At 34.5% G+C, this 57671-nt stretch carries 50 protein-coding genes (1 of these 50 running past the window's edge); 25 read left to right on the top strand and 25 right to left on the bottom strand.

What is annotated here, in order from left to right; translation table 11 throughout:
• The 3 genes from ftsZ to QWY86_RS06295 all read left to right on the top strand — a co-directional run.
• Positions 1-407 carry the final stretch of a cell division protein FtsZ gene (gene ftsZ, locus QWY86_RS06285; RefSeq protein ID WP_290239888.1) on the top strand. 1219 nt of this gene lie to the left of the window's left edge, so 407 of the gene's 1626 nt are visible here — the last part of the coding sequence; its start codon lies off the left edge, out of view; it ends in the stop codon at positions 405-407.
• A gap of 163 nt (positions 408-570) precedes the next feature.
• Entirely contained in the window at positions 571-1812 is a 1242-nt protein-coding gene (locus QWY86_RS06290) for an aminotransferase class I/II-fold pyridoxal phosphate-dependent enzyme (protein ID WP_290239891.1), read from the top strand.
• A 261-nt stretch (positions 1813-2073) separates the two neighbouring features.
• Positions 2074-2250 carry a BF3379 family histone-like protein gene (locus QWY86_RS06295; RefSeq protein WP_010602932.1) on the top strand — a complete coding sequence of 59 codons (177 nt, stop codon included), beginning with the start codon at positions 2074-2076 and terminating at the stop codon, positions 2248-2250.
• A gap of 55 nt (positions 2251-2305) precedes the next feature.
• Here the strand turns inward: QWY86_RS06295 and QWY86_RS06300 are convergent, their stop codons facing one another.
• Positions 2306-2596 (bottom strand): hypothetical protein, encoded by a 291-nt coding sequence (locus QWY86_RS06300; protein ID WP_290239904.1) that lies wholly within the window; start codon positions 2594-2596, stop codon positions 2306-2308.
• Positions 2597-2869: 273 nt separating this feature from the next.
• Here QWY86_RS06300 and QWY86_RS06305 point away from each other — a divergent pair, with 273 nt between their 5' ends.
• Positions 2870-4039 carry an alpha/beta hydrolase gene (locus QWY86_RS06305; protein WP_290239906.1) on the top strand — a complete coding sequence of 390 codons (1170 nt, stop codon included), beginning with the start codon at positions 2870-2872 and terminating at the stop codon, positions 4037-4039.
• 74 nt (positions 4040-4113) lie between these two features.
• On the opposite strand, the gene dapA is transcribed toward QWY86_RS06305, so the two are convergent.
• The 3 genes from dapA to QWY86_RS06320 all read right to left on the bottom strand — a co-directional run bounded on the left by dapA (position 4114) and on the right by QWY86_RS06320 (position 7851).
• Positions 4114-5001, bottom strand: a complete 888-nt coding sequence (gene dapA / locus QWY86_RS06310; RefSeq protein WP_290239908.1) for a 4-hydroxy-tetrahydrodipicolinate synthase — start codon at positions 4999-5001, stop codon at positions 4114-4116.
• A 111-nt stretch (positions 5002-5112) separates the two neighbouring features.
• The gene (gene ligA / locus QWY86_RS06315; protein WP_290239910.1) at positions 5113-7128 is read right to left on the bottom strand and encodes an NAD-dependent DNA ligase LigA; all 2016 of its coding nucleotides are present in this window, start codon (positions 7126-7128) and stop codon (positions 5113-5115) included.
• 48 nt (positions 7129-7176) lie between these two features.
• Positions 7177-7851, bottom strand: a complete 675-nt coding sequence (locus QWY86_RS06320; protein ID WP_290239912.1) for an ACP phosphodiesterase — start codon at positions 7849-7851, stop codon at positions 7177-7179.
• Between the two features lie 149 nt (positions 7852-8000).
• Here QWY86_RS06320 and tyrS point away from each other — a divergent pair, with 149 nt between their 5' ends.
• The 3 genes from tyrS to QWY86_RS06335 all read left to right on the top strand — a co-directional run bounded on the left by tyrS (position 8001) and on the right by QWY86_RS06335 (position 10327).
• Positions 8001-9287, top strand: a complete 1287-nt coding sequence (gene tyrS, locus QWY86_RS06325; protein ID WP_290239913.1) for a tyrosine--tRNA ligase — start codon at positions 8001-8003, stop codon at positions 9285-9287.
• Positions 9288-9395: 108 nt separating this feature from the next.
• Entirely contained in the window at positions 9396-9875 is a 480-nt protein-coding gene (locus tag QWY86_RS06330; RefSeq protein ID WP_290239915.1) for an Xre family toxin-antitoxin system antitoxin, read from the top strand.
• Positions 9875-10327 (top strand): RES family NAD+ phosphorylase, encoded by a 453-nt coding sequence (locus QWY86_RS06335; protein WP_290239917.1) that lies wholly within the window; start codon positions 9875-9877, stop codon positions 10325-10327. The genes QWY86_RS06330 and QWY86_RS06335 overlap by 1 nt, the downstream gene beginning before the upstream one ends.
• 1 nt (position 10328) lies before the next feature.
• Here the strand turns inward: QWY86_RS06335 and QWY86_RS06340 are convergent, their stop codons facing one another.
• From QWY86_RS06340 to QWY86_RS06350, 3 genes are read right to left on the bottom strand one after another with little or no spacing between them, the layout of a single operon-like run.
• Positions 10329-11312, bottom strand: coding sequence for a LuxE/PaaK family acyltransferase (locus tag QWY86_RS06340; RefSeq protein WP_290239919.1), 984 nt, complete (start codon positions 11310-11312; stop codon positions 10329-10331).
• 20 nt (positions 11313-11332) lie between these two features.
• The gene (locus QWY86_RS06345; RefSeq protein ID WP_290239921.1) at positions 11333-11692 is read right to left on the bottom strand and encodes a hypothetical protein; all 360 of its coding nucleotides are present in this window, start codon (positions 11690-11692) and stop codon (positions 11333-11335) included.
• 6 nt (positions 11693-11698) lie between these two features.
• Positions 11699-14128, bottom strand: a complete 2430-nt coding sequence (locus QWY86_RS06350) for a penicillin acylase family protein (RefSeq protein ID WP_290239923.1) — start codon at positions 14126-14128, stop codon at positions 11699-11701.
• A 188-nt stretch (positions 14129-14316) separates the two neighbouring features.
• On the opposite strand from QWY86_RS06350, the gene QWY86_RS06355 reads away from it, so the two are divergent.
• The 3 genes from QWY86_RS06355 (at position 14317) to glgB (ending at position 21902) form a co-directional block, all read left to right on the top strand.
• Positions 14317-17250: a TonB-dependent receptor gene (locus QWY86_RS06355; protein ID WP_290239925.1), complete on the top strand. Its 2934-nt coding sequence runs from the start codon at positions 14317-14319 to the stop codon at positions 17248-17250.
• A 161-nt stretch (positions 17251-17411) separates the two neighbouring features.
• Entirely contained in the window at positions 17412-19874 is a 2463-nt protein-coding gene (locus tag QWY86_RS06360; protein ID WP_290239927.1) for a glycoside hydrolase family 31 protein, read from the top strand.
• A gap of 63 nt (positions 19875-19937) precedes the next feature.
• Positions 19938-21902, top strand: a complete 1965-nt coding sequence (gene glgB, locus QWY86_RS06365; RefSeq protein WP_290239929.1) for a 1,4-alpha-glucan branching protein GlgB — start codon at positions 19938-19940, stop codon at positions 21900-21902.
• Positions 21903-22086: 184 nt separating this feature from the next.
• Here the strand turns inward: glgB and QWY86_RS06370 are convergent, their stop codons facing one another.
• Positions 22087-24270, bottom strand: coding sequence for a TonB-dependent receptor (locus QWY86_RS06370; protein WP_290239931.1), 2184 nt, complete (start codon positions 24268-24270; stop codon positions 22087-22089).
• Positions 24271-24329: 59 nt separating this feature from the next.
• Positions 24330-24662: a DUF6660 family protein gene (locus tag QWY86_RS06375; protein WP_290239933.1), complete on the bottom strand. Its 333-nt coding sequence runs from the start codon at positions 24660-24662 to the stop codon at positions 24330-24332.
• 123 nt (positions 24663-24785) lie between these two features.
• On the opposite strand from QWY86_RS06375, the gene QWY86_RS06380 reads away from it, so the two are divergent.
• A complete protein-coding gene (locus QWY86_RS06380; protein ID WP_290239935.1) occupies positions 24786-25097 on the top strand; it encodes a hypothetical protein in 312 nt (103 codons plus the stop codon).
• A gap of 4 nt (positions 25098-25101) precedes the next feature.
• On the opposite strand, the gene QWY86_RS06385 is transcribed toward QWY86_RS06380, so the two are convergent.
• The 4 genes from QWY86_RS06385 to pfkA all read right to left on the bottom strand — a co-directional run bounded on the left by QWY86_RS06385 (position 25102) and on the right by pfkA (position 31421).
• On the bottom strand, positions 25102-27498 hold the full coding sequence (locus tag QWY86_RS06385; RefSeq protein WP_290239937.1) for a hybrid sensor histidine kinase/response regulator: 2397 nt from the start codon (positions 27496-27498) through the stop codon (positions 25102-25104).
• Positions 27499-28578: 1080 nt separating this feature from the next.
• Positions 28579-29577, bottom strand: coding sequence for a type I glyceraldehyde-3-phosphate dehydrogenase (gene gap, locus QWY86_RS06390; RefSeq protein ID WP_231462130.1), 999 nt, complete (start codon positions 29575-29577; stop codon positions 28579-28581).
• 8 nt (positions 29578-29585) lie between these two features.
• On the bottom strand, positions 29586-30428 hold the full coding sequence (locus QWY86_RS06395) for a hypothetical protein (RefSeq protein WP_290239943.1): 843 nt from the start codon (positions 30426-30428) through the stop codon (positions 29586-29588).
• A 6-nt stretch (positions 30429-30434) separates the two neighbouring features.
• On the bottom strand, positions 30435-31421 hold the full coding sequence (pfkA, locus tag QWY86_RS06400; RefSeq protein ID WP_290239945.1) for a 6-phosphofructokinase: 987 nt from the start codon (positions 31419-31421) through the stop codon (positions 30435-30437).
• A gap of 110 nt (positions 31422-31531) precedes the next feature.
• Between pfkA and QWY86_RS06405 the strand changes: the two genes are divergently transcribed.
• The gene (locus tag QWY86_RS06405; RefSeq protein WP_231462152.1) at positions 31532-32221 is read left to right on the top strand and encodes an NUDIX hydrolase; all 690 of its coding nucleotides are present in this window, start codon (positions 31532-31534) and stop codon (positions 32219-32221) included.
• Positions 32222-32332: 111 nt separating this feature from the next.
• Here the strand turns inward: QWY86_RS06405 and QWY86_RS06410 are convergent, their stop codons facing one another.
• Positions 32333-33193: a BadF/BadG/BcrA/BcrD ATPase family protein gene (locus tag QWY86_RS06410; RefSeq protein WP_290239948.1), complete on the bottom strand. Its 861-nt coding sequence runs from the start codon at positions 33191-33193 to the stop codon at positions 32333-32335.
• A gap of 220 nt (positions 33194-33413) precedes the next feature.
• On the opposite strand from QWY86_RS06410, the gene QWY86_RS06415 reads away from it, so the two are divergent.
• The 4 genes from QWY86_RS06415 to QWY86_RS06430 all read left to right on the top strand — a co-directional run bounded on the left by QWY86_RS06415 (position 33414) and on the right by QWY86_RS06430 (position 37125).
• The gene (locus QWY86_RS06415) at positions 33414-34439 is read left to right on the top strand and encodes a threonine aldolase family protein (protein WP_290239951.1); all 1026 of its coding nucleotides are present in this window, start codon (positions 33414-33416) and stop codon (positions 34437-34439) included.
• A 27-nt stretch (positions 34440-34466) separates the two neighbouring features.
• Positions 34467-35981 carry an acetyl-CoA carboxylase biotin carboxylase subunit gene (accC, locus tag QWY86_RS06420; RefSeq protein WP_290239953.1) on the top strand — a complete coding sequence of 505 codons (1515 nt, stop codon included), beginning with the start codon at positions 34467-34469 and terminating at the stop codon, positions 35979-35981.
• A gap of 9 nt (positions 35982-35990) precedes the next feature.
• Positions 35991-36578 carry a riboflavin synthase gene (locus QWY86_RS06425; RefSeq protein ID WP_290239955.1) on the top strand — a complete coding sequence of 196 codons (588 nt, stop codon included), beginning with the start codon at positions 35991-35993 and terminating at the stop codon, positions 36576-36578.
• An 85-nt stretch (positions 36579-36663) separates the two neighbouring features.
• Complete coding sequence (locus tag QWY86_RS06430) at positions 36664-37125, top strand: DUF4268 domain-containing protein (RefSeq protein ID WP_290239957.1); 462 nt, start codon at positions 36664-36666, stop codon at positions 37123-37125.
• On the opposite strand, the gene QWY86_RS06435 is transcribed toward QWY86_RS06430, so the two are convergent.
• Positions 37126-38280, bottom strand: a complete 1155-nt coding sequence (locus QWY86_RS06435; protein WP_290239959.1) for a tetratricopeptide repeat protein — start codon at positions 38278-38280, stop codon at positions 37126-37128.
• Between the two features lie 124 nt (positions 38281-38404).
• On the opposite strand from QWY86_RS06435, the gene QWY86_RS06440 reads away from it, so the two are divergent.
• The 3 genes from QWY86_RS06440 (at position 38405) to QWY86_RS06450 (ending at position 39668) form a co-directional block, all read left to right on the top strand.
• A complete protein-coding gene (locus QWY86_RS06440) occupies positions 38405-38701 on the top strand; it encodes a hypothetical protein (RefSeq protein ID WP_290239961.1) in 297 nt (98 codons plus the stop codon).
• 26 nt (positions 38702-38727) lie between these two features.
• Positions 38728-39318, top strand: coding sequence for a porin family protein (locus QWY86_RS06445; RefSeq protein ID WP_290239963.1), 591 nt, complete (start codon positions 38728-38730; stop codon positions 39316-39318).
• A gap of 74 nt (positions 39319-39392) precedes the next feature.
• The gene (locus QWY86_RS06450; RefSeq protein WP_290239965.1) at positions 39393-39668 is read left to right on the top strand and encodes a hypothetical protein; all 276 of its coding nucleotides are present in this window, start codon (positions 39393-39395) and stop codon (positions 39666-39668) included.
• Positions 39669-39697: 29 nt separating this feature from the next.
• Here the strand turns inward: QWY86_RS06450 and QWY86_RS06455 are convergent, their stop codons facing one another.
• The 5 genes from QWY86_RS06455 to QWY86_RS06475 form a co-directional block, all read right to left on the bottom strand.
• Complete coding sequence (locus tag QWY86_RS06455) at positions 39698-40648, bottom strand: YihY/virulence factor BrkB family protein (protein WP_290239967.1); 951 nt, start codon at positions 40646-40648, stop codon at positions 39698-39700.
• Positions 40649-40718: 70 nt separating this feature from the next.
• Positions 40719-41117 carry an META domain-containing protein gene (locus tag QWY86_RS06460; RefSeq protein WP_290239969.1) on the bottom strand — a complete coding sequence of 133 codons (399 nt, stop codon included), beginning with the start codon at positions 41115-41117 and terminating at the stop codon, positions 40719-40721.
• Positions 41118-41160: 43 nt separating this feature from the next.
• Entirely contained in the window at positions 41161-42990 is a 1830-nt protein-coding gene (locus QWY86_RS06465) for a peroxiredoxin family protein (RefSeq protein ID WP_290239971.1), read from the bottom strand.
• 88 nt (positions 42991-43078) lie between these two features.
• Positions 43079-43591 (bottom strand): DUF4199 domain-containing protein, encoded by a 513-nt coding sequence (locus tag QWY86_RS06470; protein ID WP_290239973.1) that lies wholly within the window; start codon positions 43589-43591, stop codon positions 43079-43081.
• 108 nt (positions 43592-43699) lie between these two features.
• Positions 43700-44179 (bottom strand): response regulator transcription factor, encoded by a 480-nt coding sequence (locus QWY86_RS06475; RefSeq protein ID WP_290239975.1) that lies wholly within the window; start codon positions 44177-44179, stop codon positions 43700-43702.
• 148 nt (positions 44180-44327) lie between these two features.
• Here QWY86_RS06475 and QWY86_RS06480 point away from each other — a divergent pair, with 148 nt between their 5' ends.
• Entirely contained in the window at positions 44328-45104 is a 777-nt protein-coding gene (locus QWY86_RS06480) for a hypothetical protein (RefSeq protein WP_290239976.1), read from the top strand.
• Between the two features lie 43 nt (positions 45105-45147).
• Here the strand turns inward: QWY86_RS06480 and QWY86_RS06485 are convergent, their stop codons facing one another.
• Entirely contained in the window at positions 45148-45564 is a 417-nt protein-coding gene (locus QWY86_RS06485; protein ID WP_290239978.1) for a DUF1801 domain-containing protein, read from the bottom strand.
• A 698-nt stretch (positions 45565-46262) separates the two neighbouring features.
• On the opposite strand from QWY86_RS06485, the gene QWY86_RS06490 reads away from it, so the two are divergent.
• Together QWY86_RS06490 and QWY86_RS06495 are read left to right on the top strand one after the other, a co-directional pair.
• On the top strand, positions 46263-46475 hold the full coding sequence (locus tag QWY86_RS06490) for a single-stranded DNA-binding protein (RefSeq protein WP_290239980.1): 213 nt from the start codon (positions 46263-46265) through the stop codon (positions 46473-46475).
• A complete protein-coding gene (locus tag QWY86_RS06495) occupies positions 46456-46617 on the top strand; it encodes a single-stranded DNA-binding protein (RefSeq protein ID WP_290239982.1) in 162 nt (53 codons plus the stop codon). The genes QWY86_RS06490 and QWY86_RS06495 overlap by 20 nt, the downstream gene beginning before the upstream one ends.
• Positions 46618-46707: 90 nt before the next feature.
• On the opposite strand, the gene QWY86_RS06500 is transcribed toward QWY86_RS06495, so the two are convergent.
• Both QWY86_RS06500 and QWY86_RS06505 read right to left on the bottom strand, forming a co-directional pair.
• Positions 46708-48759 carry a TonB-dependent receptor gene (locus QWY86_RS06500; RefSeq protein WP_290239984.1) on the bottom strand — a complete coding sequence of 684 codons (2052 nt, stop codon included), beginning with the start codon at positions 48757-48759 and terminating at the stop codon, positions 46708-46710.
• Positions 48760-48844: 85 nt separating this feature from the next.
• Positions 48845-50176 (bottom strand): PQQ-dependent sugar dehydrogenase, encoded by a 1332-nt coding sequence (locus QWY86_RS06505; protein WP_290239987.1) that lies wholly within the window; start codon positions 50174-50176, stop codon positions 48845-48847.
• 272 nt (positions 50177-50448) lie between these two features.
• On the opposite strand from QWY86_RS06505, the gene QWY86_RS06510 reads away from it, so the two are divergent.
• Both QWY86_RS06510 and QWY86_RS06515 read left to right on the top strand, forming a co-directional pair.
• Positions 50449-52668 carry an NADP-dependent isocitrate dehydrogenase gene (locus QWY86_RS06510; protein WP_290239989.1) on the top strand — a complete coding sequence of 740 codons (2220 nt, stop codon included), beginning with the start codon at positions 50449-50451 and terminating at the stop codon, positions 52666-52668.
• A 201-nt stretch (positions 52669-52869) separates the two neighbouring features.
• On the top strand, positions 52870-53277 hold the full coding sequence (locus QWY86_RS06515) for a hypothetical protein (RefSeq protein WP_290239991.1): 408 nt from the start codon (positions 52870-52872) through the stop codon (positions 53275-53277).
• Between the two features lie 62 nt (positions 53278-53339).
• On the opposite strand, the gene QWY86_RS06520 is transcribed toward QWY86_RS06515, so the two are convergent.
• Both QWY86_RS06520 and QWY86_RS06525 read right to left on the bottom strand, forming a co-directional pair.
• Positions 53340-55166, bottom strand: coding sequence for a DNA polymerase III subunit gamma/tau (locus QWY86_RS06520; protein WP_290239993.1), 1827 nt, complete (start codon positions 55164-55166; stop codon positions 53340-53342).
• Between the two features lie 305 nt (positions 55167-55471).
• A complete protein-coding gene (locus tag QWY86_RS06525; protein WP_290239995.1) occupies positions 55472-56344 on the bottom strand; it encodes an AraC family transcriptional regulator in 873 nt (290 codons plus the stop codon).
• Between the two features lie 172 nt (positions 56345-56516).
• Between QWY86_RS06525 and QWY86_RS06530 the strand changes: the two genes are divergently transcribed.
• Entirely contained in the window at positions 56517-57113 is a 597-nt protein-coding gene (locus tag QWY86_RS06530; RefSeq protein ID WP_290239997.1) for a T9SS type A sorting domain-containing protein, read from the top strand.
• Positions 57114-57671: the final 558 nt, after the last annotated feature.

Below are 57671 nucleotides of genomic sequence, written 5' to 3' on the forward strand. Positions count from 1 at the left end.
AAGCTGAAGCACCTGCAGAGCAAGGTTTCGAGTTTGAAATAAAATTGGCTGAAACAGAATACGTTTTCGAAACGCCTGTTGCTGAAGTGCCGCAAATGCCCGAACCAGAGCCAGAGTTGCCGGTTGTTGGTTTGGATGATAATCAAAATGATGAATCAGTTGAAGAGCAACTTAAAAAATCGAAAGAGCGCATTATGCGTTTAAAAGATTTAAGCATGAAACTTCGTACCACAAATGGTTTACAGGAATTGGAAAATGAACCTGCTTACAAACGCAAACAAATGCAATTGCAGCAAGTTCAACATTCATCAGAATCTCAGGTTAGTCGCTTTACATTAAGCAACGACCAGGATGGCGGTACAGAAATCAGACCTAACAACTCATTCTTGCACGATAACGTTGATTAATCTAATCAAAATATAATTTAAGGCTCCGATATATCGGGGCCTTTTTGGCGTAAGATAAAAATGTTAAATTGATAATTGACATCCTGCGGATGAAATGAGTTGATTTTAAGCCGAATAAACCGTAAATTCGCAAAATTTTAATACTATAATAATACATAATACATTGGATATATTTGAGAAGATAGCAAAACACATGGGGCCTCTTGGTCAGCACCAAAAATGGTCTCATGGGTATTTCTCTTTCCCAAAATTGGAGGGAGAAATTGCACCACACATGCAATTTAAAGGAAAAGAACATTTGGTTTGGAGCCTAAACAATTATTTAGGTTTAGCCAATCATCCTGAAGTTAGAAAAGCAGATGAAGAAGCTGCGGCACAATTTGGAATGGCTTACCCTATGGGTGCACGTATGATGAGTGGTAACTCAAAATATCATGAACAATTAGAGCAAGAACTTGCTGCATTTGTGGGCAAACCTGATGCCTTTTTATTAAATTATGGCTATCAGGGTATGGTTTCTATTATCGATACTTTGGTAGATAGAAACGATGTTATTGTTTACGATGCAGAATCTCATGCTTGTATTATTGACGGTTTACGTTTGCACATGGGTAAAAGATTTGTGTACAAGCATAATGATATCGAGAGTGCAAGAAAACAATTAGAGCGTGCGACCAAATTAACCAACGAATCGGGTGGCGGTATTCTTTTAATTACCGAAGGTGTTTTTGGAATGAGTGGTGCACAGGGTAAATTAAAGGAGATTGTTGATTTAAAGAAAGATTTCGATTTCAGAATCCTGGTTGATGATGCACATGGTTTTGGTACCATGGGAAAAACCGGAGCAGGTACACACGAAGCGCAAGATTGTATTGAAGGCATTGATGTTTATTTCGGTACTTTTGCGAAATCGATGGCTGGTATTGGTGCTTTCGTTGCATCAACAGAAGAAATTACAAACTTTTTGAGATACAATATGCGTTCTCAAACTTTTGCCAAAGCATTGCCAATGCCGATGGTAATTGGATTATTAAAACGCTTAGAATTACTTAAAAGCAAACCAGAGTTAAAAGATAAACTTTGGGAAATTGCAATGACCTTGCAAAAAGGTTTGCGTGAGCGTGGTTTTGATTTAGGTGTAACAGATTCTGTAGTAACACCGGTTTTCTTAAAAGGAGAGTTAAGTGATGCAACTGCAATTACTTTCGATTTACGTCAGAATTATAGTATCTTCTGCTCTATTGTGGTTTATCCGGTTATTCCTAAAGGTATGATAGAACTGCGCTTAATTCCAACGGCAGTACATACACTTGAAGATGTGCAACGTACATTAGATGCTTTTAGCGAAGTTTCTGAGAAATTGGAAAACGGCTATTATAAGGAAAATCAATTCGCTATTGCTTAAACAAATTTAGAATATTTTATGCCCTTTAATTTAGTTTAAAGGGCATTTTTTATTTCAGGTATTTTGTAATATTCTGATATTTAGACGATTATATTAAATATGTTACATGTTTTTGTGTATAAATGCTCAAAATGTGGAAAAAAAGGGCTTCAGAGCACTTTTTTTCTTTAGATAAAAATTTTTTTATTTAATTAAACACGTTAAATTAGACATACAAATTAAATTAAAACTAAAAACCTAAAATTACAGGAGCATTTAAAAATGAAAAAATTTGAAGAAGTAAAGAGTTTAGTTGCAGCTTTAGAAGCTGACGCAGACAAGTTCTATAACAAAGGTAACAGCGCAGCAGGTACACGTGTACGTAAAGGTATGCAGGATTTAAAAAACTTAGCACAAGCTATCCGTTTAGAAGTACAGGATACTAAAAACAAAGCTTAAGCGAACTAATAATATAATAAATAGGCCTCACAATAAAAATTGTGAGGCCTATTTATTATTGCATAAACTTGTAATCGTCGAGCCTATCAGACTTTACAAATTTCGTTAATTTACCGTTGTGGAAGTAAAAGAAAGAGTAAGGCTCAGGAACTGGTCTCCAGCCATTATAAGTTGTTCTGTAAATTTTGGTATTATCATCAGCAGATGATACTAACAATGATTTTGGATTTTCTTGTTTGAAATCGGTTTCAGACATCCCGATTGTAAACCTGGGCTCATAATACGAAACTGATTTGCAGCCCCAAGCCACAACTGCCATTAGGCAGATAAATAGTAGTTTTTTCATGTGTGTTTAATTTGTGTGTATCAAGCGCAAATCAATAATAATGCCTAATTTATGCTTTAATACTTTGATAATGCATTGGGGACAATTACAGGCTAAACTTTAAATTAAGTATCTGATTATCAGTTTTAAATACTTGGTGATTTTTATTTACACGTCAATGAGTTTAGTTATTTCTCTATTTTAATGCTTTAATTGATGAGTATTGTCCTTTTAATATGTACGGTTTTTTAAGTTTATAAATTCATAACTTTAAGCAAAGTCAATATTCCAATTATGAAAAAAATAGCTTTACTTATAATGCTGTTTAGCACCCGAGTAATTTACGCTCAGGAGAATCTAAATTTTGGCCGTCAGAAGGAAATTATATCGCCACAAACCAATAATGATGGTTCATTTACTTTCAGGCTTAAGGCTCCAAATGCTAAAAAAGTTGAGATACAAGGTGATTTTCTGGTCGCTAAGGGAAATGCGCCAGCTGTAGAAGCTATGAAACTTGGAGCAAATAGCATCTGGTCTTTCACTTCTTCCATTTTACCTTCAGAGCTTTACAGCTATAGTTTTATTGTTGATGGATTGAAAATACGAGATCCGAATAATGTTTACCTTATCCGAGATGTATCTTCTGTTGTAAATGTATTTTTAGTTGGTGGCGGCAAGGCAGATTTATATATGGTTAAAGATGTACCTCATGGAACGGTTGCTAAACGTTGGTATGAATCAGCTGGATTAAAAACGAACAGAAGACTTACAGTTTATACGCCACCAGGTTATGAATCTTCGAAAGGAAATTACCCTGTTTTATATTTATTGCATGGTGTTGGGGGCGACGAAGAAGCTTGGATGCAACTTGGCAGGGCATCACAGATTTTGGATAACCTTATTGCCGCTGGAAAGGCAAAGCCGATGATTGTTGTTATGACTAATGGCCATACCAGTAATACAGCTGCTCCAGGCGAATCATCAAAAGGACTTTATAAACCAATAATGATGACTCCGGATGTATTTAACGGCGATATGGAATCTTATTTTAAAGAAATAATTGATTTTACAGAGAAAAATTACCGTACAGGAAAAACTCAGAATGATAGAGCGATAGCAGGTTTATCGATGGGCGGCTTCCATTCGCTTTGGATTTCGGCAAATTACGCTAAAACGTTTGGTTATGTAGGATTATTTTCTCCAGCAATATTGCCTCCAGCAAGTGCAAATAGTTCAATCTATAAAGATTTAGATTCAAAACTTCAGGCTCAGAAGAAAAATGGCTTTAAGCTTTATTGGGTTGCAATTGGTAAAACCGATTTTTTATATAAAAATGTAACCGATTATCGTAATAAGCTCGATGTAATGGGATTTCAATATCAATACAAAGAAAGTGAGGGTGGCCATACTTGGGCAAATTGGCGTGACTATTTATCTGAATTTACGCCAATGTTATTTAAGTAGGTCTTTTAAGAAAAGCTGTTAGCCAAAATTACAAAGGCTTCCATTGTATTATGGAAGCCTTTGATATATTAAACTTAAGCCACTTGATTTATTTTTTCAAGCTCGGCAATAATTAGTTTTTCTAACCCAGCAGATGCGTTTACTAAAGGCAATCTCACAGCATCGCCGCAAATATTCAAATGTTTTAATGCAGCTTTAATACCTGCCGGATTTCCTTCTGCAAAAGCAAGTCGGGTAAATTCTACAAGGTTTAGATGCGCTGGTCTAGCGGCCTTAAAATCAGCATTCAGACATAAATTAACCATATCAGTGAATGGTTTAGGTACAGCGTTTGCAATAACAGAAATAATTCCACTGGCACCTAAAGCTATCATTGGTAAGGTAATGGGATCATCGCCAGAAATCAATAAAAAATCTTCGGGTTTATCTCTCATTATCTGGTTAAACTGGTCAAAACTTCCCGATGCTTCTTTAGTTGCGATAATATTTTTAAAATCATGTGCTAATCTGCAAGTGGTTTCCGGGCTCATATTGCTCATGGTACGGCCAGGAACATTGTATAAAATTAGATCCAATGGAGAAATTTCAGCTAAATGTTTATAATGCTGATAAATACCTTCCTGAGTGGGTTTATTATAATAAGGACTAACAGATAAAATTGCCGAATATCCGGTTGTATCGAAAGATTTTATATCATCAGCAACCTCAAGTGTGTTGTTGCCGCCAATACCGGCAACTAATGGTAATCTGTTATTGTTAATTTCAGCGGTAAAAGACCACACCTTCTTCTTTTCATCCTTAGTCATTGTGGCAGTTTCGCCGGTTGTGCCTAAAGAAACGAGGTAATCAACCCCTCCATCTACCAAATGATTAATCAGGTTTTTTAAACCATTGTAATCAACTTGTCCATCTGTGTTAAAAGGTGTAACTAAAGCCACACCAGTACCCTGAAATTTGTTCATTATGTAAATAATTGTTTTTTAATATCACAGGCGTTTTTTGCCTATGTGTTTTTTTCTATAAATCCCCGTTTAGGATATGTCTCATAATAATTAATATTTTAACGTTACCGTCTATTTTGCTAGCATTTCAATCAATTCTTTATCACTGATGATTGGAACTTTTAATTTAGTTGCTTTTTCAAGCTTTGATGGTCCCATGTTATCGCCGGCAACTAAATAATCAAGTTTGCCTGAAATACCACTTAAAATCTTTCCGCCGTTGGCTTCAATTAAGTCTTTAAGCTCATCGCGACTGAAATTTTCGAAAACGCCCGAAATTACGAATGTTTTTCCAATAAGTGTATCGCTATCAAGCGTTATTACTTTTTCCTCAATTTCGAAGGCTAATCCGGCAATTTTTAATAATTCTATTTGCTTCAAATGCGCTTGATTTGCAAAATATTCAACAATACTTTCTGCAATACGTTGTCCTATTTCATCTATCGCAATTAATTCTTCTAATGTTGCACTCGCTAACTTGTCGATGTTTTTAACACCTGCAACAATTTTTTTAGCAACTGTTTCGCCAACATAACGGATTCCCAAACCAAATAATACTTTCTCGAAAGGCATCTGTTTAGACTTTTCGATTCCATTTAGCATGTTTTCAATGGAACGTTCTCCAAATCTATCAAGTGATTTTAATTGCGCTGCTTTTTCGTTTAAGGTGTACAAATCACTGATGTGGCTAACCAGTCCATTTTTGTAAAATGTTTCTATGGTTTCATCACCCAATCCATCAATATTCATCGCTTTGCGAGAAATAAAATGCTGAATTTTCCCGACAATTTGCGGTGGACAACCTTCATCATTAGGACAGTAATGCACAGCTTCTCCTTCTTTTCTGATAAGTTCCGTTCCGCACTCCGGGCAGCTATGCAGGTAATTAACTTTGACCGAATTTGGTTTGCGCTTTTCTAAATTAACTTTAATTATTTTAGGAATAATTTCGCCGCCTTTTTCTACAAAAACGGTATCTCCTTCGTGCAAATTTAATCTCTCAATTTCATTAGCATTATGTAATGTCGCTCTTTTTACAGTTGTTCCGGCGAGTAAAACAGGTTTTAAATTTGCGACAGGTGTTACGGCGCCTGTTCTGCCAACCTGATAGGTAACCTTTTCTAGAATGGTTTCAACTTCTGCGGCCTTATATTTATATGATATTGCCCAACGTGGTGATTTGGCAGTGAAGCCAAGTTCCTGCTGTTGCGCATAACTATTTACTTTAATTACAATTCCATCAATATCGTAACTCAGTTTAAAGCGTTCGTTTTCCCAGTGGTGAATAAAATCCAAAACATCATCGATGTTTTTTACCAGTTTATTATGCTCGCAAACATGGAACCCCCAATTTTTTACAGCGTTTAAGCTGTCCCAATGATTTTTGAATTCATTTTTATCAGTATATAAGAAGTAGATAAACCCATCTAAAGGGCGTTTAGCAACTTCTTTACTATCTTGCATTTTTATAGTTCCCGATGCAAAATTACGCGGATTAGCGTACGCAATCTCCCCCAATTCTTCACGAGCCGCATTTAGCCTTAAGAAAGCAGCTTTATGCATAAATATTTCTCCTCTAATTTCGAAATGCGCTGGAGCATTATTTGTTTTGATTTGGTGAGGAATGGTGTGAATGGTTTTTACATTACTGGTTACATCATCGCCTTTTGTTCCATCGCCGCGGGTTACGGCGCTTAAAAGTTTACCGTTTTCATATGTAAGGCTGATGGATAAGCCATCAAATTTTAATTCGCAAACGTATTCGAAATTATCACCAATTGCTTTCTTAATACGCTCGTCAAAATCACGTAAATCCTGTTCGTTATACGTATTACCCAATGATAGCATTGGGTATTTATGTTGTACAGTTGTGAAATTTTTTGTTATATCGCCTCCAACACGTTGCGTAGGAGAATTCGGATCAGCAAAATCAGGATTTGAAAGTTCCAGTTCTGCAAGATGTTTAAGTTTTTTGTCAAATTCAAAATCGCCAATTGTTGGCATCGCCAATACATAATAGTTGTAATTATGCTGGTTTAATTCTGCCACAAGGGCATCCATTTCTTCTTTTATTGTAAATAGCGACATGTAGCAAAGATAAAAAAAGCTAGGATGCTTAAAAGTGTTTAATAATGCTTAAGCCAGTTTTAATTCTATTTCTTCAAAAATATCCATAAAATCTTTTTGCAGAACATCTTTAAAGATACCCAATTGAAAAGTTAATTGGTTAAGTTGATAATCTTTTAATGTTTCTGGCCACAAACGCATACAAATTCTATTTAAGGCATAGCTGATGTTTTCGAGTTTTTGATAACTCAACAGATATTTGCTGCTGATAAACTGTTCTAAAAATTTGAAGAAAACTTCAGGATTCTTCAGCTGGCAATGTTCAAGAAAATCGCTTAGTGAATCTTTTTTGACAGCACTTAAATTATCATAAAAATTATTTACTTGAACTAAATTATGTTCTATAAGCAGATGATCCAACAGAAGTTCTAAACCGATGTGTGCCAAGAATGATGGTCGCACAACGGAGTTTTCTAAAACCGGGATAATCAGGTGTTTTAATTCTGCAGTTTTTTCAAGGAAAAATGTTGAGGAATGGAAATGTAAGTCCACAGCCAGGTGTCGTTTCCATCCTTTTAACAAATTTTCTTCATCAGGGTTTCCGGTAAATAAAAACTCATTTTTTTGAGGATATAAGTTGGCTTCCTTTGATGCGTTTTTTATCAAATCAGGCAATACCGTTCCGATTACAATATTTGCATCAGTAGTGTTTCTGTCAAAATAAAAATGAGAAAGGAAGTTCATTCAGTAAATATAGTTTTTTAAAATACGCGTTCTAATACATCATATTATCTTAACAGCAATATAACAATTCATTTATAAAAGATTTTAGCTTTTCATTTGGTTTCGGCTTTAGCATCAAAAAACTATCTTTGCGCAATTAATTTTATACCATGACAAATTTTGTTGAAGAGTTACGTTGGAGAGGCATGTTGCACGATATTATGCCTAATACTGAAGAAAAGTTAAATGAAGGCATGACTTCTGGCTATATTGGTTTCGACCCAACTGCTGATTCGTTACACGTTGGTCACCTTACGCAGATTATGACGCTTATACACTTTCAAAATGCGGGTCATAAGCCTTTTGCCTTGGTTGGTGGTGCAACAGGAATGGTTGGCGATCCGTCAGGAAAATCTGATGAGCGTAATTTACAGACCCCCGAAATGATTGAGCACAATCTGAAAGGGATGAAAACTCAGTTGGCTAAATTTTTAAAGTTTGAAGATGCTGGAAATGGTGCAGTAATGGTAAATAATGCGGATTGGTTTAAGGATATGAATCTTTTCACTTTTATCCGCGATGTTGGTAAGCACATTACCGTTAACTATATGATGGCCAAAGATAGCGTTAAAAGACGTTTAGAAGGAGATTCTGGCTTATCTTTCACTGAGTTTTGCTACCAGTTAATTCAAGGTTACGATTTCTATTACTTATGGAAGAACAACAACTGTTTAGTACAAATGGGAGGTTCTGACCAATGGGGTAACATCGTTACGGGAACAGAATTAATCAGAAGAAAAGACCAAGGTACAGCTTACGCTATTACCACTCAATTGATAAAAAAGGCAGATGGCACTAAATTCGGTAAAACTGAAAGTGGTGCAGTTTGGTTAGATCCTGAAAAGACTTCTCCATACAAATTTTATCAATTCTGGCTTAATGCTTCGGATGATGATGTGAAAAAATGGATTAGAATTTTTACGTTGAAAACTAAAGATGAAATTCAAGCATTAGAAAAAGAACATGATGCTGCACCTCATTTAAGAATATTGCAAAAAGCATTAGCTGAGGATATTACAGTCAAAACGCACTCTGTAGAGGCGCTAGAAACAGCGATTAAAACCTCTGAGTTTTTGTTTGGAAATGGTTCTTTAGAATTTTTGAAAACTTTATCAGAAAATCAGGTTTTAGAAATGTTTGAAGGCATTCCTCAATTCACAATTTCAAAAGCTGAACTTGCAGCTGGATTTGATGCTGCTACTTTGTTTGCAGAAAAATCTTCAATTTTTCCGTCTAAAGGGGAAACTAAAAAGTTGGTACAAGGCGGTGGAGTTTCTGTAAATAAGGAAAAAGTGGTGGATGCAAATCAGATATTCAACTCGGAAAATTTAATTAATAATAAATTTATTGTTGTCCAAAAGGGAAAGAAAAACTATTTTCTTTTAATTGCGGAATAATATAAAACATTAATAGGTTTTAAATCTCAAACTATGAAGTTTGGGATTTTTTTTGGATGATGCTTTTTTATCAGACAAAATGCATATATTTGGGTATAATTGTCTGATATGAAAAGAAAATCTGAAGATATCTCAAAAGTTGAAGAACCAGTTGCAGCATATGGTATGCAAAACCATACGCCTATGGTTGCAATGATGGGTAATGAGTATACTAATCCTTCTGATTTTGACTTAATACAGTTGGCAAGAAAAGGTATTTCAAAAAAATCGCTATTGGCTTTGGCAAAGCAAATTTCATTAACAATTGAAGAAGTTGCTACAGTATTGCATATTTCTGAACGCACTTTGCAAAGATATACGCCAACCACGCTTGTTAAAACTGAACATGCCGATAGAGCAATCGAACTGGCCTTATTATACGAGCGAGGTATAGAGGTTTTAGGTAGTGAAAAGGCTTTTAGTACTTGGATAAAATCTCCAAATATTGCATTAGGTAATGAAATTCCTTTTAACTTATTAGATACCAGAATTGGATTTATAATGGTGCTAAATATTTTAGGTAGGATAGAGCACGGAGTCTTCAGCTAATGATTCTATATAGAATTTCTAATTGCACTTATGCAAAAGATTATAGTGGAACAGGCGCTAAACTATTTGGCGGTCGATGGAATTCTGTTGGTGTTCCATTACACTATATGGCCTCCAATAGGGCTTTAGCAGCATTAGAAATTTTAGCTAATAAAAATACAATCCTTCATTCTGTAAATTTATGCCTGACTGTGTTTGAAGTTCCAGGCGAACTGGTAAAACAAATTGAATTGAAAGATTTACCTAAAAACTGGAAAGATTATCCCGCTATACCACAATTAGCTAAACTAGGTGATGCTTTTGCAAAGCAAAATGAATTTTTATTACTGAAAGTACCCTCAGTTTTAATTGAAGATGAATTTAATTATTTAATGAATGTAAATCATCCGGAAGTTGATAAAGTTAAAATTATTGAAGTAAAACCGTTTATGTTTGATGAACGATTGACTTAAATCACTGCACCAATAAATTACATCCTCTAATATCAGCATTATCGAATCGCCCTAAAACTTCGAAAGTATCATCTTGGTTTATTCTTCCTAAATCTTGCGTAGCAATAAAAGAACAAGAATTTACATTTGCTAAATCGATAACATTTATTCCACCAGTTTTGCCTTGAGGAATTAGAGAAAGCGGGTCATTAGTATCTCGTATCAGAATTTTCATCCAGCCGGGACAGTTGAAAACACCATCACCTAAAGAGTAAGCTTGAGAAAGCAATTCTGTCATCCCATATTCGCTGTGAATGGATTTTACGCCAAAACCATTGGTAAGTTGCTCATGAAGTTCTTCGCGAACCATTTCTTTACGCTTTCCTTTCATTCCTCCGGTTTCCATGATGATAAGTTCGGGGAAATCTATTTCATATTTCGCTATAAAATCAAGCAGGGCATAAGTTACACCAATTAAAATGGTTTTCTGGCGATTATATTTTAGCGATTTTAACGTTTCAAAAAGTTCATCGTGGTTGTATAAAAAATATCCACTTTGTGTATTGTTGCTTTTTTCAATCAAATCATTTACCATATAGATTAATGATGAACCAGAACGTTGTTGATAGGATGGAAGTAATGCTAAAATGCAGTAATCGTCTATTTTTCCGTAAAACTGATTAAAAGCCTGCAGGTAACTTTGCTCGTATAAACTTACATCAGTTACATGGTGGCTGCTTTGGCTCATTCCGGTTGTACCAGAACTGCTAAATGTAATTTCGACAGGATTTTTGGAGCTTAAAATCGTATGCGTTTTGAAAAAACTAATGGGTAAAAAAGGAATGTCTTCAATGCTTCTAACACCATCTGTTGTAATGCGTAAATTGCGGATATAATTCTGATAAACAGCGCAATTTTTAGATTGATATTTGAAAATATCCAATGCAGTAGCATCAAATTCGTTTTTTTCTTTTAAGGAAAATATTTTACTAGCAGAGAAATTCACAGTTGCAAAAGTACAAAGCCTTATGCTATTTTTTCGTCAGTTTTTTTAACTAGCATCGCTTTGCGAAAATGATAGCCACAAAAGCCACTTATTCCTGCAACTAAACCACTAATCAATCCTGTCAATAATAATAAAATCCACCAGATTTTTATCCCGGTCATAACCGCAACCCGGCCAGCTAACATGTTATCATTTGGCAAGCTTTTAAAAAGCGAATAACCAATCCATAATAAAAATATAGCAAGAAAAGATTGCCAGAAAGCAATTTTTCCGGTTTTGCCAATAATACCACAGGTTGCAAATGCAATTACAATGATTACCCACCAAGGCGCAACCATTTGAAGAAAAAAACAAATTATTAATATAACTAGAAAAACCATTTTGTATTATTTAGATATTTTTAATCGAGAAATTATTTTGCCAGATTTATCCTCAGGACTTTGCATGTAAAATAAATCGTAGAGTTCGCCATTTGCCCATTTATCAACCATGTTATCATAAAACTTACTGCCCGGATTACCTGATTGGCCACCCGGGTAAACGCCGTGACCTTTTGGTGTTTTGCCTAATTCGATAACCATTCTCCATGATGGTCCATTAGCCTCGCTCATTGCATTTATGGTGCTTTTTGCACCACCAATTAATAAAACTTTGGATCCAAATCCCGGAATTTTAGCTAAATGCGGAACATTAGTTTGTTTTACATTTGCCCAATTCCAATCTTTATTAATTGGTCCAAATCTACGCTCTAAACTATCGCAACTGTATTTAAAAGCCTCATTAACCAAATCGGCAAGTGTTTCCTTTTGGGGTGTTTTAATGTTATCAAACCATTTTGACTCAGGTTGCTTCAAAATTAATTCTATTGTTCTATCTCTTGATGGATAACGCATTGGTATGCCGTCAACTTTAAAATCATCATCCCAAATATTAAAAGAAAGGCGTTTAGTCCAGATTTCGAAAACACTTGCAGCAATTTCATTTGCATCATAGCGCTTATTCCATTTATGTACATAACTAAGTGCTTCTTTTTGGGTAGCGTTTAATTGCTCGTTGTTTACTAAAGGCAATAATGCTGGCAAAATATTTTGAGCCATAATGCTGTAATTGTCTGTTTGCATCAATCTTATACTATCGAGATTTGCTTTAGTCATTGCCGTTAACCTATCATTAATTCGCTTTCCTCTTTCGTAAGGAGCAAACTCCCAGTTAATGTAATAAGGATAACTTGGGTTGGTAGAAGATTGATTTGCTGAACTTACAAAACCGCGAGGTGGGTTTTTTACCATTGGATTCTGTTCTGCCGGAATCCATCCTTGCCAGTCATAAGCGGGGTCAGTTCCATCTAAAATAAATTTCCCCTGTTCTTTCCACTTTAATGGGAATTTTCCATTGGGTGTGATTGCAATATCATTATCAATACTTGCGAAAACGAAATTTTGAGCAGGAGCCGTATAAAAAGTTAACGCTTTACGATAATCATTATAGTTATTACCTCTGTTTAAATAATAAAAGGTCATTAACTCATTCGATTCATCATGTGCAATCCATCTTAAAGCATCGCCAACGGGAACATTATTTGCCTTTGAGTATTCTGGTTTCTGGAAATACACAACCGGTCCGTGATGCGTATAATAAACCGTATCAACTTCAGCCTTACTGCCACGAATTTTTATTGTTTCGAGCCTTGTTTTGGTCGCTTTCCATTGATTGTTGTACCAATATTCTTTGTGAGTGTTATCCTTAAATTTAATCTGATAAAAATCCAGTACATCTGCAGCTACATTGGTTACACCCCATGCAATTTTTTGATTAAATCCAATAATTACGCCTGGTGCACCTGGCAAAGAAACGCCATAAGTATTTACGCCCGGAGCATGAAGTTGTATTTGATACCAAATGGATGGCAGGGTTAAATCCAAATGTGGGTCGTTTGCTAAAATAGGAAAGCCTGATACTGTTTTATTGCCAGAAAGTGCCCAATTATTGCTTCCTATGCCTTCTATTTTTTCGGTAGTTTTAATTTCTCCTGTTATTGCTTTTGTAAAAGATTCTGGAGTTTTTGGAATGCTTAATGGTGTAAAATCCCATTTTGTTCCTACTGGGATAATCGGATCTTCACGAAATGGGTAATCCGGAAAAAGGTCTTTGGTTACATCGGTGCCAAACTTCTTTAAAATGTTAGTCATATAAAATTCATCAGAACCCATTGCTAAAACTGCCGACATTTGCTTTAAAAGCAATGCGCATTTTACTGGCGACCAATTCTCTGGTTTAAAATCGAGTATTTTATATTCTATCGGATAATTGGCTTTGGATAATGTTTTGATGTACGCGTTAATTCCATCCGTATAAGCTAAAATCATTTCCTTAGCTTTTGGATCTGCCATCATTCCTTTCAGCGAATTTTCAGCACCATAAACCATACCCATTCTACGCTGGTAACGGTCAACTTCAATGGCTTTTTCTCCAACTACTTCACATAATCTTCCGGCAGCATAACGAGTTTGAAAATCCATTTGCCAAAGGCGATGCATAGCCGTAACGTAACCTTGGGCAAGGTAAAGATCATGATCATTCTTGGCAAAAATGTGTGGGATCATTCTATCGTCAAAAACGATTTGAATTTCATCTATGGCACCTTTTATTTTTGCGTTATGGTTAAACATAAAATGATTATTTTCTGCGTTTTGCCAAAAACCCATAAAAGGATTTAGGAACTTTAAAATAGGAGGTGTGCTACCGATTTTTGTATTGAACAGAAAAGCTAATGCTATGGGTATAACGATACAAAAAAGCGCTTTTAGTTTATTCATAATGGTTAGATGATGTAGGCTTGTAAGTTTTGTTGAGTGATATTATTGCAAAATACAACAATCTCTATGTGAAACAAAATTATAAATTTTATTAAAAAATTATTATGCTAACATAATTTGTTTAATTCAAAAAAAGCATTTAAGTTTATATTAACTAAAGAACAACTAACCAAATAGTAAATCATTTTATGAGCAAATTCTCTACGCAAATCTTTTATGTGTTTATGCTTGTATGTGCAAGTCATTTTGCAGTGCAAGCCCAAAACGTAACGGTAAGTGGAACCGTTAAAGATAAACAAACTAAAGAACCATTAATAGGTGTAACCGTAATTATTAAAGGACAAACTGGAGGTACTGCAACTGGCGCCAATGGCAGTTTTAGTTTTACAACAGCGGCAAAAGCGCCATTTACTTTAGTAGCAAGTTACATTGGCTACGGCACAGTAGAACAGCAAATAACTGGTAGTGCAACTGGAATATTTATAGAAATGGACGGTGGTACTGTTTTGGGTAACGATGTAGTAATTTCTGCATCCAGAACACCAGAACGTATTTTAGAGTCTCCTGTATCAATAGAAAGAATGAGTGCGGCATCTATACGCGAAATTGCAGCACCATCATTTTACGATGCCTTAAATAATATGAAAGGCGTGGAGAGCAGTATGCAAAGTTTAACTTTTAAATCTATCAATACACGTGGTTTCAACTCTAACGGTAACACCCGTTTTAATCAGTATATTGATGGAATGGATAATCAGGCTCCGGGTTTGAATTTCTCTGTGGGTAATATCGTTGGTATTACCGAGCTTGATATAGATAATGTGGAGCTTTTACCTGGTGCATCTTCAGCTTTATACGGTGCTGGTGGTATTAATGGAACCTTGTTGATGACATCTAAAGACCCGTTTAAATATCAAGGGGCAAGTTTTCAATATAAAACCGGTGTTAACCATGTAAATGATAATAACAGCACGGTTCAGCCTTTTAATCAATTAGATGTTCGTTTGGCGAAATCATGGAATAATAAATTTGGTGTAAAGGCAGCATTTTCATTCTTGCAAGCAAAAGATTGGTTTGGTAATAACTATTCAAACTTTGACAGAAATTCGAGAACAGCAAAATCTGGAGATAGAAACAGTGATACCAACTATGATGGTATTAATGTTTACGGAGATGAAGTAAGTCAGAATATGAGAAATGTTGCTCTTAGTGTTCAGAATGCAACAATTTCGGGTATAAATGCTGGCTCGGGTGGTGCGATACCAAATATTAAAAACTTAATTGATGGTGCTTTTGGGGCAGCTATTCCTAATGCAGCGCAACAGGCTGGGTTTTTATCAAGTTTACCTGCTGCACTACGGCCGGCAGTTCAAAACTATTTCCCATTTTATGTTGGTTTAAAAGCAAATTTAATTCCTGATCAAAGTGTATCGAGAACTGGTTATAATGAAGAAAATCTGGTTGATTATGATACAAAATCATTAAAGGCTTCAGGAGCAATGTATTATAATATTACGAATACAGTTCAGGCTGTGGCGCAAGCAAACTGGGGCACTGGTACATCTGTTTACACAGGTTCAGATCGTTATTCTTTACGTAACTTCAATATTGGTCAGTATAAATTGGAGATAAAAGGTCAAGATTTTTATGTTAAAGGATATACAACGCAAGAGCGCTCCCGAGATTCTTATATCTCATCTATTTTAGGTAGTTACATTAATGAGGTTTCAAAACCATCAACAACGTGGTTTCCTCAGTATATTGGTAATTATGTTGGTGCAAGAGCTGCGGGACAAAGTGATGTAGCTGCACACACATTTGCCAGAGGCGTTGCAAATCAAGGTCGATTCGAACCTGGTTCAACTCAGTTTGCAAATGCGATGAATACCATCATGAATACCACAATTAGTGCAACTTCTATAAATTCAGCTAATCCATCTCAAAGTGTGTATGGTGCTAAATTTGACGATAAAACTAATTTGTACCACTATGAAGGTATGTACAACTTTACTAATGCTTTTAACAATGTGTTAGAGTTTCAGGTTGGTGCTTCATATCGTCTTTACGATTTAAATTCAGCAGGAACAATTTTTAACGATTTAAATGAATCGATTGACATTAGCGAATATGGTGCATTTGCACAGGTTGGTAAAAAGTTCTTTAACGATAAAGTGAAATTTACTTTTGCAGGTAGATACGATAAAAGTATGAACTTCGAAGGCCGTTTTACGCCACGTATTACCGGAGTTTTTACAGTTGCCAAAAACAATAACATCAGAGCATCTTATCAAACAGGTTATCGTAACCCAACAACTCAAAATCAGTATATCGATTTATCCGTTGGCGGAGGCTCGCAGCGTTTAATAGGTGGTTTGCCAGAAATCATGTTTGGTAAATATAATCTTAATGGAAACAAGGCATTTACCGATGTGAGTTACAGGGCGTTTGTGGCATCTGCTGCAACTGGCACACCAAATCCTGCTTTATTGCAGCAATATACCTTTGATGCTGGTGGCGTTCGTCCGGAAAGTGTTCAATCTTTCGAGTTGGGTTATAAAGGATTAATAACGCCAAACCTTTTAATTGATGCTTACGGTTACTATAACACTTATAAAGATTTTATCACAGCGGTTGATGTTTATCAGAATGTCGGTACGTTAGCTAGTCCAACTTTTGTAAAATTCGGTGTTCCGGTTAATGCACAAGGAGAGGTAAATTCTTATGGTGGCGCTTTAGGTTTGGATTATTTAATGAATAAATGGACAGTAAGCGGTAACGTTTCGTACAATCAAATCGGCGATCTACCAGTTAATTATATCAATGATTTCAATACGCCAAAAGTTCGATTCAATTTAGGTTTAGGAAATAAAGAAATTATCAAAAACTTCGGTTTTAACGTTTCTTATCGCTGGCAAGATAGATTCTATTGGAATTCATCATTTGCATCAGGCGAGGTACCATCGTACAGCACTTTGGATGCTCAGGTTAGCCTGAAAATTCCATCAGTTAATTCTTCAATTAAACTTGGTGGTTCAAACATCATGAATAAATATTATATTACTTCTTATGGCAACCCGGCTGCCGGAGCCATTTATTATCTGGCGTTTACATTTAATCCGTAGTTAGATACAAATTACAGTAATTACAAGAGCCTGCATAGTTTTAAACTTTGCGGGCTTTTTTATACACAATTGAGTTTCCTTTTGCAAAATATTTGTATTATAGTACTTTCTTAAACGTATCCCGGTTTAAGAACTTTAAATAAATTTTTTGAATTGTAAGGATGGAAGAAACAAACGATAAGCAAAACGAGGTTAATAATTTAATCGAAAAAGAACAGGAAATTCAACATTTAAATAATCCCGTTGATATTTCGGTAAAACCAATTGTTAAACAATATTTAGGAGAAGTTAAAAGGGTAAAAAAAGAAGGCAATCGATTTTATTTTTCGGATGGAGATGCCAGAGTAGAAATTAGAGTAGTTAGCGATAATATCATTCGTGTTCGACTTGCGCCACACGGTGTTTTCTTAGATGATTTTTCTTATGCAGTGCCTGAAGTTGATCAGAAAGTTTCTGTTTTCAAAATGCAGGAACATGATGATTTTTACACGGTTTCTACAAGTGTTGTAACCTGTAAAATTGAAAAGAAAAACTTCCATATTTCCTTTTCTGATAATATTACGAATACTGTAATGGTTGATGAAGCCAATTCTATGCATTGGGAGGAAAATGTTGATTTCGGTGGATATTATATTTATGCAACCAAAAAATGCCATCCGGAAGAAAATTTTTTCGGACTTGGAGATAAATCAGGAAATTTTAATTTAAGAGGAAGAAGGTTTGAAAACTGGAATACCGATGCTTATTCTTTCGGTTGGAATCAAGATCCTTTGTATCGAACCATTCCATTTTACATAGGTGTACATAACCAGGCAGCTTACGGCATTTTCTTCGATAACACTTTCAAATCTTATTTCGATTTTGGTGGTGAAGACGTATCTAAAACCAGTTTTTGGGCTGATGGTGGCGAATTACAGTACTACTACATTCATGGTCCGCACATGATGGATGTTGTTAAGCGCTATGCAACTTTAACAGGGACGCATCCAATGCCTCCAAAATGGACTTTAGGCTATCAGCAATGCCGTTGGAGTTACTATCCTGAAAGTAAAGTAAAAGAAATAGCTAAACAATTCAGAGATCGTAAAATTCCTTGCGATGCCATTTATCTGGATATTGATTACATGGATGGATACCGTTGCTTTACCTGGAATAAAAAATACTTTCCAGATCCGAGAAGAATGATAAAGGAACTTTCTGATGATGGTTTTAAAACTGTTGTGATGATTGACCCCGGAATAAAAGTTGACGATGATTACTGGGTTTTCAAAGAAGGTAAAGACAATAAATACTTCTGTCGTAGAAGCGATGATTATTTTATGGAGGGGCATGTTTGGCCGGGTCGTTGTCAGTTTCCTGATTTTACAAATCCAAAAGTTAGAAAATGGTGGGGTAAACTATACGAAGAGATGGTAGATATGGGTGTAGCAGGTTTTTGGAATGATATGAATGAGCCGGCAGTATTTGGTTCAGGTACTTTCCCTAATGATGTTCGTCATAATTATGATGGTTATCGTGGTTCACACCGTAAAGCGCACAATGTTTATGGTATGCAAATGGTGCGCTCTACTTACGAAGGTTTGAAAAAACTTATGCGTAATAAAAGACCTTTTACCATCACAAGGGCAGGTTATTCAGGCATGCAGCGTTACGCAAGCGTTTGGACAGGAGACAACATCGCAACCTGGGAGCACTTAAAAATTGGAAACATACAATGTCAACGTTTGTCCGTTTCTGGCGTACCTTTTTGTGGTACTGATATTGGCGGCTTTAGTGGTGAACCCGATGGAGAATTATTTACAAGATGGATTCAGCTTGGAACATTTTCGCCATTTATGCGGGCACACTCGGCCGGTGATACAGCAGAACGTGAACCTTGGAGTTTTGGGGTGTTTTTCGAAGATATTAACAGGAAGTTTATTGAATTAAGGTATCGTTTATTACCATATCTATATTCTGTTTTCTGGGAGCATCATCGTTACGGTTTTCCAATTTTACGTCCGCTTGTAATGCTCGAGCAAGAAAATATCAGTAACCATTTCCGTCAGGATGAGTTTTGTTATGGCGATAAATTATTGATTTGTCCGGTTTTGGAGCAAGGTGCAATTTCAAGAAAAGTTTATCTTCCAAAAGGAAAATGGTATAATTTCTGGACCAACGAAATTCTCGAAGGAGAAAGTGAGCACCTCATTGAAGCAAAAATTGATAGTATGCCAATGTTCGTACGTGCAGGTTCTGTAATTCCAGAATATCCGGTAATGCAATATGTTGATGAAAAATCAATCACAGAAGTTGTTTTAAATATCTATAACAGCGATTACGAAGTAAATTCTTACATGTATGAAGATCATGGCGATACATTTGCTTTTGAGCAGGACATATATTTAGAGAAAAAATTTACCGTTAAGGGTGATAACCAATTTTTAAAAGTAAATCAAAGAATTGAAGGTTTGTATACTCCAAATTATGAGTTTTATGCTTGTAATGTAATGGGTGTAAACTTCCAAGTAAATAAGATTATTGTAGATAATAAAGAGGTGAATGATTTTTATACTGATGATAAAAATATTCTTCACTTCAGATGCCTTAAAACTTTTTCTGAAATTCAGATTTTAAGTCTGTAACCTTCCAAACCCCGAAACTTTAAACCAGTTTCGGGGTTATACCTACCTAACTGAAAAACCTCTATGTCAGCAGCAAAAAAAGAAATTGTTAAAAAAGCAGCTTTACCTGTAGATTTTACTTTAAATGTTTGGTCTCATAGTTTGTTTACGGATTATGATATTGATTTGTTTTCTGTAGGTAAGCATTTTCGTCTGTACGAAAAATTTGGAGCTCACATAACAACGCTTAACAAAACAGCTGGAACATATTTTGCAGTTTGGGCACCAAATGCCATTAAAGTTGGGGTTGTTGGCGATTTTAATTCTTGGGATAATAATTCACATCCATTAAATAAGCGTTGGGATAAATCTGGGATTTGGGAGGGTTTTATCCCAAATATTGGAAAAGGAGAGGTTTACAAATACTTTGTTAAAGGATTTGATGAATCTGAACATTTAAAAGGCGACCCTTATGCCACAAAATGGGAACACCCACCGCAAACTGCTAGCGTAATTTGGGATACGGATTACAGTTGGAAAGATAAAGCCTGGTTAAAGAAAAGACCGAAATTAAATGCCTTAAACCAGCCTATATCAGTTTACGAATTACATCTAGGTTCTTGGCAAAGAGATCCGAACGAGCCAGAAAGAGTTTTAAACTGCCGTGAGGTTGCAACAGCATTAATTCCGTATGTTAAAGAAATGGGTTTTACACATGTAGAACTTATGCCGATAATGGAATTTCCATTTTTTCCAAGTTGGGGTTATCAAATAACCGGTTACTTTGGAGCAAGTTCGAGATATGGCAGTCCGCAAGATTTAATGTATTTAATTGAAGAGTTACATAAAGCAGATATCGCTGTAATTCTAGATTGGGTGCCATCTCATTTTCCTGGCGATAGACATGGTCTATACGAATTTGATGGAACACATTTATACGAACATGCAGATATGCGTAAGGGATTTCATCCAGATTGGAAATCCTATATATTTAATTACGATAGAAATGAAGTCCGTTCATTTTTAATAAGCAATGCCTTATTCTGGCTAGATAAATACCACGCCGACGGACTTAGGGTAGATGCTGTAGCCTCTATGCTTTATTTTAATTTTTCTAGAGAAGATGGTGATGCAGCAACTAATGAATACGGTGGAAGTGAGAACCTTGGTGCCATACAATTTTTGCAAGATTTAAATGTTGCAGTTTACGGTAATTTTGAGGGCGTTCAAACCATTGCCGAAGAAAGTAGCACTTACCCTGGCGTTACGCATCCGGTACATGCAGGTGGTTTAGGCTTTGGTATGAAATGGATGATGGGTTGGATGAATGATACGCTTAAATATTTCAAAGTTGATACTTTAGGTAGGAAACATCATCATAATCGGCTTAGCTTTAGCATGACTTATGCATTTACTGAAAATTTCATGTTGCCATTTTCGCATGATGAAGTAGTGCACGGAAAATCGCCAATGCTTTATAAAATGCCTGGAGATGAATGGCAGAAATTTGCCAATTTAAGGGCACTTTATGGTTATATGTTTACACATCCTGGTGCAAAACTTTTATTTATGGGCAACGAGTTTGCGGATACCAATGAATGGAATTTTACACAATCTCTTGATTGGCATTTGCTTCAATATGCCCCACACAAAGGAATGCAGGAAACCGTTAAAGCTTTAAACTTTCTTTATCGAAGCGAACCAGCTTTGTATCATTTTAATTTTAGTTACGAGGGTTTTGAATGGATAGATGCAGATAATAATGATGAATCTATTTTTGTTTACATGCGGAAAGGGCCTAAGGCAAAGGATACCTTAATTGTAGCTTTAAATTTTACACCGGTGGTGAGAGAGCATTACAGAATTGGAGTTCCGTTTAAAACTAAATGGAAAGAATTGTTTAATACAGATGCTATTGAGTTTTATGGTGGTGGAATAAATAATAAAGGAGATATAATACCCGATGAAACTGGTTACAACAATCAAAAGTATTCTATTAGTGTTTCCTTACCTCCTTTAGGAATGACGATTTTCAAAAATAAATTATAAGTTTTGTTTAGTATTTTATTAGGTTATAGTCATTCACAAAAGCGAAATTAGTTGTAAAAGAAAAAGCCTTCCGTTGCCGGAAAGCTTTTCTTTTTTTCGGAGTGGAAGCATCCGAAAGGACAAATATACAAGTAAAATGTATATATGTATAATTATTTGTGCTTGTGGTGTGTAAACTGTTCATTTACAGCTTTAATTTTATACCGGCATTAAATGTTCTACCTTCTGTATGCGTCCAAATATCGTCAAAGGTTGGGTTTACGTGCGAACCATTTACAACACTCTTGTAACGGCTTTGGCGTGTATCGGTAAAATTCTCTGCATTTATAAATACTGAAATTTTACCAAAATATTTTTCTGCCATTAAACCGAATTCCCAATATGAAGGTGTTTGGAAATTGTTGTAAAGGTATTGCCTATCTGTAAAGTAACCCTCCAAACCTAATTTTATATTTCTTTCTTTTTCGTAAAGCAGTGCTAAGTTTAATTTATTTTTAGGAAGAAGTCTGATGTCCTGAATTACGGGAAAATAATTTGCCTTTGCGTTGGTAAAAGTATATCCGGTAAAAAGTTTAAAATTATCTTTAAAAATAATTTTTGCATTTGTTTCAAAACCTTTGCTGTTCACGGCTTGGCTAGTATTAGCAAAATAAAAATTTAATGCATCTTGCAATAGGATTGTTGAATTGCTAATTCTGGTGTAGAAAAACATTTGATTTAAGCTAATCATCCAATCATCACCAATATTGGTTTTGTAATTAATATCGGCTGTGCCACCATAACTCTTTTCTGCTTCTACATTATTTAATGGTCGTAAATTTTGATATTGGAAAGTTTCAGTTTGTTCTGTAAAAAGGGTAGGTGTTTTATAGCCTAAGCCACCACCAATTCTCGAGCTCCATTTATCGTTAAATTTATATAAAGCCGATACTCTCGGTAAAATAAAAAAATCAGTATTGCTGTATAAGTCGTTATAATATTTAGTTAAATCTGTTCTTATACCACTTTCAAGTTTTAGTTTTTCTGTCACATCCCAAGTTTGTTGAAAATACAAGCCGGCAGTTTTTGTTATAAAATTTTTAGCAAGCAAAGTTTGATTTTTTTCTCTAAAATCATCGTACACTAAGTTCGCACCAAATATTAAACTTTGATTTTTTATGTTTTTTAAATAACTAACATCTGCATAAACATTGTAATTATCACCATTAAAACTGTAGTTGGGAATACTAATGTCGCGTTTAAAATAATTGAAACTCGTTTTTACACTTAGTAAATCCTTCTCTGCATATTTTACACTCAAATCTAACGTTGAGGTATTTCGCATTGTTGCGTTGTTTTCAAAATAAGTGTGGCTGTTGCTCACCCCATTTTTTATCAGTTCTATATCGCCGCCAGTTCTGTCACTTTTTGTAAATGCATTTCCAATTATCAGCGTAGTTTTATCATTTGGATAAATAAACACTTTAGGGTGGATGGTAAAATCTTTAGATTTTGGAAGCTCTGTAAAATCGTCTTCATCAACATCATAAGGCTTTTGAAAATTAGCAATAGCTAGAAAACTATAGCCAATTTTGCCATTTCGTTTCATTGCAAAGCCGCCAAGATTTGTTTGGCCAACGTTAGATTGATTAACGATGAAATTATAATCAGCTTTTTCGCGTGGTGTTCTCGAGATAAAATTTACAACCCCGGCAATTGCTCCGGCTCCATATAAAGTAGAAGCAGGACCTTTAATAATTTCCACCTGAGCCAAATCCAATGGAGGAATTTCAAGAATACTTAAACCACTGGCAAAATTACCGAAACTGGCGTATCCATCTTTTAAAAGTTGCGTATATCGCCCATCTAATCCCTGAATTCTAATGCTGGCATTTCCACTTGTTGCAGATGTTTGTTGTACGGCAATACCAGTACTTTCATGCAAAATCATCGAAACGTTTGCTGGTCGCATATTGCTTTTTTCATCAATTTCTTCCAACTCAATTGTTTCCACACGTGTAGGTGTATTTTGAATGCTTCTACTTGTTCTGGTTGATGATATGATTACCTCCTCAAGTTCATCTTCTGATGATTCGAGAAATATTTCCATTGGAATCTGTTGATTTTGAGGAAAGTTTAATGTAATTGTTTTTTTCTCGTAACCAACATAAATAATGCTCAATGTTTGTTTACCATTTGGGATGTTATTTAAAATGGCAAGGCCAGCATCGTTTGTAATTGCTTTAAGATTTGAATTGATTACACTAATTGTAACACCTGGTAAAATTGCCTTGTCGTTTTCTGCCTTTACTGTAAGCTTGAAACTGTTCTGTGCATGCGCACTTGCTACGCACACAAATGTGCATAGCAACAAAAATATTTTTTGCATTTGTATTTAATTGATGATTGAATAAATAAAATCGGCAATTGGTGCCGATTAAATTAGAATTAACTTAAAAATTCAGTTATCAATTTTGGAGGCTGCCAGATGTTTTTGGCATAGTTTGTTGGGAAGCAATTACGGTAACTAGCTATCTTTTCTCTGTTATGTACAGGTTTTGGATTGGTTAGCTGTGCAACTTTTAAATTGATGATAATTAATTGCCCGCAGCAATTGCAATTACATAATGGAGAACAGTTATCGTTATCTTGATGGCTATTATCTTTGGTGATAATCTGTTCAATAGCGATTTCTGAGTTATCTGCAAGCTCAAAATCTTCGCATGAGATGCAAGATAAAGCGAGGATAGAGATGCATAAGATGATAGCAAATAACTTCATAAGATGTTCAAAGATACACAAAATATAAAAGCTTTATTCCATTGAGTTGTTTGTTTTATTCTCATAAAACGAACAATTGAAGAAACCATGTGTTGATGATCTAATTGCTATAAATTTATGCAAATGCCAATCATTAATAATTCATCACCAGCTATCAAACCCTTGTTAAAAGTGTGGCATCCTCAAGATGAAATATGCCTGGAAAAATTAAAGGCCGGCGATAAAGAGACTTTTAAAATCCTTTACAAATTATACTCTTCTGCTCTGTATGGCTCGATTATTCGGGATGTAAAGGACAAGAAAAAAAGCTGCGAGATTTTAGAAAATACATTTATTTATGCATGGCAAAATATTTCATCTTTCGATGAATCTAAATCGAAGATTTTAATATGGCTTTTGAAAGCAGGAAAAGAAATGACTAATAAACGTAGATAATATTTTAAGCACTTTGAGTCAAACTGTCGGCCAAATTAGGTTGTTTAGATAATACTTCGGTTATTTTCTGGTACATTAATTCTTCATCTACAGGTTTATTCAAATAGCCGTTAGCGCCAATATTGTAAACCCTCTCTTTCGTTATGCTAGTAACGTCTGCAGTTATAACAATTATTGGTTTTTCGCTATTTAATGGTCCTGTCAAGCCACTTCTTATTGCCGAAATGGCTTCATAACCATCCATAACCGGCATCTGTAAATCCATTAAAATTAAATCTATGCTTTTATCAGTTTTTAGTATTTCTAAAGATTGAGCACCATCACCCACTAAAGATACTCTTGTGTTTTTCCAATCCTCAAGCATCATTTGAATAATCATTTGATTCATAGGGTTATCTTCAACAATTAAAATATGTTTGCCCAGTAAATCATGCTCATCATTTGGGTAAGTATTTGCAGGTTTAGTAATTACTTTTTGAACAGGATATTTAATCGAAATTTCGCAACTTGTACCACAGTCAATACTGCTTATAATATTTATTGATCCCTCATGCAAATCAGTCAAGGCTTTTGCAATTGTTAAACCAATACCGAAACCTCCATACTTTCTTTTATTATCGGAATTTGTTTGAGCAAACAGTTCGAATATTTTATCTAGCTTTTCTTTAGGGATGCCAATTCCGGTATCGCTAACAGTGATGTTTAAGCTTAAAATATTATCTTCTATAGTAGATTTTGCCTTTAACCTTACTTCGCCTGTTGATGTAAACTTGATTGCATTGCCCAAAACATTATGGATAATCTGTTCGAGCCTTACTGAATCGCCAAGTAGAATAATATTTTGCTCTAAAGTTGATTCGTAATTAAAAGCCAAACCTTTTTCTTTAGTTTGCCTTTGTGCAACATCCGCTAATTTTCCTAATACTTCATGTGCACTAAAATCATTATTGTTTAACTGAAGTAAACCCTTTTCAATTTGGGAGAAATCAAGAATATCGTTAACGGATGAAATTAGACCATTAGAAACCAATCTTATTTTCTCATAATTCGATTTCAGTTTAGCATCAGTTGTCTCTTTTTCCATAATTGCAGCCAATCCTAAAATTGCAGTTAAAGGCGTTCTTAGTTCGTGGCTCATGTTGGAGAGAAAGTAAGATTTAATATCATTCATTTCTTCCGATTTTTGGAGGGCCACACTTTGAAGTTCTTCTTTTTTGTTTCTTAATATGCCAATTCTGCTGGCCATACTTAGAGATAGTGCAATAATTTCTAATCCAATTCCTGGTTTTGTAATGTTATCTGTAGAAAAATCTTCTGGAAAAATACCAAAATTCATTAGTATGGCTAAAATGATACTTAATGCTAAAATTGAGATTCCAATAGTGTAAAATATATCTATGGATTGTTTTTTAAAAATAATTATAGCTATAGATGAAAAGATTAGTACTAAACCGAAAACAGTTAGGATATTAATAATTGGATATGAATATTTCAGGAAATTAGGGAATATTACAATTGCAATTAAAACTAACCCTAAGGCAATATATAGTGGTTTAAATAACTTATGTATGCGATTATTTTTTTGTTTAATCTCAAGAATGATTTCGCTGTACTTGCCAAAAAAGAAACAACTTAAAACTGCACTGATAATAACAGCACGCAAGCTTAGCCAGGAATTACCAGTACCAATATACTGATGGTAAAAGCCATCTAAAGCAAATTGACAAAGCCCCATAAAAACTACATATAAAGTGTAGTAGAGAAAGGAAATATCTTTTAATGCAAAATAAAAGAAGAAATATGTTATTGCAATAACGATAAGAATACCGTAAAAAACACCCATAATAAGTTGATCAAGATAGGTGTACTTAAGCATCCTCTCCTGACTTAGCAGTGTTAATGGAAGTGAGTTTTTCTCACCGTCATTTTTCAATTGTATAAAAGCGCTTTTAGCTTCCCCAGGCGCTAATTCAATCTTAAAAATGGTTTTTCTATTGGCAACACTTTTTTCACTAAAAGCTAAATTATCTCCATTTTTTTGTACCTCAAGTAACGAATTTTTCCCAATTAAATAAAGATTTACATTATCTGTAACGGGTTCTGCTGTCTGTAAATAGTATAGTATGGGCCTGTCTAAAGTGTTTTCAATTTGAAACTTTAACCAGTAGTTATCCGCCGTAAAACCCAAATTGCCAAGTTTGCCATTTAATGGCGTAAACTTTAGCTTATGTGAATTTTGTAGAATGTTATCAAAACTAATTTTTTCATTACCTGTGTTTAAGATAGATGCATAATTTAAAATTGATGTTTCTTCTGGTAAATTACCTTCTGTTAGTTGATACTGAGCCCTTGATGTTACCGCACTAATAAGCAGGAGCAAAAGTGTAAATATTCTTCTCAAAATAATAAATTGTATAAGGCTATGATCAACTCTTGTTGACCAATAGGACAGCTTTTTTGGTAGAGGCGTAGAACATTTAAGCTGCGACTATATGCAATGATATATAAAGAATGTGTATTTATTGTGCCTCAATTGTGACTTTTATGTTATAAAGGTTTAAATATGCACAACCAGTCGGAATTAAATATACGCAAATTGAATTTGAGAGATTTTACGTAAAAAACATATGGTTTGCATATTGTAGATAATGCTTGATATCGGTTGTTGTACCGCCCTGCAATAGATGAATGTAAATCAAAATTTTAGTTAATGTTTAAAATGGAAAACATGCTAATTCAACATCTATTTAATAGTTTTAAAGTTTATAACTACTGCTATTATTTCAAGTTGATGTAAATAAACAGTATATCACTTTGTTATCACCAGCGTTCCGAGCGTTGTAAAAATGTTAGATTTATGATTAGAGTTAAATGTTACGTATCAAGTTGATTCAGAGTGACAAACTCCGTTAAATAAGAAAAGAGATACTCCATCCAGACGTATCTCTTTTTTCTAACCAAATATAAACCTGTTATGAGCCAGGCTTTGTCTTAAATTTTCTATTCGAACAAATTGTTTTCAAGAAAATGATTTATCTTTTTATTGAGTAAAAACCTCGTTCTGATTATTACTCTACAAATATAGTAAAAAAAATGTTAGTGTAAAAAATACACTAAGAAAAAATTAAGTATTTTTTTTGTCATTTTTTTATAACTGCCAATTATTATTTTAGTCTCAGTTAATATTCAATTGATTTTTCAAATTTAACAAGAAAATTCATTAATAAATTGTTAAATAATGTAAAATCATATTAATTTATTGTGGAATTGTATCAACTATCCCAAAAAATTGAAATTAACTAAACATATTATTTCGATTTTTTGACTACTTATAAAATATTAGTCTAATTTTTTAAGATTTTTAGGAAGATGTAGTAATAATTTCTATTTTAAATATCTAATTTATTAGTAAATAAAAAAAAGAGGTTAACATTTTTAAATGTTAACCCTTAATAATTTTAATTTAACTTAAAATCAAATATTATAAACTTGCGTAGTATTCTACAAATTTAGCTAATGCTGAAGAATATCCCCACTCGTTATCATACCAAGAAACAACTTTTACGAAGTTATCGTTTAATGAAATACCTGCTTTAGCATCAAAAATTGAAGCATGGTCATCACCAATAAAGTCAGATGAAACAACTTCATCTTCTGTATAAGCTAAAACACCTTTTAGTTCGCCTTCAGAAGCTGCTTTCATAGCTGCTTTAATTTGCTCGTAAGTAGCTGGTTTTTCTAAACGTGCTGTTAAATCAACAACTGAAACATCAGCTACAGGAACGCGGAAAGACATACCAGTAAGTTTACCCTTTAATTCTGGTAATACCATACCAACTGCTTTTGCAGCACCAGTAGAAGAAGGGATAATGTTTGAGAAACCACCACGGCCACCTCTCCAATCTTTTGCAGATGGACCATCAACTGTTTTTTGAGTTGCAGTAACAGCGTGAATTGTACTCATTAAACCTTCAACGATTCCGAAATTATCATTTAATACTTTAGCAATAGGAGCTAAACAGTTAGTAGTACAAGATGCATTCGAAACAATAGTTTGGTCTGCAGTTAATTTATCGTGGTTAACACCCATTACATAAGTAGGGATGTCGCTATCTTTAGCAGGAGCAGAGAAAACTACTTTTTTAGCACCTGCAGCAATGTGTTTCTCAGCATCAGCACGTGTCAAAAATAAACCTGTAGATTCGATAACAACTTCAACACCTACGGCATCCCATTTTAAATCAGCAGGATTTTTTTCTGCAGTAACACGAATTGTTTTACCATTAACAACTAGGTTACCATCCACAACTTCAATTGTACCATCGAATTTACCGTGGGTAGTATCATATTTTAACATATAAGCCATGTAATCTGGCTCAATTAAATCGTTAATGGCTACAATATCTAATCCTCTTTTTAATGCAGCTCTGAAAACCAGTCTGCCGATACGGCCAAAGCCGTTTATTCCAATTTTGCTCATTGTTTTTGTTAATTAGTGTAATGTTTTAATAAATTTAGTATTGGTTCTTTTATAATGGTTTTAATAGTTAAATCATGTTTTTCGGCTGTATATATTAATCTGTCTTTAAATTCTGCTGCAACCGTTCCTACAAAATGTAAATCTTCTTTTGGGTACTTATTTTTCATCGGTAAAATGTAGGTTTGAAAGTGTTTCTCGAAACCCTCATCAATCATTTTTAAAATATGGCCGTGCTTACTATTTTGTATAAAAAAATCGAGAAATGAACTCAGAAAAATATTTGCCTGAGATTTTCTGTAAATTCTTTCGAATATCTGACTTCTATCTAAATTGTAAGTTCTGATAAATTTCATTTCTAACTCTTTAGGGAGCTTATTGGTCAAAAAACTTCTTAAAAGCATTTTACCTAAATAATTTGCAGAACCTTCATCACCTAAAACATAGCCTAAGCCAAAGTTATTGGTAACCGGTTTCTTTCCGTCAAAATAAGCGCAATTTGCGCCACTGCCCAACATACTAACAATGCCAGTTTTATTATAACAAACTGCCTTGGCGGCGCCAAATAAGTCATTTTCTACCACAACTTTGCTATATCTAAAAAAAGATGACAAAGTTTTTGCAAGTTCTTCTTTTCTATCTGTAGAAGATGCGCCAGCGGCAAAGAAATATATCTTCTTTATGTTTTCAGCATTGTTTACTAAAGCAACCTTCTTATTTAAAATTTGAAGAATTGTTTTTTTATCAACAAAGCAAGGATTTATACCAGTAGTATTGCAATGTGCTACAACTTCTCCGTTTTGGGTTAACTTCCAAAATGCCGTTCTCGAACCACTATAAACAACTGCTATCATCTTTTATTATATGGATAGGACTTCTGTCATTTCCATTAAATCATTTTCGAGTTTATAAGAATGAGCGCTTAACGCATCTTCAATACTGGTTAACTTTACTAGGTTTCCATGTAAACCAACCATTTGTGCACTTTCTCCTGCAATGAGTGCATTTACAGCTGCATAGCCCAATCTGCTACCTAAAATCCTGTCGAAACTATTTGGGCTACCACCTCTTTGCAAATGACCTAAAATGGTAACCTTTGTATCGTAATGATCAAAAGTTTCCTTAACACGCTTTGCGATATCGTAAGCACCACCTTGTTTATGGCCTTCGGCAACAATTACAATACTTGATGATTTTTTTGTCGCTGCACCTAAAGCAAGTTTTTGGATCAGTTCATCAACGCTGGTTTCGATTTCAGGTAATAAAACCGCTTCTGCTCCGCTAGCTATAGAACTTCGCAATGCGATACAACCAGAATCTCTACCCATTACCTCTATAAAAAATAATCTATCGTGCGCATCTGCTGTATCTCTGATTTTATCGATAGCTTCAATAACAGTATTTATTGCAGTATCGTAACCTAAAGTAAAATCCGATCCACTCAAATCGTTATCAATTGTGCCGGGTATACCAATAACTTTAACCCCAAATTTTTCGCCGAAACGTTTAGCACCAGTAAAAGTACCATCGCCGCCAATTACAACTAAGCCATCAATGTCATTAGCTTTTAAATTATCGTAAGCAAGTTGCTGACCTTCGTCGGTTTTAAACTCTAAACAGCGAGCTGTTTTTAAAATAGTTCCGCCTAAATGTAAAATATTACTTACAGAGCGGGCATCCATTGGTTTAATGTTATTACTAATTAAGCCTTGATATCCTTGCATAACACCAAACATGTTGATGCCATGGTAAATTCCTGTACGTACGACCGCTCTAATTGCAGCATTCATGCCAGGAGCATCGCCCCCAGAAGTAAGTACAGCTATATTTTTAATATTTGGTTTCATCTTTGTGTTACGAATATAGTGTGTATTTTCTACACTAAGTAATTTATTTTATTTTTTTTACTTAATATTGAAAGTCATACCTTTAACGCTTAAATTAACTAAATTTTACCTTGGAACAAATTTTACCTCATTTAGATTCCGTTTTTTCCATCGACTGTGTGCTGTTTGGATTCGATGGTAAGGAATTAAAAATCTTACTTATCGAAAGGAATGAAGAGCCTTTTAAAGATTGGTGGGCGCTACCAGGAAATATTGTTGGCCCCGATGAAAGTTTGGATCAATCGGCTTCTAGAATTTTATACGAATTAACTGGCTTACGTGGTATTTACATGGAGCAATATTATGCTTTTGGCGATCCCGGCCGACATCCGCAAGGTAGAGTAATTACGCTTGCATATTATGCGCTTATTCGTTTAGGTGGCGATAAAGATTTACGTCCAGTTAGTAATTATGCTAAGCAGGCAAACTGGTTACCGATTACTGCGTTACCTAAGTTAGCTTTCGATCATCAAAAAATTTATGATAAAGGCTTAGAGAAAATTAAGCGTAGAATTAAACACCAACCTATAGCTTTCGAATTATTGCCAGAAAAATTTACACTTACACAATTACAACACGTTTACGAATTGGTTTTGGGTAAGAAACTCGATAAGAGAAATTTCAGAAAGAAAATTGTAAGCTTTGGCGTTCTAAAAGAATTAGATGAGAAGCAGAAAGGTGTTTCTTACAGAGCAGCAACTTTATATCGATTTGATAAACGAAAATACGCTAAACTTTTCGGTAAGGAAATATCTTTTTAAGTTAAAAGTTAAAAGTTAAAAGTTAAAAGTAAAAAGGTCTGGTTTGTATTTCAAACCAGACCTTTTTTATGAGAGTCTTTAAACTCTAAACCTTAAACTCCAAACTTAAAACTAGCCTTTAGGCGCCAGTTCTAAATGATAGTGTACTAAATCATCTATAGGAGAACGAATGATTTTACCAACGCCCATTTCATAACGGTCGGCAACGATACTTAATATGTCGCGGAAGCTGTAACCTACAGAGCCCACACAGTTTAATTTGTGGTCTTTGTAGTTAGGGTAATGGATAACTAAAGCTTCGAAAAATGCTGTAAATGCATAATCGATGGTTTTGTAGGTGTAATCTTCGTAACTATCCTTAAAATCGTATAAAAATTTACTAAAACTTGCACAAAAACGATTTGGCAAAGGTTTGTTGTAAATGTTATCGAAAATATCTTCGTTAGTTAGAGCATAATTATCATAAAAAGCCTCTCTTAAACCTTTCGGCATGTAACCTTTCATATAATCGCTTAAAATTCTTTTACCGATGTACGAACCGCTTCCTTCATCGCCTAGAAAGTAACCTAAAGAGTCGATGTTTAAAGTGATGTCGTTACCATCGTAAAGGCAAGAATTTGTACCTGTACCTAAAATTGCAGCAAAACCTGGCTCGTTTCCTAATAATGCTCTGCAAGATGCAAGTAAATCGTGTCCAACAAATATTTCGGCATTTGTAAAAACCTGTTTCATTGCATCAGCAACAATTTTCTTGTTGCCAGGTGTAGAACAACCGGCTCCGTAATAATATACCGCAGTTAACTTTCCTCTTTCTAAGTGGTCCGGAAGAGTTTCGTTTAATGATTTTACAATATATTCTCCCTTTGAAAAATATGGGTTGTAACCTTCGGTATTAAAGTAAATTTTTCTGCCGGCCTCGTTAATCAAGCACCAATTTGTTTTGGTTGATCCACCGTCTGCAATTACTATCATTTTATTTATTTTTGGTTTTAGCACGATAAAAGTATAAAAAGTCTTATATTTTGTATCTTTTTTTTTAATAATTTTTTAACAATTTGTTGTTGTCAAAAACTAAGTGTGTAAAAAATACACTATAGATGTTGTTTAATCGCATCAAAACCTTAAAATTATACCCGAAAAGGCATTGGTCTTTTTTAAAAGCGTCAGAATTATTTTACAAATTTTTAGCAGAATGATTAATAAACTTATTGATTTCAGAAGTGATACGGTAACCAAACCAACGGCCGGAATGTTAGAGGCCATGATGCAGGCAAAAGTTGGTGATGACGTTTTTGGTGAGGATGAGACGGTACATCATCTGGAAACCAAACTTGCCGCAATGTTTAATATGGAAGCCGGACTGTTTTGTCCGTCAGGGACAATGACAAATCAAATTGCAATTAAATGTTTCACCCAGCCAATGGATGAGGTAATTTGCGACCAAACTGCCCATGTTTATCGTTATGAAATTGGCGGTATTGCCTTTCATTCGGCTGCATCGGTAAGATTATTGCATGGCGAAAGAGGGATTTTAACGCCTGAACTTATCGAAGCTGAAATTAATGAAGATAACATTCACTATCCAAATTCTTCTTTGGTTGTTTTGGAAAACACCGTAAATAAAGGTGGCGGAAAATGTTACAAACTTTCTCAAATTGCACCAATACATCATTTATGCAATATTAAAGGACTAAAACTTCACCTTGATGGTGCAAGAATTTTTAATGCTTTAGCCGCAACAGGAGATAAAGCTCATGACTACGGAAAGTATTTCGATGGGATTTCTGTTTGCTTATCAAAAGGTTTGGGTGCCCCTGTTGGTTCAGTTTTATTAGCAAGCAAGGAAACTATTAAAAAAGCCAGAAAAATTCGCAAAGCATTTGGCGGCGGAATGCGACAAGCGGGATTTCTTGCAGCCGCAGGTATTTATGCTTTGGATAATCATGTAGAGCGTTTAAAAAACGATCATCAACATGCTAAAGATTTAGCTGTAGCACTTGCCAGAACATCTTATGTAAAATCAATCGTGCCTGTTGAAACCAACATTGTAATTTTTGAAGTAGAAAATGGTACTGCCAACAAAGTTGTAGAACAATTTAAAAACAAAGGTTTACTATGTGCAACCACCAGTGCAAGTACAATAAGGCTGGTAACGCATTTAGATGTTACCCCTGAGATGATGGACAGGGCAATCGAAATTATATTACATTTGTCTTAAGCGAAATGTATTTTAATTATTAACCAAATGTTCGACAAAAGAATAGATATAAAGCCGATTTCAAAATTGTTGGTTGCTAACAGGGGTGAGATTGCGTTGCGAATAATGCGTTCGGCAAGAGAAATGGGTATTAAAACCGTTGCTGTGTTTTCTGAAGCAGACAGAAATGCACTGCATGTTCGCTATGCTGATGAAGCCATTTGCATTGGTCCGGCGCCATCTAATCAAAGTTATTTATTAGGCGAAAATATTCTCGATGCTTGCAGAAAAACAGGTGCAGCAGCAATTCACCCTGGCTATGGTTTTTTATCTGAAAATGCAGGTTTTGCTCAAATGGTTGCCGATGCTGGTTTGATATTAGTTGGTCCTTCGCCACATGCAATGGAAACAATGGGAAACAAACTTTCGGCTAAAGCAGCGGCTTTAAAGTACAATATCCCCATGGTTCCAGGAACGGAAGAAGCTATAAAAAATGTTGCCGAAGCTAAGGATAGAGCCGTTGAAGTTGGTTTTCCGATTTTGATTAAAGCTGCTGCCGGTGGTGGTGGAAAGGGAATGCGAATTGTTGAAAAAGTAGAAGATTTTGAGGAGCAAATGAAACTTGCTGTAAGCGAGGCTACTTCTGCCTTTGGTGATGGCTCTGTTTTTATAGAGCGATATGTTACCTCTCCACGCCACATCGAAATTCAGGTTTTGGGCGATACGCATGGTAATATCGTTCATTTATTTGAACGCGAATGTTCTGTGCAACGTCGTCACCAGAAAGTGGTAGAAGAAGCACCTTCATCTGTTTTAACGCCTGAAATACGGGCTAAAATGGGTAAATGTGCGGTTGATGTTGCTCGTTCTGTAAGTTATACCGGAGCAGGTACGGTTGAGTTTATTTTAGATGAAAACCTTGATTTTTTCTTCCTCGAAATGAATACCCGCTTGCAGGTTGAGCATCCGGTTACCGAATTAATTACCGGAATAGATTTAGTTAAAGAACAAATAAAAATTGCACAGGGCGAAGTCTTATCATTTACCCAAGAAGATTTAAAAATTAACGGTCATGCAGTAGAACTTAGGGTTTACGCAGAAGATCCGAATAATAATTTCCTGCCGGACATTGGCACCTTGCAAACCTACAAAACACCAAAAGGCAATGGCGTAAGGGTAGATGATGGTTTTGAGCAAGGTATGGAAATTCCTATTTACTACGATCCGATGATTGCTAAACTCATCACCTATGGTAAAGATAGGGAAGAGGCAATTGAGCGGATGGTAAGGGCAATTGAAGAATATGAGATTACTGGGATAGAAACCACGCTTGGTTTTGGTAAATTTGTAATGCAACATGAAGCTTTTAAAACAGGTCAGTTTGACACTCATTTTGTCGGTAAATATTTTAATGCCGATAGTTTGAAAAGTCTCGATGAAACGGAAGCATTAATTGCGGCGTTGGTTGCAACAAAAATTTTTAATCAGAAAGGTGAAAATTTAACTGATGCATCAGTGGTTAAATCCTCATCAAACTGGAGAAAAAACAGATTAAAATACTAATCCAAAAGCATGTTTACCGGAATTATTGAAACCCTTGGCGAAATAAAAGCCATCAAAACTGAGAATACTAATATACATTTTACCATTTCATCGGCAATTAGTAATGAGTTAAAAATCGATCAAAGTGTATCGCACAATGGTGTATGCCTAACTGTAGTTGCTTTGAGCGATAATACCCATACTGTAACCGCAATTGGTGAAACTTTAAGTAAAACGAGCTTAGGAAACCTTAAAGTTGGTAGCAAAATTAACCTGGAGCGTTGTATGCAAATGAACGGCCGTTTGGATGGGCACATTGTTCAGGGTCACGTAGACCAAACTGCAATTTGCGTAAAACGAGAAGAATTGGATGGAAGTTGGGAATATCGTTTTAAATATGATGCAAGCAACGGAAATGTAACGGTAGAAAAAGGTTCTGTTTGTGTTAATGGCATTAGTTTAACGGTTGTAAATTCGCAAAGCGATCAATTTTCTGTGTTCATTATTCCTTATACCTTCGAGCATACCAATTTACATGAAGTTGAAGTTGGTGATACTGTAAATCTGGAATTTGATATAATCGGTAAATACGTTGCCCGTTTAATAGGTAGGCCGTAATAAGAAAGTTAAAAGTAGAAAGTATAAAGCGACAATTAAGGAAGTTCAAATAATGGGCCTTGAAAATCTAAAATCGTAAATTAATTTGTATAGTAAGGAAGAAGCGGTACGTTTACGTCAGCAGTTTTGGATAAGCTTTGGGCAATACATGAAACCAGTTCCATCAGCGAGCGGTTCTACAGTACATTGGACTAACTATAAAACAGGTGTTAAGAACATCTTTTTTAAAATGGATGTGGATAAAAAAACAGCAATAATTTCCATACAGCTTTCCCATTCCGACACTGGCATCAGACATTTAATATTTAATCAGTTTGAAGAATTTAAAACAATGTTTGTCAATATTGTTGGTGAGGAGTGGGATTGGATACAAGATTACACGGATGAATATGGAAAAACTGTCAGCCAAATTTCTATAAGCCTTAATGGTTTCAGTATTTTTAATCAGTCTCATTGGCCAGAATTAATTTCGTTTTTTAAACCAAGAATAATTGCACTTGATGAGTTTTGGGATAATGTAAAACCTGTTTTTGAAGATTTGAGTTAGTTACTTTTTCAAAATCGCCATCCTTTTATTAATAAATTCAAACACTTCTTTGTTTCCATCCGTATTGGGCAAAACCTTCAAAACTTGTGCATAGGTATTTATCGCATTCGTTTTTTGATTTAGTTTTGTATCGTAAATTTGTGCGAGGATGTAAAGCATATTACCTTCATTATCAAAAAAAGCACCTTTTCTATAAGCCGCTGCGGCACTTTCAAATTTCTCATCTTGCTCAAAACTTTCTCCAAGTTTAGTATAGTATAATAAAGTTTTTTTCGAAATCCCTGCGTTTATAGCCTTAGTAAAATATTGAGCCGCACTATTATAATCCTTTAAACCTCGATAGCAAAGCGCTATGTTGTAAAAAAGCCCCTCGTTTGTATCTTCAGCGGCTTGTGCGCTTACTTTTTTAAAGTAATTTAATCCTTTTTGAAAATCTTTTTTCATATAATAAACCTTGCCTAAGTTATTTAATACAAATGATGAGCTATCACCTTGCGCAAATAATTTCTCGCCAGTATTAATGGCTTCATCAAATTTAGCTTGCACTAAACAAAGCGGTAATTTTATTTTTAGTAGTTGAATATTAGTTGAATCAGCTTTAAGAGCAGGTGCTAAAATATTGCTCGCCATCCCGTGCAAATTGGATTTCATATAGAGTTCAGCCAAATCGAAAACTACATCAGCATCAACTGGGTTTAACTTATTGGCTTTTTTCAGGTAAATAATTTTTTTAACACTTATCAGGTCTGTTTCCAGATTGGCAAGTTGTTTATAAGGCGAAAAATTATTGCTGTCAATTTTGATGATTTCTTCGTATAGGCTTTTCGACTTGTTATTATTTCCTCTTTTGCCTGCAATACTCGCCAGGTTAAATAATATCGATAAATTTTGAGGCTGTAGTTGATAAGCACTAGTGTAAAATTTTTCTGCATCTGCTGTTTTACCGGCCATCATATAGCAATACCCAATTTGAGTTAAAGCTTTTAAATCTCTGTTGTTTTCTCCGTAAACATTGCGCAAATAATCAGCTGCTTCAGCATATTTCTGTGTTTGGTATAAATCGAAAAGTTTTTCTTTATCAATTGATGTTTGATTCTGTGCCAATACCCACACCGAAACCAGAGCAGATAATAAAATTAAAGACAGCTTTTTCATAGATTTGGAAATTTAAACTAATTTATTAGTTGTTTTTTGAAATTCCAAACTTTAATCAATTAAAAACAAAAATGATGGGTATTGGTTTATTAATGATATAGTTAATAATTAAAAATAAGAACCTATGAATACTTTAAAAAAGTTTGAATTAATGGAAAAGATAGTGCGTGAATTAGAAGATTTACAAAATTCTCAACAGGCACTTATTCAGAAAATTGGTAAAATCGAAGTAGATAATATCGAGCTTAGCGATAGCAGACTTGAAAAGGATTTACCAGATATTCATCAAAACCTTGCCGATAACTTGGATACCATTTCGGGTATTTTAGACTATTTTGCTAATAAAACACAAAATTTTGGAGATAAAAACAATGTAGATGCATTGAAAGAGCAAGAAGCGATTAATAATGCTACCAATTAATTTATAACTTAATCATCCCTTAAACTATGAAGACCGTTTATTTAACCCTTGCCTGTGTTTTAACAGGCTTTTTCGCCAGTGCACAGGTTTTGCCAACCTTTCAACTTGGGCTTAAGGCAGGAGCAAATTTCTCTAAATTTGATAGTGAAAATACTTTTAGCAGTAAAAATAGAACTGGATTTTATGGGGGATTGTGGGCAAGAGTAGGAGCAGGCGGTCTTCATTTTCAACCAGAGGCGTATATTTCTGGTAAAAAAACAAATCTGGTAAGCAATGCCACAGGCGATGTTAACCAGGTTAGTTTTACAAGTTTAGATGTGCCTTTATTGATTGGAACTAAATTTGGTGCTGCGGGTGTGGGTTTAAGATTAAATACCGGGCCTGCATTTTCATTAATTTTGGATGAAAACCAAAGTTTCGGACAAGCAGCTGGAAATGTTTTTAAAGCAAATTTCAAGAATCAGGCAATTGCATGGCAATTTGGAGCCGGTTTAGATATTAGAAAATTAACCTTTGATGCCCGTTATGAACTTGGTTTATCTAATATTGCCAAAACTGGTTATCCGGATACGAAACTGAATTTGTTTACAGTTGGAATCGGTTATAGGATTTTGTAATTTTTTTACAAAAACTTAAAACTAAATTAATATCGCGGCGGTTATCAGTAATAACAAACCTTAAATATTTAACTATGAATTTAAAGGAACTATTACTTAAAGGCCAAAATTTCATCTCATTGTTAAACGAATTTAGGATTGATGTTAACGATTTGATAATTAAAGATGAAAATAACATTTTTAATAATCAGGTTAACAAAAATACCGAAGTAGTTAAAGAATCCGTATGGATGGAAGGTAAAAGTAACGATGGATTGGTAAATCTGTTCGGAACATTACATTACAATTTACTCAATAAGCTTGCAGTTTTTGAAATGGAAGGATATGAAAAAGTTCCTACCGTAAATTAGAAAACAAGTTATTAAAAAAAAGGATAGATTTAAAGATCTATCCTTTTTTTATGCCCAACCATTTCGTCTTCAATTTCTGTCAACTCATACGCAAAGGCACCATTTTTTGGTATAATTGGCGTTTCTCTGCCAACACTTAATGCTTTAATAAACGAAGCTCCAAAATAAAATATCAATGAAGAATAAAAAACAAACAGCATAATTACAATTATAGAACCTGCCGAACCATAAATATTACTGATGTTACTTAACGGTAGCAAAATTCTCAAAATATACTTACCTGCTGTAAATAAACAACCTGTTAATAAACCGCCTGAAATTGCCGCACGCCACGTTGGTCGGCCATTAGTTAAAAACCTAAACAAAATGGTAAACCATGCAGTTACAATAATTACAAAAACTATTTGGTTTATAATTGATGTTGCCACAAGCTCGAATGATGGCGAATTAGTTTTTAAATAAGAACCGATTACAGCTTGAATGCTATCTGCAAGTAATCCCAACAAAAATAATATACCGGCTAATAAGATAATTGTAACTGAAATTGCCCGTGATTTTAAAGTGTTCACAATTCCCTTTTTGCCATTCATGCCAATATTCCAAATTTGCTCAAGAGAATTTTTTATTACATTAAAAAGGGTTGTTGCAACAAATAAAAAGAATACAAAACTTAATAAAGTAACATACCATTCCTGGTCTATGCCGCGAATATTTCTTAGGGTTAACCTGATTTGCTTGATGCTATCTTCGTCTAAAATATTTGCCAGCCTATCGAAAATATTGGTAACTAACATCCTTCTATCGGTAAACAAACCAAAAAGTCTTATCAGGATAATTAAAATTGGTGGTAAAGCAAAGTTTGTAAAAAATGCAGTAGCTCCGGCTAATCGCAAAGGATCGTTTTTTTGGAACAAGTTGAATGCCTTTCTCAGGGTTGAGAAAAAGAACTTTAAATCTTCTTTAATTAATAATAATGGCATTTATGGAGATTAAGCAAAAGCCCGAAAGTACTAAAAATTTTTATTCGGGCTTTTTTTAAGATGTTAAATGTTAATTTACTTTAGTAAAAATCAGTAATATTTTTTCATCTTTTAATAATTGTAGTTTACCATCGGAAATTTTCACATTATTAATTTCATTCAATGCATTCAAATAAGCACGTTCAGAAGAATCTATATCTTGGCATAACATTTTGGTGCTGAATAAATTTTTTAGAGCAACTTTGTTTTCGATAATTTCAGCTTGGCCACCATAATTATTACAAAAAGATTTTCCGCTAACATTTAAGCTATCTCCAAAATTTAAGGTTGCTTTTGCATGCTCAGGTAAAGTTATCCCCGTTATACTGCTAAGCTCCCACTTTGTGTTTTTCAATGTATCTAAATTAATTTTTTCTAGGCAGGCGCTAAAAAGACATAATACAACGCCAAGGATGATTATTTTTTTCATAATAGTTGATTTCTCTGAAAAGCACAAAAACCAAACCATTATTTTATTTACTTTCAAAAATCCTTTTCAATTCTTTTTCAAGATTCTCACCTCTTAAATTTTTGGCAATAATTACACCTTTTGTATCAATCAGGAAATTCATCGGTATTGTCTCAACATTATAAATTTTTTGGGCGATATTTTCAAAATCACTTAATTGCGGCCACAAATTTACTTTATCGGCTTTAATGGCTTCCTGCCATTCTAATTTCGCTGATGCTTTATCTCTGCTTACCGCAAAAATCTGAAAGCCTGAAGCATTATACTTATTATAAGCTTTAATTAACGCCGGATTTTCTGCTCTGCAAGGCGTACACCAGCTCGCCCAAAAATCAACAAGAACATATTTTCCTTTAAAATCACTTATTTTAAACTTTTTCCCGTTAGCATCCGGCAACTCAACATCGGCAAGCATTTTACCCACTTCAAAATTTTTGTCGGAGGAAATACGTTGTTTCAATTTTTGAGCAACTGGCAGCTGTTTAATTTCTGGACTCAACAAGTTGAAAAGAGAATCGATTAAGTTCGGCTGTGATTTTAGTCTTGGGTTTGAATAGGGTTTGTCTGCATACCTCCATAGCGCAAAAATTGCCGCTGGAGAATTTCTGTAGTTTAGAACAGAAGCAAGATAAACCTGGTCATCAACTTGTAAGCTCACTGAATCTGTCACCTTGGAAATCCTTTCTTCAACGAGGCTAATTGGCTGTCCTACGTAATTCAGGTCCTCTAACAATTCATTTCCACCTTTATATGCGTCAGATTCTGCAACTTGAATTTCATTAATGAGTTTTACATAGTTAGGGTCTTCGCCTTTTACTGTTGGCTTTAGATCGCTATCAAAAGTGATTTTATATTCTTTCGAAGCCGCTGTAAATCGAGTCGAAGTAATTTTTTTATTCTTCCAATAAAAACTTAGCTGAAAAACTTGTGGTTCATTAAGTTCTATTTTAAAATCTAAGCCTTTATCTTTAATGAAGAGGGTATCTTTGGCCAGTTTGTAACCTGCTAAATCAGTTTTAACTACCAAGACTTTAAATGGTAAATCTTTTATGTTCTTTGTATCCGCATATAACCTTAAACTCCTATCGCCACTATTATTTAATATTGATTCAGTTTTTACATTATCATTAACTGCTAATTTTTTAAGATTTGACTTACTTTTGGTATCAATTTTTTTCTTTAGGACTAAGCCTTCCTTACTCATTTTAAGTGCAGGAGAAAGTTGGCTAAATAACTCTAGGGGTAAACCTTTATCACTTTCAATGACATCTAGATTATCAGTCTGCAAATCCGCCGCTATGCCCTGAACTATACTAAAACTTATAGGAGAATTTGGATATTTCTTGATTGCAGAAATCAATTTTCTATTACCTTTTCTTGATGCTTCTTCCAGACTATCTAAATGATTTGTTAAAATACCTTTTTCGACAATAACAGCATTTTTTACAGATTGAATATCTTTTATGTTTATTTTTAAAGACTCTAATATTATGTTCCTCATATTAGGTTTATAAGAAGTCCATATCATATTTGCAAACCTTGAAGCAGCTTCTTCCTTACTTACATCTCCCCGTTTATGAATAAATATTGTAGCATGTTGAAATTTTTTGTCGCCCAAATCAAACGCTCCTTTAAAGCTAAACTTACCATCTACAATAGGGGTTGACATAAAAATTTTGTCACTCGCTATAGGGCGTCGCTGAGTCTTAGTTGTTAGATATGCAAAATTTGCACTTTCGGTATTTTCAACATTTCCTTCAATGTTAAAATTTACAGTTTGTGCAGTTGCTGCTAAAGAGCAAAGGAAAAATAGAAAAGTTAGATAAGTTCTCATAATAACAAGATTGGCTAATTAAATATAAAAAAATAAACTAAATAATTAGTTAATTATAAATAATTTTTAATCAACCACTTTCAGTTACTTAGCCAATTGCCTTTTTCAAAAACAAAGCACTAATCAAAGAAATAATTAATCCTATTGGCAAAATTTCTGAATAGGTTAAAAGCACTACATAAAGAGGATTCTTGTACATTTCTTTGTAGCCTGCCATTTCAGAGCTTTTTACTGCTAGCTCGGCGGCTGTAGCGCCATTTTTTTTAGCTTCCAATAACATTTGAGCAGTGTACTTATCCATAAAATCAGGAATAAATAGATAATAATAAAACATCCAAACAACTACATACATGGTTGAGGCAATTAGTGTAATAAAAAGTCCGATTCTGAATGCCTTTCCAAATGTGATAATCCCTTCATTATGCTTATCTCTAAAACTTTTTACACCAACAAATATAAAAGAGAATGCAAGCAACATAGAGGCATAGCCAATAATCATGCTACTTTCAAAATTCTTGTCATGGTTAATCATGTTCACAAGCATTAAGCTGCTTACAATCACGCCAGAAATTAATCCAAATACTAATACAATTTTTTTCATCTTCTTATTTTTGATACAAATTTGTCTCAAATTGAATTTTTATCAGTCATACTTTAGGATGATTTTGAAAAATGTACTGACATTTAATACTTAATTGCCATTATTTATTTACTTTATGATTTGAACCCTTTTTGCAATTTCTACTGCCTGGGTTCGGCGTTTAACTTCCATTTTTTCAAATAGTTTTGAGTTGTGTGTTTTAATGGTGTTAAGTGATACAAATAACCTATCGGCAATTTCCTGATTGCTTAAACCTTCTGCCATCAAATTTAAAACCTCCAATTCTCGTTTGCTTAAATTAAAAACTTCAATGGCTTTTTGGTTGATAATGAAATTAAGGTCTTTTTCGACAGTGTTTTCTCTCTCGATGATAACTGTTTGAATTTTTGGTTTGGTTAATTTTTTTGCCAACCAAATGCCCAATGCTGTAAAAACTATAGCGATTAAGCCAACGTAAATTTCAAAAGCGTTACTAATAATATGAAAACGCAACTCCATCCATTTTAATAAAAGTAGGGATGCAGCCAAAATAAACCCATAATAAATAGGTTTCTTGTTAGTATTTATGAAGTTTGAAACTGATGGCATTTTATAATTCTCTCACTAAAAATAAAAAAAAAACTGATTGAAAATTTCGTCAATATTTTTGCGGCGGACTGATTCTATTTTATTAAATGTTTAGAACGGCTATCGAATTGACAATAAAAATATAAATTAGCGAAAAAGTATCTATTTTATGAAAGCAACCTATCTACTCTTATTATCTGTAATTCTTTTCTCTTGTAGCGAATCGAAATTAGAAAAAACTGTTAAAGCAAAAGCTTTTACCGGCGACGAAAATTTTAATACGACACCAAATGGTAAAAAGGATATTTTAACTTTTTCTAAAGTTGATTCATCAAATGTTCAGGCAATAACCTACAACGTAAAATATAGGGATACAGTAATTGTGATTCAAAACGATCCGAAGCCGATTGTGAGTATATTTAAGCAGCCGAGATTTTTGAATACTCAGAAAACTGCAGCAATTGTTCAGGTGGCTGATAGCTCTGGGTTAGTAGCTCCGTATTACATTATTTCTTCAAGAAATGGACAAATCGAAGTAACTAAATTAGATAGACCATCGAGCGGAGCTAATGATAGTAAAATTACCAAAGGTTTGGAAGAACTTAGTTTGAGCATTTTTCTTTTGAATAATGATTATGTGGTAACCATTATAAACGGAAGGGTTTATCCGGTAAAAAGACAAAATGATGCAGAGCGTATTCAAGGAAGGTTCATTTTATATTCGGAAGATAAAACCACACTTGTTTTTGCCACAAAAACTACGCTTTACCAAACCAATTACAAAACTGGTGAATCTGTAGATTTAAAGGTGAATGAGAAATTACTCGCTCCAGAGAATATGGCAAACTTTAATAATAATTTTACCTGGTATAAAAATGCAAACGGTACATCTTTTTTAAAAGAAAGCGACCCTGATAAAATTGTAGACTTAAGTGAATTCAAATAATAAAATTGATTAAAACATTAGCGGTCAAGCCTAAACTTGACCGCTAATGTTTTTCGATGCCTTGTAGCCAGTTTTTGACAATTAATTTGATTTTCTCTGCCTTGGCTAAAACATCATCTAAGTCTTTAAAAATGATTAGTCGCCGTCCATCTGCATATTTACCTTCCAATATATCTAAACCCTCAGTAATTCTTGCACCTGTTGGTAATACAAGCATAATTCGATTCCTGTTAAGGTTTAGTACGGCAATATCCCTTTTATATTCTTTAGCATCAAAGTCTTTCATTTTTCCTGTATAGTAAAAACTTGGACTATTCCATTTTATGTGTTCTGAAATATCATCATCAATGGAAAGCATAATGCTTCTTATTGCCTCAGTAACTTCAGCTAACTGTGCTTCTAAAGTTTTTACGTATGCAGAAACTTGCTCACTTCTGATTGAGTTAAAAGATTGTTCCATTACGCTTATTATGTCTAATCAAAATTAATCTTCTAATTTGACCAACCATAGGGTATAAAACGAAATATTTAATTGCCATTCAAGACAATATAAATCAAATAAAAAAAACATAATGACTGGCTAATTTTCTTTTTTTACAATTAAAATGTCATTATCATTTATTGCTAAATACCCGTATTCGTAGCAAAAAATATAAGTATTTCCGCTTTGGGTTTGATGTATAGAAGTGTGATAATCCAAATTAAAGCCGGCACTTAATAGCTTGTTCCGGCTTACTTTAGTCTTACCATCAGGGCTAAAGGTACATAGAATGGAGCGATTTTTTTTTAAAATCAAATTTACAGCTTTAACAATTGTATTGTCTTCCGCTTTAATATGGTTATTATAGTTATTACGACAGAGGTCGTCACAAAATTTCTTATCGGCACGCCCTTTAACAGGCTTGCCACAGTCAAGACATAAACGGTCCATAATTTTTTAAAACTTTAAATTATGGGATGATGGATAAAATTAGTAAAATATATAAAACTATGAAATTAAATACATTATGATCAGCCTTGTAGCCGAATATAAACGCTTATAAACGACTATAAGTGTTTATAAACCGAATAAGTAATGAGAGTAATTGCAACTTTGTTCTGTCGGTAGTCAATTAAGGCTACTGTTCGTTAAACATTCAGAAACTAAATTTTTATATAATGGATACTATCACAAACAAAGTAGAATTAAGCGGATTTGCTGGTGCAGATGCAGAAATTAAAAACCTTTCAGGTAAACAAAAGTTAGCTAAAGTTCAATTAGCAGTTAACGATTCTTACAAAACTTCCTCGGGGCAAGAAATTAAAAAAAACACAATGGTTTACCTTAACTTTTTGGGGGGCAAAGGCCGAATTGGCAGAAAGGGTAATTAAAAAAGGAACTTATATAAGTATCGAAGGACGCCTACTCAATAATTTTTACGAAGCAAAAGATGGAAGTAAAAGGTACTCAATAGAAATTGTAGTAAACGAAATCAATTTAAAAGAACAAAAATTAATAAACCAAACAAACTAAATAAGTCGTCTAACCTGTTGACTCTACATCCCATGAAAAATGTCGACAGTTTTAATTACAGTGCCTTATCTGAATTTTTCATATAAGGCACTATAATTTAACAGTAGTGCCGAGATAATAATTTCGAGTTGCAGCCGGATTGAAATATCTGTTGTTTACCGCATTTAAATCATTTCCTAAGCTGTACATTTCGTTGAGTAGGTTATTGATTCCAATAAAAATATTAAGATTTACCTTGCCAACCTTTAAAGCATTTACGCCAGCTTTAGCTTCGATTAAGTTATACTTTTTTGCGAAAACCGTATTAGCATCATTTAAAGGTATTGATGATGTATAATTATGTTGCCCAAAAATATAGAACCCACCTTTTAACTGAATATTCAAGCTACTTACTACAACATTAGTCGGAACACCTGTCAATTTATTGCCCGAAAAGTCAGTAGTCGCATTACTAAACTCTTCAAAAGAATATTTACTCAAAGTATAATTGCTACGAATTTCTAATGCATTTAGAAAACCAGTTTCATTTTTTAATATCCAAAATGCTGTTTCCAGTTCAATTCCTTTTTGGTTCGTTCTGCCAGCATTTATGAAAAATTCTGTATCGTTTGCATTTAAACGTCTAACAATAGCATCTTTTAATTGAAATTGATAAACATTGGTGTTAATGTAAAATCTATTATCTAAAGATTTATATCGCAACCCAAATTCATAATTCCAGCCATTTTCTGCCTGAAGATTATTGTTTATGTTGTTATCTGATGATCGAACTTCGGCAATTGTAGGTGGCGAATAACCTTTGCTTATAGAGCCTCTTGCAGCTATATTTTGATTAATTAAATAGGAAATTGCCAACTTAGGCATAAACTGTTCGGAAAATTTTCTTTCCTTCACATTTACTAAAGCCGGGAAAAAGCTCTGATATTTATATTTGAAAAAATTTAAGCTGGTCGCAAGTTCAACCAGTAAATTTTTATCTATATCGATGGTTGTTCTAAAAAAGCCAAAATCCTGATAAGCTTTTAAATCATCATATGCTTGCATTGAACCTGCAATACCAGCGTTATTATTAAAATTTTTGATTTGTGTTCTTGTTGCAGAACTTTCTAAGCCTAATTGGGTGTTCCAAACTAAATTGTTGAAGGATTTTCTATACTCTAAAAACGTTCTTAGACCTAGCGTACTTTCATATCGGTTTTCAAAGTTGGTTATAAATGGATTTTTAAAATCAGTATAAGAAGTGAACACCGAAACAACGTGTTTAAAATTATCATTGAATTGATAAACGTTTGATAAACCTCCAAAAATGGTTTTATTATATATTGCTGCCTGTTGTGTTACTGCTCCAGGGATTGTTGGTGTAGCGGGTCTTGCCTGTTGCGGATTTAAATCCATTTGAAGTTGCGTTAATCCACCAGGTGTTTCATAAGCTAAATCACTGTAAAAAATAAAAGCCTTTAAAATACCAGATTGGTTATAATTCCATTGATGATTAGTTTGGAAATACTTCCGTTCCATGCCGCTGTTTTCTCGATAGCCATCGCTTTTTTGATACCCTTGATTAAAACTAAAACCATAATTTTTAAACTGATGAGAAAAACTTGCCGTTTGGTGTAAAAGGCCAAAAGAACCACCAGTGATTGATGCCTGAATATTATTTGTAAATTCTGGGTTATTTATTAAAACTGCACCACCAGTATTTGCGCCAAAAATGCTGGCTTCAGGACCTTTATATATTTCGATTTGCTGAATCGCGGTTGCATCAATAAGATTTAAGTAGGTATTTCCACCCGCATCTGTTAGTGGAAAATCATCAACATAAATTTTAATATTTCTAATGCCAAAAGGAGAGCGTAATAAACTTCCACGAAGTGATAAACGATAACTTCCTGGTGAGCGCTCTTCCATTCTAATTCCAGCCACAGTATTTAAAGCACTAACCATTGAGTTTTTTGGTTGATATTTAAGCAGATTACTATCTATTAAACTTACTGCCGAAACTGAACGGATAATTTGTTCATTATTGTAATATCCTTTAACTACAACCTCATTCAGTTTTTTTGCTGCAGTATCTGGTTTAGAAATCTGGGCAGCGGCTGATAATGAAATGAAGAGAATAACTATTGTAAAAATTGATTTCAAAAGGGAAATATTTATGGTGTTGTTAAAATAAAAAGCAGACTAAAATTACAATTTTAATCTGCTTAGAGAAGTTTGAAAATTATTATTACTTAGCCGCTACTCTCCAGACTACGCCACTCACATCATCGGCCACTAATAAAGCACCATCAGGTGTAAGGGTTACGCCAACTGGTCGGCCATAAACTTCTGCTTTTTCTTGATTAGCAATAAATCCGGTTAAAAAATCTTCTGGTTTGCCTGTTGGTTTACCATTTTTAAATGGAACAAAGGCAACTTTATAACCAGAAATTTTAGAACGGTTCCATGAACCATGCTGACCAATAAATGCACCGCCTTGATATTTATCTGGGAATTTTGAGTCTTTATAAAAAGCTAAACCTAAAGATGCTGTGTGTGAACCAACTGGAACATCAGGTACAATGGTTTTTTTAACTAAATCTGGTTTCTGACCTTTTAAACGTGGGTCTTCATTCTGACCAAAATAAGCATAAGGCCATCCATAAAATGCACCAGGTTTAACACTTGTAATATAATCAGGTACTAAATCATCACCTAAACCATCTCTTTCGTTAACAGCTGTCCATAACATATTTGTTCCAGGTGCCCAATCTACACCAACCGGATTTCTCAATCCACTTGCGTAAACTTTTTCGCCAGTGCCATCAGGGTTAACCTCTAAAATATTCGCTCTTCTAACCTCATGTTCCATTCCGTTTTCGCCAACATTACTTCCAGAACCAACGGTTATGTAGATTTTGCTTTTATCGGCATTGGTTATTAGATTTCTTGTCCAGTGGTTGTTGTAGCCACCAGCAGGCAAACTTAAAATCTTTTTACCCTGGCCCGTAATTTTTGTATCGCCAGCTTTATACGGATATTGCCATAAGCCATCTGTATTCGCAACATAAAAGTTATTGCCAATTATTGCCATCCCGTAAGGCTGATTTAAGCCCTCCAAAAATGTGGTCGTAGTTTCCGGTTTTCCATCTTTATTTTCATCACGATATAATATGATTGTGTTTGCACTTTTACCTGGAACTTCCGATTTTGACTTTCCAGTAACTGCAGCAGCAATCTTTTCGGCCGTACTTCTTTCTGAGTTGGTTAAAACCACCAGCACATCGCCATTTGGCGTTACAATCATATTTCGTGGACTTTTAATGCCCGATGCAAATTTGGTAACCACAAAGCCTTCGGGAGCAATTGGAGTTTTTCCCTCTGGCCAACCGATAACTTTACTAAATTTATTTTTAGATGCAGTAGTATCCGGAGCAGGAAGGTTCAAATCTGTAACAGCGGTTTGAGCAGTTGTATCGCTTCCTAAACTATCGCTTTGCGAATTTGATTTTGAGCCCGATTGGCAGCTTGCCAGCACAGCTGATGATAGGAGCGTGGCGTATAAAAATTGTTTTTTCATATTGCGTATTATGAGAAAAGATTTATTTCTTGAATAAGAATAACACAGATATTAGTTAGAAGTTTTTGTAGATCGATTAAACAATTTGCTCTATAATTTATTTAATCTGTGATGCCTATGAATTTTACACATTCAGTTTTATCCAAACCGAGAATTAACGTTACAATGTTCCTTAATTCATCTGTTTATTTTATCTTTAGGCGATTTAAAAATTTTGGATTTTATTGAAAGTCCAATTTCTTGTTAATAATTAGTAAAAATCAAATTAAAACATGTCAAATACATCAAAAATTATCTACACCAAAACCGATGAGGCGCCAATGTTGGCAACCTATTCACTTTTACCTATTGTACAAGCTTTTACCGCGTCAGCAGGTATTGATGTAGAAACCAGAGATATTTCTTTAGCAGGAAGAATTTTGGCAAACTTTCCTGAGTATTTAAAAGACGACCAAAAAATTGGTGATGCGTTAAGTGAACTTGGTGGCTTGGCTACAACACCAGAAGCTAACATCATTAAATTACCAAATATTTCTGCATCCATTCCGCAATTGGTTGGTGCAATTACAGAATTACAATCGCAAGGTTTTGCTATTCCAAATTATCCGGATAACGCACAAAGTGAAGAGGAAAAGGCAATAAAAGCTAAATATGCAAAAGTTTTAGGCTCGGCAGTAAACCCTGTTTTACGTGAAGGCAACTCGGATAGAAGAGCGCCGAAAGCGGTTAAAAATTATGCAAAGGCTAATCCACATTCAATGGGTAAATGGTCGGCAGATTCTAAAACAAGAGTTGCCAGCATGAGCGAAGGCGATTTTTACGGTTCGGAGAAATCTACCACAATCGAAAGTGCATCTCAATTTAAAATTGAATTTGTTGCAGCTGATGGAGCGGTAACCGAATTAAAAGGTTTAGCGCCATTAAAGGCAGGAGAAGTTATTGATAGCTCTGCCTTAAGTTTATCAGCATTAAAAACTTTTGTTGCTAAAGAAATTGAAGAGGCAAAAGCTGCTGGTGTTTTATTATCGGCGCACTTAAAAGCAACGATGATGAAGGTTTCTGACCCAATTATTTTTGGTGCAATTGTAGAAGTTTATTTTGCTGATGTTTTTGCTAAATATGCTGATTTATTTAAACAATTAAACATTGATACCCGTAATGGTTTAGGAGATGTTTATTCGAAAATTGCAGGTAATGCGCAACAGGCAGAAGTTGAAGCAGATTTAGCTGCGGCAATTGAAAAAGGACCAGCCTTAGCAATGGTAAATTCTGATAAGGGCATTACGAACCTACACGTTCCAAGTGATGTAATTGTTGATGCTTCGATGCCTGCAATGATTCGTACTTCGGGCCAAATGTGGAATAAAGATGGTAAGCCACAAGATACTATCGCATTAATTCCAGATCGTTCTTATGCCGGAGTTTATACTGCTACTATTGATGATTGTAAAGCTCATGGTGCTTTCGATGTGACTACTATAGGTTCTGTACCAAATGTTGGTTTAATGGCACAAAAAGCTGAAGAATATGGTTCTCACGATAAAACTTTCCAGGCAACTGGAGCAGGTGTTATCCGCGTTACGGATGCGGATGGTAAGGTTTTCTTCGACCAAAAGGTAGAGCAAGGCGATATTTTCCGTATGTGCCAAACTAAAGATGCACCAATTCAGGATTGGGTTAAATTAGCCGTTAACAGATCTCGTTTATCTGAAACGCCTGCAGTTTTCTGGTTGGACGAGAACAGAGCACATGATAGTCAAATCATTGCTAAAGTGAAAAAATATTTAGCAGATCATGATACAAATGGTTTGGATATTCGTATTCTGGCACCTGTTGAAGCAACCAAATTTACTTTAGAGCGTATTCGCAAAGGTGAAGATACGATATCGGTTACTGGTAACGTACTTCGTGATTACTTAACAGATTTATTCCCGATTTTAGAATTAGGAACTTCTGCTAAAATGTTATCTATTGTTCCGCTGATGAATGGTGGTGGTTTATTTGAAACTGGCGCTGGTGGTTCTGCACCTAAACATATTGAGCAATTTATTGAAGAAGGTTATTTACGTTGGGATTCACTTGGTGAGTTTTTAGCGCTTCAAGCTTCTTTAGAGCATTTATCGCAAACTCAAAACAATACAAAAGCACAGGTTTTAGCTGATGCGTTAGATGAAGCTAATGCTAAATTCTTAGCCACAGATAAATCTCCGGGACGTAAATTAGGTACAATTGATAACCGTGGTTCTCACTTCTATTTAGCTTTGTATTGGGCTGAAGCTTTGGCTGCTCAATCTAAGGATGCTGAATTGCAGGCAAGATTTGCACCTTTGGCAAAAGCGTTGACTGAAAAAGAAACTCAGATTAATGAGGAATTAATTGGTGCTCAAGGTAAACCACAAGAAATTGGTGGTTACTATAATCCAAATGATGAATTGGCAAGTAAGGCAATGCGTCCGAGTGAAACTTTAAACAATGCATTAGCAAGTTTGTAAGTTAAATTTACTTTTGAATAAAGGACCCCGATAATTTTTTATCGGGGTTTTTGCGTAATATCCCTCGGGGACGTCATCACAAACAATTTTGTAAATGTTTATGAGTGGTAAAATATAGCTTTAAGGAATAATTTTTCAGCGCCATCAAAAACCATCTACAAAACCAGTTGTTATACTTAAAATAAAATAGGAGATACCATCATGGCATATAACGAAAATAAAGGCTCGCAGGATAAAATCCACAGCACCACTACAAATAGCGAAATCAATAAGGAAAACTTATCTTACGATAAACACAAGCAAAGCTATGAGCTTGATGTAAAAGGAGAAGATAAAGACTACGACCATCCGATGGGCTATGAAACCGTTGCCGCTGGTGCAGTTGATGATGATTCTACTTATGATGAAGCAAACCCATACGTTGGAGATGAATACGCAAGAAACGAAGAAATTGCTGATGATAATTTAGAAGAATTGGGTATGCATGTAGACAATGGTGAAAGCGTAAAACTAAATCCTGAAGATGAAATTTTAGCTCGTACACCTGAGGATAATCGTGATGATTTAGATGAAGAGGGTTATCCGATAAACGATGCCCCGGAGAAATAAGGCGCTAACAACATAAAAGAAGTAATGAAAAAAGCAGAATTAATAATCTTAATTCTGCTTTTTTATGGATTAACATCTAAATTAAATCGTCTTCTTAATTCTTCAAGCTTCGGATTTTTATTAAGCAAATAATCATATTTTTCTCGGTTTCCATAAAGCCTGTTTTCAAGCTTACGTTCCATTTGTTTAAAAGTGATATCAACAGCAAAATTTTGCAACTCGTTTCGTAAGAAATTCATTAACTCAACCGATTCCTGTACAACAAACTGTTCCTGCGTTTTACTTTCAACCGAAATTTCTATCAAAACCGGACTTACAAGCGTAGGAGCAAAGTTATTTAAAATGGTAAACAAGTTAATTTTATCAGAATTTTTTAGAATTTGTATGTAAGCATTCCATACTTCCAAAAGTCTTTCGTAAGTAAAAGGTTCTCTTGATTCTCCCACTGCAGCTTTTGGTCCGCTTTGCTCTTCGCCATTTGCAACACGCTCTAGATCATTTAAAGATGGAATTAAAGTGCTAACAGAATTTGTTTTCGGGATTTTTATGCTGATGGATGTTGCTGAAGGTATTGGAGCAACTTTTGGTGTTTCTTTAGGCTTATCTTCTGCAATTGAAGAAACAGGAACTTGACTAACTGGTTTTGAAGTTTCACTTTCAGCTTTCGGCTTTTCGCTTTCTGTTTTCAGCTTTTGGCTTTCCGCTTCCCCAGCTACGACATTAGTTTTTTTTTTATCCTGATCTACGTCAGTTGCTGTGTTATTATTGCTTAAAGGCTGTTGAGCGAGTTGAACCACCGACCGGACATGGCACATTTTTATCAGTGCAAGTTCTACTTGTAATCGCTGGTTCTTAGAGTTTTTGTAGTTTAAATCACAGGCATTTGCTAAATTCAGTGCAGTTAACAAAAATGAAAGCTCAGTCTGCTTGCATTGTTCTAAGTATTTCTGTCTGATGTTTTCACTTACCTCCAATAATTTAATTGTTGCGGCATCTTTACCCACCAATAAATTACGGAAATGCGTAGCCAATCCGTTAATGAAATTATTTCCGTCAAAACCATTATTTAATATCTCATCAAATAAAAGTAAGGTTTGGCTTACCTGTGCATTAGTTAAATAAGATGTTAACTTAAAAAAGTAATCGTAATCTAAAATATTCAGGTTATCAATTACTGCTTTATAAGTAATGTTCTTGTTTGCATAACTGGCAATCTGGTCAAACATGGATAACGCATCACGCAAACCACCATCGGCTTTTTGCGCAATAATGTGTAAACCATCCGTTTCAAAAGCAATGTTTTCCCTTTCGGCAATTTTAGCAAGGTGTGCAGAAATGTCTTCAACCTGTATGCGGTTAAAATCAAAAATCTGACAGCGGGATAAAATTGTTGGTAATATTTTATGCTTTTCAGTTGTTGCTAAAATAAATATCGCATAAGAAGGCGGTTCTTCTAAAGTTTTCAAAAATGCATTAAATGCACTTTGAGATAACATATGAACCTCATCAATAATATAAATTTTATATTTTCCGGCTTGTGGCGGTATTCTAACCTGCTCAATTAAACTACGAATGTCATCAACAGAGTTGTTTGATGCCGCATCTAATTCATGTACGTTAAAAGAATGTCCGTTCTGGAAAGACTGGCAATTATCGCATTCGCCGCAAGCTTCCATTTCTGCTGTAGGATTGGTACAGTTTATGGTTTTTGCTAAAATACGTGCACAGGTGGTTTTACCAACACCACGCGGACCGCAAAATAAAAAGGCCTGTGCTAATTGGTTATTCTTGATTGCATTTTTTAAAGTTCCTGTAATATGCAATTGTCCAACTACAGTTTCGAACGTAGCGGGGCGATATTTACGGGCAGAAACAATAAAATTTTCCATCGCCACGAAAATAGGAATTTTTGTTGAGTTGGAATGTTGTAAAGTTGGAATGTTGAAAAGTCGGTTATGCGTTGTTCGTTGACGGTTGCTCGTCTTTCGTTTCGATTGCCAAATTAAAATTTAACAATTAACTTTTGTTGAGTTTGGAATGTTGTAAAGTTGGATGTTCGTTAACCGTTGCTCGTCTTTCGTTTCAATTGCCAAATTAAAACTTAACAATTAACAATTAACAATTAACAATTCAACAATTTTCAATCAACAATGAAACAATTTAGCAATTTTCCTTAAACGAAAAACGAAAAACGTTACCTCACTACCGATCTCAACTCCTGCCTGTATTGCGAAGCACTTTTCCCTGTAAATTCCTTAAACAATTTATTAAAATGACTAAAATTATTAAAACCACTTTCGAAACAAATATTTGCAATGCTGGTTGGTTTTTCGGCTAATAATTTCGATGCGTGTACAATTCTGTACTCATTAACAAATCGGGTAAATGTTTTTTTAGTTATCTTTTTAAAATAACGGCAAAAGGAGGGAACCGTCATGCTGCACATATCTGCAATATATTCTAAACTAATTTCTTCCAGAAAATGGTCTTTAACATAGTTAAAAACCATATTTATCCTATCATTATCCTGAACTTGCATTTCGAGTGAGAAACTTTGAGCATTCAGGAGTTTATAATCAGATGCCTGCTCTAATTCCCGCAATACACCAAGCAATGCTAATAATTTTTCAAGTGGCCAGGCGTTATGCATTTTTTCTAATGTCGGGCCAACAAGTTTCATCGTATCCTTACCGAAAGCAATGCCATACTTTGCCTTTTCAAATAAGTTGGCAATCCCCCTGGTCTCTTTAAGTGTTAAAAAATCAGCACCTAAAAAATCAGGTTTCATTTGTACCACAACTTCTGTCTTATTACCGGTATTTACATCAGTAAAGCCGCAATGAGGCAAATTACTACCAATTAAAATCAAATCTCCATCAGCATAATAAGAAACATGACTACCAATTTGTCGTTTACCAGAGCCACCATTTACAAAAACCATTTCAATTTCCGGGTGGTAATGCCATAAGTCTGCTTTGTTATTCTCATTCTCTACATATTTCGAATAATAAAAAGAACTACCAAATGATGGTTCAACAATCTCGTAACTCGGCTTTAATTTTTTCATTTATCTAACAAAAATAACAATTAAAATATAGTAAATTGATTTGTTTGTATGTGAATCTATAATTTACGGGTAAAATAGCATAGTTATTTGAAAATATACAATCAACTTCGTGCTATAATCTGTAGTAATTTAGTGGTGTTAAAAAAATGTTCATCCTTAACAGTATACAGATATGAAAAACTTTATAAAAATTAGCCTTGTTGTAGCAGCAATGTTAGCCGCTCCAGGTGTAAAAGCAAATGATGAAGTATCTACTTTAAAAGTGAAAGCAGAGAACAATAAATCAATCCGTTTTTTTATTGATGAAGCAAAAGATTTAGAATTAACTATAAATGATGTTGCAGATAATAGACTGATTTACGAAGAAAGCATTCATGCTTCTGGAGCATCTACAAAAACTTACGATTTGAATGCGTTACCAAACGGCGAGTATGTATTAAACGTAACTTCAGGTTCTCAGTTGGCTCAATACCAAATTGTTATTGCAGATAATAAAGCAGAAGTTTCTTCAGCAAAAATTACCGAACTCTTTAAGCCAGTTTTAAAGAGAGATAGTTCAATGGTAACTTTAAGTTTAGATAATGCCGATAAAGGGCCAATTGAAGTTGAAATCGTTAACGAATATAACGACCAGCTTTACAAAGCAACTTTTACCGATAAATCTAAGTTGACTAAAAAATTCAATATCGGCAGCACGCCATCTAAAGAATTAACTTTCATTGTTAAAACAAACAAACAGCAGTTTAGTAAAACAATAGAATCTCGCTAATTAGATTTATAAATTAATCAAAGGGCTATCTATTCGGTAGCCCTTTTTTTTATGTTATTCTTTTAGCAATTTTTTTTTTTTGAAGCGCAGTTTTCGGTGCTTTTAGGTTGGGACAGTTCCCGCTTTCCGTTTCAATCTTTTTGCTTCCGTTACTGCCCTTTAATAATTGTCATCCTGAGCTTGTCGAAGGACAATATTAGACGCTTCGACAAGCTCAGCGTGACAGATAACAAAAAGTATTTCCACTACAATCGTGGCTAAAAACAAATCTTCGTTAAACTATTATTGGCGTTAGTATTGCGCATAACTAAGCCTAAGTAGAAAATCTCCGTTAAGCTTAAATCGGCCTAACAAATTTTTGGGGATAGCTAAACCAAGCCAAAGCAGTAGCATTAATACAAAAATTTTAAGCCGACAGTTTTGTTTCTTTTGCTGTCAAAAGAAAAAAGCCCGTCCGGTTAGGACGTGTTAAAGGTTACTACATAAAGTATATCCACTTCAATCGAGGGCTATTTTAAGTTATATTGTTAGCCCTTCCGAAAGTTTTAAACCACCCCT

It is taken from the genome of Pedobacter aquatilis (assembly GCF_030409415.1).
Taxonomy (GTDB): domain Bacteria; phylum Bacteroidota; class Bacteroidia; order Sphingobacteriales; family Sphingobacteriaceae; genus Pedobacter; species Pedobacter aquatilis.

Excerpts from the sequence above, each read along its gene's own strand:
- QWY86_RS06480 (WP_290239976.1), top strand. The coding sequence starts at position 44,328 with ATGAAAGCAACCTATCTACTCTTATTATCTGTAATTCTTTTCTCTTGT.
- QWY86_RS06490 (WP_290239980.1), top strand. The coding sequence starts at position 46,263 with ATGGATACTATCACAAACAAAGTAGAATTAAGCGGATTTGCTGGTGCA.
- QWY86_RS06455 (WP_290239967.1), bottom strand. The coding sequence starts at position 40,648 with ATGCCATTATTATTAATTAAAGAAGATTTAAAGTTCTTTTTCTCAACC.
- gap (WP_231462130.1), bottom strand. The coding sequence starts at position 29,577 with ATGAGCAAAATTGGAATAAACGGCTTTGGCCGTATCGGCAGACTGGTT.
- QWY86_RS06485 (WP_290239978.1), bottom strand. The coding sequence starts at position 45,564 with ATGGAACAATCTTTTAACTCAATCAGAAGTGAGCAAGTTTCTGCATAC.
- QWY86_RS06355 (WP_290239925.1), top strand. The coding sequence starts at position 14,317 with ATGAGCAAATTCTCTACGCAAATCTTTTATGTGTTTATGCTTGTATGT.
- QWY86_RS06305 (WP_290239906.1), top strand. The coding sequence starts at position 2,870 with ATGAAAAAAATAGCTTTACTTATAATGCTGTTTAGCACCCGAGTAATT.
- QWY86_RS06520 (WP_290239993.1), bottom strand. The coding sequence starts at position 55,166 with ATGGAAAATTTTATTGTTTCTGCCCGTAAATATCGCCCCGCTACGTTC.
- QWY86_RS06360 (WP_290239927.1), top strand. The coding sequence starts at position 17,412 with ATGGAAGAAACAAACGATAAGCAAAACGAGGTTAATAATTTAATCGAA.
- QWY86_RS06440 (WP_290239961.1), top strand. The coding sequence starts at position 38,405 with ATGAATACTTTAAAAAAGTTTGAATTAATGGAAAAGATAGTGCGTGAA.
- QWY86_RS06505 (WP_290239987.1), bottom strand. The coding sequence starts at position 50,176 with ATGAAAAAACAATTTTTATACGCCACGCTCCTATCATCAGCTGTGCTG.
- QWY86_RS06445 (WP_290239963.1), top strand. The coding sequence starts at position 38,728 with ATGAAGACCGTTTATTTAACCCTTGCCTGTGTTTTAACAGGCTTTTTC.
- QWY86_RS06515 (WP_290239991.1), top strand. The coding sequence starts at position 52,870 with ATGGCATATAACGAAAATAAAGGCTCGCAGGATAAAATCCACAGCACC.
- ligA (WP_290239910.1), bottom strand. The coding sequence starts at position 7,128 with ATGTCGCTATTTACAATAAAAGAAGAAATGGATGCCCTTGTGGCAGAA.
- QWY86_RS06470 (WP_290239973.1), bottom strand. The coding sequence starts at position 43,591 with ATGAAAAAAATTGTATTAGTATTTGGATTAATTTCTGGCGTGATTGTA.
- QWY86_RS06330 (WP_290239915.1), top strand. The coding sequence starts at position 9,396 with ATGAAAAGAAAATCTGAAGATATCTCAAAAGTTGAAGAACCAGTTGCA.
- QWY86_RS06415 (WP_290239951.1), top strand. The coding sequence starts at position 33,414 with ATGATTAATAAACTTATTGATTTCAGAAGTGATACGGTAACCAAACCA.
- QWY86_RS06410 (WP_290239948.1), bottom strand. The coding sequence starts at position 33,193 with ATGATAGTAATTGCAGACGGTGGATCAACCAAAACAAATTGGTGCTTG.
- dapA (WP_290239908.1), bottom strand. The coding sequence starts at position 5,001 with ATGAACAAATTTCAGGGTACTGGTGTGGCTTTAGTTACACCTTTTAAC.
- glgB (WP_290239929.1), top strand. The coding sequence starts at position 19,938 with ATGTCAGCAGCAAAAAAAGAAATTGTTAAAAAAGCAGCTTTACCTGTA.
- QWY86_RS06465 (WP_290239971.1), bottom strand. The coding sequence starts at position 42,990 with ATGAGAACTTATCTAACTTTTCTATTTTTCCTTTGCTCTTTAGCAGCA.
- tyrS (WP_290239913.1), top strand. The coding sequence starts at position 8,001 with ATGACAAATTTTGTTGAAGAGTTACGTTGGAGAGGCATGTTGCACGAT.
- QWY86_RS06380 (WP_290239935.1), top strand. The coding sequence starts at position 24,786 with ATGCCAATCATTAATAATTCATCACCAGCTATCAAACCCTTGTTAAAA.
- QWY86_RS06295 (WP_010602932.1), top strand. The coding sequence starts at position 2,074 with ATGAAAAAATTTGAAGAAGTAAAGAGTTTAGTTGCAGCTTTAGAAGCT.
- QWY86_RS06475 (WP_290239975.1), bottom strand. The coding sequence starts at position 44,179 with ATGCCATCAGTTTCAAACTTCATAAATACTAACAAGAAACCTATTTAT.
- QWY86_RS06460 (WP_290239969.1), bottom strand. The coding sequence starts at position 41,117 with ATGAAAAAAATAATCATCCTTGGCGTTGTATTATGTCTTTTTAGCGCC.
- QWY86_RS06435 (WP_290239959.1), bottom strand. The coding sequence starts at position 38,280 with ATGAAAAAGCTGTCTTTAATTTTATTATCTGCTCTGGTTTCGGTGTGG.
- accC (WP_290239953.1), top strand. The coding sequence starts at position 34,467 with ATGTTCGACAAAAGAATAGATATAAAGCCGATTTCAAAATTGTTGGTT.
- QWY86_RS06320 (WP_290239912.1), bottom strand. The coding sequence starts at position 7,851 with ATGAACTTCCTTTCTCATTTTTATTTTGACAGAAACACTACTGATGCA.
- QWY86_RS06300 (WP_290239904.1), bottom strand. The coding sequence starts at position 2,596 with ATGAAAAAACTACTATTTATCTGCCTAATGGCAGTTGTGGCTTGGGGC.
- QWY86_RS06370 (WP_290239931.1), bottom strand. The coding sequence starts at position 24,270 with ATGCAAAAAATATTTTTGTTGCTATGCACATTTGTGTGCGTAGCAAGT.
- QWY86_RS06395 (WP_290239943.1), bottom strand. The coding sequence starts at position 30,428 with ATGATAGCAGTTGTTTATAGTGGTTCGAGAACGGCATTTTGGAAGTTA.
- QWY86_RS06525 (WP_290239995.1), bottom strand. The coding sequence starts at position 56,344 with ATGAAAAAATTAAAGCCGAGTTACGAGATTGTTGAACCATCATTTGGT.
- QWY86_RS06510 (WP_290239989.1), top strand. The coding sequence starts at position 50,449 with ATGTCAAATACATCAAAAATTATCTACACCAAAACCGATGAGGCGCCA.
- QWY86_RS06450 (WP_290239965.1), top strand. The coding sequence starts at position 39,393 with ATGAATTTAAAGGAACTATTACTTAAAGGCCAAAATTTCATCTCATTG.
- pfkA (WP_290239945.1), bottom strand. The coding sequence starts at position 31,421 with ATGAAACCAAATATTAAAAATATAGCTGTACTTACTTCTGGGGGCGAT.
- QWY86_RS06350 (WP_290239923.1), bottom strand. The coding sequence starts at position 14,128 with ATGAATAAACTAAAAGCGCTTTTTTGTATCGTTATACCCATAGCATTA.
- QWY86_RS06530 (WP_290239997.1), top strand. The coding sequence starts at position 56,517 with ATGAAAAACTTTATAAAAATTAGCCTTGTTGTAGCAGCAATGTTAGCC.
- QWY86_RS06425 (WP_290239955.1), top strand. The coding sequence starts at position 35,991 with ATGTTTACCGGAATTATTGAAACCCTTGGCGAAATAAAAGCCATCAAA.
- QWY86_RS06375 (WP_290239933.1), bottom strand. The coding sequence starts at position 24,662 with ATGAAGTTATTTGCTATCATCTTATGCATCTCTATCCTCGCTTTATCT.
- QWY86_RS06335 (WP_290239917.1), top strand. The coding sequence starts at position 9,875 with ATGATTCTATATAGAATTTCTAATTGCACTTATGCAAAAGATTATAGT.
- QWY86_RS06345 (WP_290239921.1), bottom strand. The coding sequence starts at position 11,692 with ATGGTTTTTCTAGTTATATTAATAATTTGTTTTTTTCTTCAAATGGTT.